51 protein-coding genes and 1 riboswitch (2 of these 52 cut by a window edge) are annotated in these 57,150 nt (G+C 69.5%); of the genes, 19 read left to right on the forward strand and 32 right to left on the reverse strand.

All coding sequences use genetic code 11. The annotated features are described in order from the left end of the window. Positions 1–1,362 carry the 3' portion of an NAD-dependent succinate-semialdehyde dehydrogenase gene (locus tag ACYVJS_RS02235; protein ID WP_460737363.1) on the forward strand. 111 nt of this gene lie to the left of the window's left edge, so 1,362 of the gene's 1,473 nt are visible here — the last part of the coding sequence; its start codon lies off the left edge, out of view; the stop codon is at positions 1,360–1,362. Between the two features lie 34 nt (positions 1,363–1,396). Here the strand turns inward: ACYVJS_RS02235 and ACYVJS_RS02240 are convergent, their stop codons facing one another. The 3 genes from ACYVJS_RS02240 to ACYVJS_RS02250 are packed head-to-tail and all read right to left on the reverse strand — an operon-like array spanning position 1,397 to position 4,455. Then, the gene (locus ACYVJS_RS02240) at positions 1,397–2,239 is read right to left on the reverse strand and encodes a carbohydrate ABC transporter permease (RefSeq protein WP_460737365.1); all 843 of its coding nucleotides are present in this window, start codon (positions 2,237–2,239) and stop codon (positions 1,397–1,399) included. Next, complete coding sequence (locus ACYVJS_RS02245; protein ID WP_460737367.1) at positions 2,232–3,149, reverse strand: carbohydrate ABC transporter permease; 918 nt, start codon at positions 3,147–3,149, stop codon at positions 2,232–2,234. Before ACYVJS_RS02245 ends, ACYVJS_RS02240 begins: the two co-directional genes overlap by 8 nt. Further along, positions 3,142–4,455 (reverse strand): ABC transporter substrate-binding protein, encoded by a 1,314-nt coding sequence (locus ACYVJS_RS02250; RefSeq protein ID WP_460737369.1) that lies wholly within the window; start codon positions 4,453–4,455, stop codon positions 3,142–3,144. Before ACYVJS_RS02250 ends, ACYVJS_RS02245 begins: the two co-directional genes overlap by 8 nt. A 208-nt stretch (positions 4,456–4,663) precedes the next feature. Here ACYVJS_RS02250 and ACYVJS_RS02255 point away from each other — a divergent pair, with 208 nt between their 5' ends. The 3 genes from ACYVJS_RS02255 to ACYVJS_RS02265 are packed head-to-tail and all read left to right on the forward strand — an operon-like array spanning position 4,664 to position 8,603. Next, on the forward strand, positions 4,664–6,082 hold the full coding sequence (locus ACYVJS_RS02255; RefSeq protein ID WP_460737371.1) for an LLM class flavin-dependent oxidoreductase: 1,419 nt from the start codon (positions 4,664–4,666) through the stop codon (positions 6,080–6,082). 11 nt (positions 6,083–6,093) lie between these two features. Continuing rightward, complete coding sequence (locus ACYVJS_RS02260) at positions 6,094–7,320, forward strand: acyl-CoA dehydrogenase family protein (protein ID WP_460737373.1); 1,227 nt, start codon at positions 6,094–6,096, stop codon at positions 7,318–7,320. Then, complete coding sequence (locus tag ACYVJS_RS02265; RefSeq protein WP_460737375.1) at positions 7,317–8,603, forward strand: acyl-CoA dehydrogenase family protein; 1,287 nt, start codon at positions 7,317–7,319, stop codon at positions 8,601–8,603. Before ACYVJS_RS02260 ends, ACYVJS_RS02265 begins: the two co-directional genes overlap by 4 nt. A gap of 69 nt (positions 8,604–8,672) precedes the next feature. Here ACYVJS_RS02265 and ACYVJS_RS02270 read toward each other — a convergent pair whose 3' ends face one another. Further along, positions 8,673–10,109 (reverse strand): helix-turn-helix domain-containing protein, encoded by a 1,437-nt coding sequence (locus ACYVJS_RS02270; RefSeq protein ID WP_460737377.1) that lies wholly within the window; start codon positions 10,107–10,109, stop codon positions 8,673–8,675. A gap of 124 nt (positions 10,110–10,233) precedes the next feature. Between ACYVJS_RS02270 and ACYVJS_RS02275 the strand changes: the two genes are divergently transcribed. Further along, on the forward strand, positions 10,234–12,114 hold the full coding sequence (locus ACYVJS_RS02275) for a phosphoenolpyruvate carboxykinase (GTP) (RefSeq protein WP_460737379.1): 1,881 nt from the start codon (positions 10,234–10,236) through the stop codon (positions 12,112–12,114). Between the two features lie 57 nt (positions 12,115–12,171). On the opposite strand, the gene ACYVJS_RS02280 is transcribed toward ACYVJS_RS02275, so the two are convergent. The 10 genes from ACYVJS_RS02280 to ACYVJS_RS02325 form a co-directional block, all read right to left on the reverse strand. Further along, positions 12,172–14,067, reverse strand: coding sequence for an ABC transporter ATP-binding protein (locus ACYVJS_RS02280; protein ID WP_460737381.1), 1,896 nt, complete (start codon positions 14,065–14,067; stop codon positions 12,172–12,174). A gap of 183 nt (positions 14,068–14,250) precedes the next feature. Next, positions 14,251–15,690, reverse strand: coding sequence for an MFS transporter (locus ACYVJS_RS02285; RefSeq protein WP_460737383.1), 1,440 nt, complete (start codon positions 15,688–15,690; stop codon positions 14,251–14,253). Positions 15,691–15,886: 196 nt separating this feature from the next. Next, positions 15,887–16,240, reverse strand: coding sequence for a Fe-S protein (locus tag ACYVJS_RS02290; protein ID WP_460737385.1), 354 nt, complete (start codon positions 16,238–16,240; stop codon positions 15,887–15,889). Positions 16,241–16,290: 50 nt separating this feature from the next. Then, a complete protein-coding gene (gene ribH, locus ACYVJS_RS02295; protein ID WP_460737387.1) occupies positions 16,291–16,764 on the reverse strand; it encodes a 6,7-dimethyl-8-ribityllumazine synthase in 474 nt (157 codons plus the stop codon). Beyond that, positions 16,761–18,032 (reverse strand): GTP cyclohydrolase II, encoded by a 1,272-nt coding sequence (gene ribA, locus ACYVJS_RS02300; RefSeq protein WP_460737389.1) that lies wholly within the window; start codon positions 18,030–18,032, stop codon positions 16,761–16,763. The genes ribH and ribA overlap by 4 nt, the downstream gene beginning before the upstream one ends. Further along, complete coding sequence (locus ACYVJS_RS02305; RefSeq protein WP_460737391.1) at positions 18,029–18,658, reverse strand: riboflavin synthase; 630 nt, start codon at positions 18,656–18,658, stop codon at positions 18,029–18,031. The genes ribA and ACYVJS_RS02305 overlap by 4 nt, the downstream gene beginning before the upstream one ends. Continuing rightward, positions 18,658–19,713 (reverse strand): bifunctional diaminohydroxyphosphoribosylaminopyrimidine deaminase/5-amino-6-(5-phosphoribosylamino)uracil reductase RibD, encoded by a 1,056-nt coding sequence (ribD, locus tag ACYVJS_RS02310; protein WP_460737392.1) that lies wholly within the window; start codon positions 19,711–19,713, stop codon positions 18,658–18,660. Before ribD ends, ACYVJS_RS02305 begins: the two co-directional genes overlap by 1 nt. 67 nt (positions 19,714–19,780) lie before the next feature. Further along, positions 19,781–19,928: riboswitch (FMN riboswitch) on the reverse strand. Positions 19,929–19,992: 64 nt separating this feature from the next. After that, positions 19,993–20,856, reverse strand: a complete 864-nt coding sequence (locus tag ACYVJS_RS02315; RefSeq protein WP_460737394.1) for an Fpg/Nei family DNA glycosylase — start codon at positions 20,854–20,856, stop codon at positions 19,993–19,995. Positions 20,857–20,887: 31 nt separating this feature from the next. Beyond that, positions 20,888–21,454, reverse strand: coding sequence for a GNAT family N-acetyltransferase (locus ACYVJS_RS02320; RefSeq protein WP_460737396.1), 567 nt, complete (start codon positions 21,452–21,454; stop codon positions 20,888–20,890). A 21-nt stretch (positions 21,455–21,475) separates the two neighbouring features. Beyond that, complete coding sequence (locus ACYVJS_RS02325; protein ID WP_460737398.1) at positions 21,476–22,732, reverse strand: alpha-hydroxy acid oxidase; 1,257 nt, start codon at positions 22,730–22,732, stop codon at positions 21,476–21,478. A gap of 134 nt (positions 22,733–22,866) precedes the next feature. On the opposite strand from ACYVJS_RS02325, the gene ACYVJS_RS02330 reads away from it, so the two are divergent. Beyond that, positions 22,867–23,598, forward strand: coding sequence for a FadR/GntR family transcriptional regulator (locus ACYVJS_RS02330; protein ID WP_460737400.1), 732 nt, complete (start codon positions 22,867–22,869; stop codon positions 23,596–23,598). Positions 23,599–23,953: 355 nt separating this feature from the next. After that, the gene (locus tag ACYVJS_RS02335) at positions 23,954–24,784 is read left to right on the forward strand and encodes a DUF559 domain-containing protein (RefSeq protein WP_460737402.1); all 831 of its coding nucleotides are present in this window, start codon (positions 23,954–23,956) and stop codon (positions 24,782–24,784) included. 254 nt (positions 24,785–25,038) lie between these two features. On the opposite strand, the gene trpS is transcribed toward ACYVJS_RS02335, so the two are convergent. From trpS to sdhC, 7 genes are read right to left on the reverse strand one after another with little or no spacing between them, the layout of a single operon-like run. Beyond that, on the reverse strand, positions 25,039–26,043 hold the full coding sequence (gene trpS, locus ACYVJS_RS02340; RefSeq protein WP_308220868.1) for a tryptophan--tRNA ligase: 1,005 nt from the start codon (positions 26,041–26,043) through the stop codon (positions 25,039–25,041). A 41-nt stretch (positions 26,044–26,084) separates the two neighbouring features. Further along, positions 26,085–26,933 carry an exodeoxyribonuclease III gene (locus tag ACYVJS_RS02345; RefSeq protein WP_460737404.1) on the reverse strand — a complete coding sequence of 283 codons (849 nt, stop codon included), beginning with the start codon at positions 26,931–26,933 and terminating at the stop codon, positions 26,085–26,087. A 36-nt stretch (positions 26,934–26,969) separates the two neighbouring features. Then, positions 26,970–28,202, reverse strand: a complete 1,233-nt coding sequence (locus ACYVJS_RS02350) for a YihY/virulence factor BrkB family protein (RefSeq protein WP_460737406.1) — start codon at positions 28,200–28,202, stop codon at positions 26,970–26,972. A 43-nt stretch (positions 28,203–28,245) separates the two neighbouring features. Further along, complete coding sequence (locus ACYVJS_RS02355) at positions 28,246–29,025, reverse strand: succinate dehydrogenase iron-sulfur subunit (RefSeq protein ID WP_460737408.1); 780 nt, start codon at positions 29,023–29,025, stop codon at positions 28,246–28,248. Between the two features lie 2 nt (positions 29,026–29,027). Further along, positions 29,028–30,857: a succinate dehydrogenase flavoprotein subunit gene (gene sdhA, locus ACYVJS_RS02360; RefSeq protein WP_460737410.1), complete on the reverse strand. Its 1,830-nt coding sequence runs from the start codon at positions 30,855–30,857 to the stop codon at positions 29,028–29,030. Positions 30,858–30,903: 46 nt separating this feature from the next. Then, positions 30,904–31,347 carry a succinate dehydrogenase hydrophobic membrane anchor subunit gene (locus ACYVJS_RS02365; protein ID WP_307319665.1) on the reverse strand — a complete coding sequence of 148 codons (444 nt, stop codon included), beginning with the start codon at positions 31,345–31,347 and terminating at the stop codon, positions 30,904–30,906. Further along, positions 31,347–31,781: a succinate dehydrogenase, cytochrome b556 subunit gene (gene sdhC / locus ACYVJS_RS02370; RefSeq protein ID WP_243226944.1), complete on the reverse strand. Its 435-nt coding sequence runs from the start codon at positions 31,779–31,781 to the stop codon at positions 31,347–31,349. The genes ACYVJS_RS02365 and sdhC overlap by 1 nt, the downstream gene beginning before the upstream one ends. Before the next feature lie 229 nt (positions 31,782–32,010). On the opposite strand from sdhC, the gene ACYVJS_RS02375 reads away from it, so the two are divergent. The 9 genes from ACYVJS_RS02375 to ACYVJS_RS02415 all read left to right on the forward strand — a co-directional run bounded on the left by ACYVJS_RS02375 (position 32,011) and on the right by ACYVJS_RS02415 (position 42,893). Then, on the forward strand, positions 32,011–33,126 hold the full coding sequence (locus ACYVJS_RS02375) for a mannose-1-phosphate guanylyltransferase (RefSeq protein ID WP_460737413.1): 1,116 nt from the start codon (positions 32,011–32,013) through the stop codon (positions 33,124–33,126). 172 nt (positions 33,127–33,298) lie between these two features. Beyond that, positions 33,299–34,423: a BMP family lipoprotein gene (locus tag ACYVJS_RS02380; RefSeq protein ID WP_460737415.1), complete on the forward strand. Its 1,125-nt coding sequence runs from the start codon at positions 33,299–33,301 to the stop codon at positions 34,421–34,423. A 102-nt stretch (positions 34,424–34,525) separates the two neighbouring features. Next, entirely contained in the window at positions 34,526–36,040 is a 1,515-nt protein-coding gene (locus ACYVJS_RS02385) for an ABC transporter ATP-binding protein (RefSeq protein ID WP_460737417.1), read from the forward strand. After that, positions 36,037–37,350: an ABC transporter permease gene (locus tag ACYVJS_RS02390; RefSeq protein ID WP_460737419.1), complete on the forward strand. Its 1,314-nt coding sequence runs from the start codon at positions 36,037–36,039 to the stop codon at positions 37,348–37,350. Before ACYVJS_RS02385 ends, ACYVJS_RS02390 begins: the two co-directional genes overlap by 4 nt. After that, a complete protein-coding gene (locus ACYVJS_RS02395; RefSeq protein WP_460737421.1) occupies positions 37,347–38,651 on the forward strand; it encodes an ABC transporter permease in 1,305 nt (434 codons plus the stop codon). Before ACYVJS_RS02390 ends, ACYVJS_RS02395 begins: the two co-directional genes overlap by 4 nt. A 30-nt stretch (positions 38,652–38,681) precedes the next feature. Further along, positions 38,682–39,083 carry a cytidine deaminase gene (locus ACYVJS_RS02400; protein ID WP_460737423.1) on the forward strand — a complete coding sequence of 134 codons (402 nt, stop codon included), beginning with the start codon at positions 38,682–38,684 and terminating at the stop codon, positions 39,081–39,083. Next, entirely contained in the window at positions 39,080–40,372 is a 1,293-nt protein-coding gene (locus ACYVJS_RS02405) for a thymidine phosphorylase (RefSeq protein ID WP_460737425.1), read from the forward strand. Before ACYVJS_RS02400 ends, ACYVJS_RS02405 begins: the two co-directional genes overlap by 4 nt. Positions 40,373–40,403: 31 nt before the next feature. Beyond that, positions 40,404–41,519 carry an adenosine deaminase gene (locus ACYVJS_RS02410; protein ID WP_460737427.1) on the forward strand — a complete coding sequence of 372 codons (1,116 nt, stop codon included), beginning with the start codon at positions 40,404–40,406 and terminating at the stop codon, positions 41,517–41,519. Between the two features lie 459 nt (positions 41,520–41,978). Then, a complete protein-coding gene (locus ACYVJS_RS02415; protein ID WP_460737429.1) occupies positions 41,979–42,893 on the forward strand; it encodes a hypothetical protein in 915 nt (304 codons plus the stop codon). A gap of 266 nt (positions 42,894–43,159) precedes the next feature. Here the strand turns inward: ACYVJS_RS02415 and ACYVJS_RS02420 are convergent, their stop codons facing one another. The 7 genes from ACYVJS_RS02420 to ACYVJS_RS02450 form a co-directional block, all read right to left on the reverse strand. Then, positions 43,160–43,927, reverse strand: a complete 768-nt coding sequence (locus ACYVJS_RS02420; RefSeq protein ID WP_460737431.1) for an alpha/beta hydrolase — start codon at positions 43,925–43,927, stop codon at positions 43,160–43,162. Positions 43,928–44,013: 86 nt separating this feature from the next. Further along, the gene (locus tag ACYVJS_RS02425) at positions 44,014–45,159 is read right to left on the reverse strand and encodes a mannitol-1-phosphate 5-dehydrogenase (RefSeq protein WP_460737433.1); all 1,146 of its coding nucleotides are present in this window, start codon (positions 45,157–45,159) and stop codon (positions 44,014–44,016) included. Continuing rightward, positions 45,156–45,587 (reverse strand): PTS sugar transporter subunit IIA, encoded by a 432-nt coding sequence (locus ACYVJS_RS02430; protein WP_460737435.1) that lies wholly within the window; start codon positions 45,585–45,587, stop codon positions 45,156–45,158. The genes ACYVJS_RS02425 and ACYVJS_RS02430 overlap by 4 nt, the downstream gene beginning before the upstream one ends. A gap of 114 nt (positions 45,588–45,701) precedes the next feature. Next, positions 45,702–47,390 (reverse strand): PTS mannitol transporter subunit IICB, encoded by a 1,689-nt coding sequence (locus ACYVJS_RS02435; RefSeq protein ID WP_460737437.1) that lies wholly within the window; start codon positions 47,388–47,390, stop codon positions 45,702–45,704. A gap of 36 nt (positions 47,391–47,426) precedes the next feature. Continuing rightward, a complete protein-coding gene (ptsP, locus tag ACYVJS_RS02440; RefSeq protein WP_460737439.1) occupies positions 47,427–49,106 on the reverse strand; it encodes a phosphoenolpyruvate--protein phosphotransferase in 1,680 nt (559 codons plus the stop codon). A gap of 11 nt (positions 49,107–49,117) precedes the next feature. Beyond that, positions 49,118–49,393, reverse strand: coding sequence for an HPr family phosphocarrier protein (locus tag ACYVJS_RS02445; protein WP_460737441.1), 276 nt, complete (start codon positions 49,391–49,393; stop codon positions 49,118–49,120). Positions 49,394–49,410: 17 nt separating this feature from the next. Next, positions 49,411–49,734, reverse strand: coding sequence for a PTS sugar transporter (locus ACYVJS_RS02450; protein WP_460737443.1), 324 nt, complete (start codon positions 49,732–49,734; stop codon positions 49,411–49,413). Positions 49,735–49,893: 159 nt separating this feature from the next. Here ACYVJS_RS02450 and ACYVJS_RS02455 point away from each other — a divergent pair, with 159 nt between their 5' ends. Then, positions 49,894–51,804, forward strand: coding sequence for a BglG family transcription antiterminator (locus ACYVJS_RS02455; RefSeq protein WP_460737445.1), 1,911 nt, complete (start codon positions 49,894–49,896; stop codon positions 51,802–51,804). Positions 51,805–51,855: 51 nt separating this feature from the next. Further along, entirely contained in the window at positions 51,856–51,978 is a 123-nt protein-coding gene (locus ACYVJS_RS02460) for a hypothetical protein (protein WP_460737447.1), read from the forward strand. Between the two features lie 87 nt (positions 51,979–52,065). Here the strand turns inward: ACYVJS_RS02460 and ACYVJS_RS02465 are convergent, their stop codons facing one another. Genes ACYVJS_RS02465 through ACYVJS_RS02475 form a run of 3 tightly spaced genes read right to left on the reverse strand, consistent with a single transcriptional unit; the run spans position 52,066 to position 55,159 of the window. Then, positions 52,066–52,659 carry a GNAT family N-acetyltransferase gene (locus ACYVJS_RS02465; protein WP_460737449.1) on the reverse strand — a complete coding sequence of 198 codons (594 nt, stop codon included), beginning with the start codon at positions 52,657–52,659 and terminating at the stop codon, positions 52,066–52,068. Further along, entirely contained in the window at positions 52,656–54,329 is a 1,674-nt protein-coding gene (locus ACYVJS_RS02470) for a phospho-sugar mutase (protein WP_460737451.1), read from the reverse strand. Before ACYVJS_RS02470 ends, ACYVJS_RS02465 begins: the two co-directional genes overlap by 4 nt. After that, positions 54,326–55,159: a purine-nucleoside phosphorylase gene (locus ACYVJS_RS02475; RefSeq protein WP_460737453.1), complete on the reverse strand. Its 834-nt coding sequence runs from the start codon at positions 55,157–55,159 to the stop codon at positions 54,326–54,328. The genes ACYVJS_RS02470 and ACYVJS_RS02475 overlap by 4 nt, the downstream gene beginning before the upstream one ends. An 89-nt stretch (positions 55,160–55,248) precedes the next feature. On the opposite strand from ACYVJS_RS02475, the gene ACYVJS_RS02480 reads away from it, so the two are divergent. After that, positions 55,249–56,709 carry an NAD(P)H-quinone dehydrogenase gene (locus ACYVJS_RS02480; RefSeq protein ID WP_460737454.1) on the forward strand — a complete coding sequence of 487 codons (1,461 nt, stop codon included), beginning with the start codon at positions 55,249–55,251 and terminating at the stop codon, positions 56,707–56,709. Positions 56,710–56,830: 121 nt separating this feature from the next. Here ACYVJS_RS02480 and ACYVJS_RS02485 read toward each other — a convergent pair whose 3' ends face one another. Continuing rightward, positions 56,831–57,150, reverse strand: partial view of an acetyl/propionyl/methylcrotonyl-CoA carboxylase subunit alpha gene (locus ACYVJS_RS02485; RefSeq protein ID WP_460737456.1) — the end only. 1,447 nt of this gene lie beyond the right edge of the window; the window shows 320 of its 1,767 coding nt (coding positions 1,448–1,767); its start codon lies off the right edge, out of view; the stop codon is at positions 56,831–56,833.

A 57,150-nucleotide genomic window follows, 5' to 3' on the forward strand; every position in this document is an offset into this window, starting at 1 on the left:
GCCACCAACGCGGTCGTGAAGACGATCGCGAGCGCGTCGGTCGCAGACGGTGCCGCTGCATTGGATGCGGCCGTCGACGCGTTCGAGGCGTGGTCGCGGACCCCGGCGCGTGAGCGAGCGGAGCTGCTGCGCCGTGCGTTCGAGCTGCTGCAGGAGCGCAAGGAGGAGTTCGCGCTGCTCATGACGATCGAGATGGGCAAGCCGCTCGCGGAGGCTCGTGGCGAGGTCGTCTACGGAGGCGAGTTCCTGCGGTGGTTCAGCGAAGAGGCCGCCCACGTGCAGGGACGGTACGGCGCCAACCCCGAGGACACCGGGCGCATGATCGTCTCGCAGCATCCCGTCGGGCCGTGCTACCTCATCACCCCCTGGAACTTCCCGCTCGCGATGGCGACGCGCAAGATCGCCCCGGCGCTCGCCGCGGGGTGCACGGTGGTCATCAAGCCGGCGGAGCTCACACCTCTCACGACGCTGTACTTCGCGCAGCTGCTGCAGGATGCGGGGCTGCCGGACGGCGTGGTCAACGTCATCACCACGTCGCAGTCGGGCGCCGTGTCGGAGCCGATCATCCGCGACCCGCGCCTGCGCAAGCTGTCCTTCACGGGCTCCACCCCGGTCGGTGTGAAGCTGCTCGAGCAGGCGGCGGGCGGTGTGCTTCGGACCTCGATGGAGCTCGGCGGCAACGCGCCCTTCCTCGTCTTCGACGACGCCGACCTCGACAAGGCGGTGGAGGGGGCGATGCTGGCCAAGTTCCGCAACATCGGCCAGGCGTGCACCGCAGCCAACCGTTTCCTCGTGCACCGCAGCGTCGCGGAGGAGTTCACGCGTCGCGTGACCGAACGGGTGCAGGCGCTGCGGGTGGGACGCGGCACCGAGGACGGCGTGGCGATCGGCCCGCTCATCGACGACCGCGCGGTCGCGAAGGCCGAGGCACTCGTCTCGGATGCGGTGTCGCGCGGTGCGAGCGTACGCACGGGCGGCACCGCGATCGACGGCGAGGGGACGTTCTTCGAGCCGACGGTGGTCTCCGATGTCGCGGCGGGAAGCGACATCCTCCGCGAGGAGATCTTCGGGCCGGTGCTCGCGATCGTGCCGTTCGACAGCGAGGACGAGGCCGTCGCGCTCGCCAACGCGACCGAGTACGGCCTGGTGTCCTACGTGTTCACCGAGAACCTCGCGCGTGGACAGCGCATGATCGAGCGTCTCGAGACCGGCATGATGGGGCTCAACATGGGCGTCGTCTCGAATGCGGCAGGTCCGTTCGGCGGCTGGAAGTCCTCGGGTCTCGGGCGCGAAGGTGGCGCCGAGGGCATCCACGAGTACCTGCAGACCAAGTACACGCTGACGCCCAACCCGTTCGTCTGAGCGGCGGAGAGCGGCAGGAACGTCGAGGAACGCGTCAGCGCACCGCGCCGGATGTGAGGCCTCCCACCAGCCACCGCTGCAGGAAGACGGCCGCCGCGAACACGGGGATCACGCCGATGACGGATGCGGCCGCGATCTTGCCGACGTGAGGTGTGCGCTCGCCGTAGAAGAGCGAGAGCACCACCGGCAGGGTCTGCGCATCGGGGGACTGCGTGAGGAAGGTCGCGAGGAGGAACTCGTTGTAGTTGAGGACGCCGGCGATGATCCCGACGGCAACGAGCGCGGGCGCGACCAGCGGCGCCACGACCGACACCAGAACGCGGAAGGAGCCGGCGCCGTCGATCCTGGCTGCCTCCTCGATCTCGATCGGGAGTTTGCGCAGGAACCCCTCCAGCAGCCAGATGGCGACCGGCACGTTCACGAGCGCGTAGACCAGGGTCAGCCCCCACAGGGTGTTGTTCACGCCGAGCAGGCGCAGCAGCGTGAACAGCGGCACGACGGCGACGATCGGAGGCAGCAGCCACGGGCTCATGATGGTGCCTGCGAGCGTCGCGCCGCCGGTGCGGAATCGCACCATCGCCCACGCGCCCGGCAGTCCGATCAGCAGCGAAAGGACGGCGCCGCCGATCGCCGCGATCAGGGAGTTCGCGATGCCGTGCAGCAGGTCGGACTGGGTGAGCACCTCGGCCCAGTTCGAGAACTGCGGCACCGTCGGCACCAGCACGCCCTGACCCGTCTCGTTGCGGCCCATGAGCGATACCGACACCAGGTACAGCAGCGGCACCACGAAGAACACCACGAGCGCGGCCAGCACGACGGTGGCCAGGATGCTGCGCCGAGGCGCACGGGGACGCCGAGGTGCGAGGAGCTCACTCATGGTTGGCCTGCAATCTGCGCGCAGCCAGCGCGAACGGGAGCGTGACGACGGTGACGAGCACCGCCAGCAGCAGGGTGATGACGGCGGCCTTGCCGAGGTCGAACTCGCGCAGGGCCGCCTGATAGATCAGATAGGAGGTCGTGGTCGTCGCCTGCCCCGGACCTCCCGAGGTCATCATGAAGACGAGATCGAAGACCTTGAACGCCAGCACGAGGCGGATGAAGAAGGCCGCCGCGACCACGCCCGAGATCGCGGGAAGCGTGATGTGCCGGAAGAGGGCGAACCCGTGCGCGCCGTCCAGGCGCGCCGCCTCCAGCGTCTGCGCGTCCTGCGCGAGCAGCGCGGTGAACACGAGCAGGGCGACCAGCGGCGTCCACTCCCACACGTCCGCGAGCGCGATGCCGGGCAGCGCCCACGTGGTGGAGGAGAGCGGGGCGATCGCGTCGCGCGGTGCGCCGAAGAAGCCGAGGACGGTGGCGAGGAGCCCGCCGCCCGGGTTGTAGACGAGCTTCCACAGCGTGCCGACGATGACCGGCGGCGTGATGAGCGGGAGCAGGAGCAGCGTGCGCACGAACGAACCGCTGCGCACCGCGCCGTGCAGCGCGAGGGCGGCCGCGACGCCGAGCGCGAGGCTCGCCGCCGACACCCCGAGGGCGTAGACGAGGGTGCGACCGAGGGTGGCGACCGCATCCGCGTCCGCGAGCACCTTCTCGATCGTCTCGGTGCCGACCCATGCCTGGAAAGGCCTGCCGAGCGAGGACTCGGTGAATGCCGCGTCTACGATGAACAGCAGCGGGTAGACCCCCAGCACGATGAGCGCGAGCACGCTCGGCGCGACGAACAGGCGGTGCGCCCACGCCGGGCCCCGAGGGGCGCGGCGCGGGCGCACGGGTGCGAAGACGTCAGCCAAGGAGTTCTTCCCACTCCGCCTGCGTGGCGTCGAGGGCCTCCTTCGCGGTGACCTCGCCGGCGACGAGCTTCGCCAGCTCATCCGTGAGCACCTCGGCCGCCTGCGTCGCGTTCTTGCCGGTGGGCCAAGCGAGCGCTCCGTCGAGCGTCGCGCGGTTCACACGCTGCAGGTCGGGGTACGCGGTGCCGTAGGCCTCGCTCTCGAGCGAGGAGATCCGGTTGGGGTCGATTCCGGTCTGCGGGTCCGCGACGAGCAGTTGCTCGTTCACCTCGCTCGAGGACGCCCAGGCGATGAAGTCGCGCGCGAGGTCGGTCTTGGCGGTGTTGGCGGCGACGACCCAGGTGAAGCCCGCCACGAGGGAAGCCCGCGAGGTGGTGTTCTCGCCGCCGACTGGCAACAGCGTCACGCCCCATTCGTCCTTGACCGTGGAGTCGGGGTTCGTCTGCGAACCGACCCCGAGGTCGGTCCAGTTCTCGATGAAGGCCGCGTTGCCCGCGTACCAGGCCGAATTGCCCTCGCCGAAGGCGGTCTCCGCGGGCGTCGGGTACGCCGAGGCCAGGGAATCGGCGAGCGACTGCGCGGCCTCGATCGCCTCGGGCGAGTTGATGACGGGCTTCCCGTCGGCGTCGACGAACTCGCCGCCGAAGCCCGCGAGACGGTTCGCGAAGCTGGCTCCGAGGATGAGCGGCGACTTCTGACCGAAGATCACGTTGCCGTAGACGCCGTTCGCGCTCTCGTTCCGGGTGATCGTGCGGGACTGCTCGACGTACTCGTCCCAGGTCGCGGGCGGCTGGCTGAAGCCGTTCCGCGCCAGGATCTCCTTGTTGTAGAAGAGCACATGGGTATCGCCGTCGAACGGCAGCCCGTAGCGGCGCCCGTCGACGAGACTGTACGGGTCGTAGATCGAGGGGATGAAGTCGTCCGTCTTCAGGTCGGCGTCGCTGTCGATCCAGTCGGTGAGGTCCTGGATGGCCCCCGCATCGGCGAGATCGCCGATGGAGACGTACCAGGGGGCTGCGACGTCGATCGTGTTCGCGCCCGACTGCTGGTCGAGTGCGAGGGTGTTGCCGATCTCGTCGTAGGGCACGATGACCGGGTTGATCTTCACCCCGGTCTCGGCCTCATAGCGCTCGGCGAGCAGCTTCGACGCGCCCTCGTGCGACGAGATCAACAGGACGGTGAGCTCCTGATCGTCGCCGTCCGCGGAGGCGGGCCCGCCCGCGCAGGAGGCGAGGGCGAGGGCGGTGACCGCGAGCGTTGCGGCGACGGCGAGCCGGCGCAGGACGCGGCGGGAGGAAGCGGACATGGCGGGCCTCTCGGGTGGGGGAGAGTGCGGGCTGTGGACCGCACGGTCCGTCATCCTGCAGGGCCGGAGCGCCGGTGCGCACCGCGGATCGTAAGGAAACGTCATCCGCGTCGCCGCATGAACGCGTGTGTCAGACGGGCGCGAGCGGTTGCGACCCGCGCTGCTAGCTTTCCGGCCGTACGGCGCCCGCCGGCAGGAAGGACGGACGATGAGCAAGCCCCTCATCCTCAACGCGTTCGAGATGAGCTGCGTGACGCACCAGGCTCCGGGGCTCTGGCGCCACCCGGACAACCGCGCCGACGAGTACAACCGGCTGGAGTACTGGACCGAGCTCGCCCGGCTGCTGGAGCGGGGCGGGTTCGACGCGATCTTCCTCGCCGACGTGCTCGGCGTGTACGACGTGTACCGGGATTCGGCGGCTCCCGCGCTCCGCGACGCCGCCCAGATCCCGGTGGGGAACCCGCTGCTCCAGATCCCGGCGATGGCCGCGGTCACCGAGCGGCTGGGCTTCGGGGTGACGATCGCCTCGACGTACGAGCATCCCTACTCGCTGGCGCGCACGCTCACCACCCTCGATCACTTCACCGGCGGCCGCGTGGGGTGGAACGTCGTGACGTCGTATCTCGACAGCGCCGCGCGCAACCTGGGACTGGGCGACCAGATCGCCCACGACGACCGCTACGGCATCGCCGACGAGTTCCTCGATGTCGCCTACAAGCTCTGGGAGGGGTCGTGGGAGGACGGTGCCGCGGTCCGCGACCGCGCGGCGGGAGTCTTCACCGATCCCGAGAAGGTGCACCCGATCCGCCACCGCGGCGCCCACTTCGACGTTCCCGGCATCCACCTCGGCGAGCCCTCGCCTCAGCGGACGCCGGTCATCTTCCAGGCCGGCGCCTCGCCGCGCGGACAGGAGTTCGCCGCGCGACACGGCGAGGCCATCTTCATCAACGGCCTGACGCCCGAACTCACCCGACGCACGACGGACAGCATCCGCGAAAAGGCCGAGGCGATCGGACGCCCGCGCGACTCGGTCAAGATCCTCACTCTCGCGACCGTGATCGTCGCCGAGACCGACGACCTCGCGCAGCAGAAGTACGCCGACTACCGCTCCTACGTGTCGCTGGAAGGGGCGCTGGCCCTCTACGGCGGCTGGTCCGGCATCGACCTCTCGACTCTGGACCCCGACGAACCGCTCACCTACGTCGACACGGATGCGGCCCGCTCCGCACTGTCGATCTTCACGAAGGCGGATCCCGCCCGCGCCTGGACGCCTCGCGACATCGCCGAGTACGTCGGCATCGGCGGCATCGGCGCCGTGATCGTCGGAAGCCCCGCCACCGTCGCCGACGAACTGGAGCGGTGGATCGAGGTGGGCGGCGTCGACGGATTCAATCTCGCGTACGTCGTGACACCGGGCACGTTCGAGGACATCGTGGACCTCCTCGTGCCGGAGCTGCGCCGTCGCGGACGCCTCGACGACGCTCGGCCCGGCGCGACGCTCCGCGAGCGGCTCACCGGCGACCCCGTGGTCGCACCGTGGCACCCCGCCCACGCCTACCGCGGCGCCTACGTCGGCGCGCCGAGCGCCGCCGACAGCTCCGCTTCCCTCGTGTCCACCCCCGCCTGAACAGGAGCAGCATGACCACGCCGACCCTGACCCCCGCCCGTACCCACTTCCGCGGCGCCGCCGATGCCGCCGAGCTCGCGCACTGGGATGCGGTCGCCGCATCCGTGGGCGAGAGGCTCGCCGTCGACGCGCTCGCCCGCGATCGCGCGAATGCACAGCCCTTCGCCGAAGCGCGGCTGCTCAAAGAGGCCGGGCTCACGACACTGCTCGACCCCGCCGAGTACGGCGGCGGCGGGGCGCACTGGGAGAGCGCGCTGCGCGCCGTCCGCATCCTCGCGCGCGCCGACGCCTCCCTCGCGCAGGTGCTGGGCTACCACTACGTGAACGAGGCGAACATCGCTCTCGTCGCACCGCCCGCCGAGCGCGAGCGATGGTTCCGCGCCACGATCGCCGGCCGATGGATCTGGGGCGACTCGGTGAACCCCGTCGACCCGAATCTGTCGCTCACGGTGGACGGTGACGGCTACCGGCTCAACGGCTTCAAGCGGTACTCCACCGGCTCGGGCATCGGCGAGGCGCTGCTGATCAACGCGGTCGTCGAGGACGGCCCGGATGCGGGCGCCTTCGCCTTCGTCGTACTGCCGTACGGGCACCCGGGTGTCGAGCTCGTCGACGACTGGGACAATCTCGGCCAGCGTCTGTCGGCGAGCAACACCGTCACGTACCGCGATGTGCGGGTCGAGCCGGAGCACCTGCTCGGCTTCGGGACGGACGAGCCGATCCAGAGCTTCGTGACGCCCGCGATCCAGCTCGTGTTCGGGAATCTGTACCTCGGCATCGCGCAGGGGGCGCTCGCCCAGGCGCGGGAGCTCACCAACGCCCGGCCCAACTCGTGGTTCCTCTCGGGCGTGCCCACCTACAGCGACGACCCGTTCGTGCGGCGGCTGTACGGCGAGCTCGTGTCGCGCACCGCCGCGGTCGAAGCGCTCGCCGACCGCGTCAACCGCCGCTTCGACGAGGTCGTCGCCAAGGGTGCCCATGTCACGGCCGACGACCGCGCGGAGATCGCGATCGAGATCGCTCAGCTCAAGGTCGTCGCCAGCGACACCGCGACCGACGTCGCCCACCGCGTCTTCGAGGCCACCGGAACGAGTTCGACGGCGAATCGCGTCGGCCTCGACCTGCACTGGCGCAACATCCGCACCCACTCGCTCCACGACCCGGTCGACTACAAGAAGCTCGAGGTGGGGGCCCACTTCCTCACCGGCGCCGTGCAGCCGATCTCCCTGTACACATGAGCACGGCATCCGTGGCGGCCGGAGTCCGCACGCGCATCGACGACCAGCTCTGGGCTCGGTTGCCCGCAGACATCGAGACGCGGTTCCGCCCGATCGTGGACGCCGTGGCCGAGGGGGCGGGGGAGCGCGACCTCGCGCGCGAGCTTCCCCGCGACGCCGTCGCGGCCCTGCGCGAGGCGGGGCTCGGACGCGCCCGTCTGCCCAGCGCCGACGGCGGACTGGGACTGGACTGGCCCACCTTCACGCGGCTGCTCGTGGCGATCGCCGCGGCGGACGCCAACATCCCGCAGATCCTGCGCGGCCACATCGCGCTCGTCGAGCAGACCCTCACCACCGCGGATGCGGGTTTCGCCCGGCGCTGGATCGCCCGCATCGCTGCGGGGCAGATCAGCGGGAACTCCTGGAGCGAGGCGGCCGGCTCGACGACCTCTCGCGCGGGTGCGGAGCTCTCGGCGGATGCGGACGGCGTGCTGCGGCTCTCCGGGCGCAAGTTCTACACGACCGGCAGCATCTTCGCCGAGTGGACCGACACCGTCGCCCACCGGCTCCCGGACGGCGTGGACGTCGCCGCCCTCGTGCGTCTCGATCAACCGGGGGTCACGGTGATCGACGACTGGGACGGATTCGGCCAGCGCCTGACGGGAACCGGGACGATCGTGTTCGAGGACGCCGTCGTGGAACCCGTGGACGTCCTGCCGGTGGCCGACCGGTTCGCGTATCAGACGGGGCTCTACCAGCTCGTCCTGCTGGCGGTGCTCGCGGGCATCGCGCACGCGGCGGTCGCCGATGCGGCGACGGCCGTGCGCGCACGATCCCGCGTCTACAGCCACGGCACCGCGGCCCGTGCGCAGGACGACGCGCAGATCCAGGCCCTGCTGGGGGAGCTCGCCGCATCCGCCTTCGCCGTCGACGCGAGCGTCGCAGCCGTCGCGGAGGCGGTCGAGGACGCCTACGGGGCTGCGCTCGAGGCGCGCGATCGGCCCGACGACGAGGTGGCCGTCGACCGCGCGCGCAGGCTGGCGGGGCTCGCGGAGATCCGAGCCGCGCAGGCGCAGTCCTTCGCGACTGCCGCGGTGCAGCAGCTCACCTCTCGGCTGTTCGACACCCTCGGCGCCTCGGCGACGGCTCGCGGCGCGCACCTCGACCGGCACTGGCGGAACGCCCGCACCGTGTCCAGCCACAACCCGGTGCTGTACAAGAACCGCTGGGTGGGCGAGTGGGTGCTGCACGATCGGCTGCCCCAGGCGCTCTGGGCGGTCGGCACACCGTCGGCTGCCGAGTGAGACTCCGTTCGCCGAGCGAGCACCCATCGGATGCGCGCTCGGCGAACGGATACTCGCTCGCGCGGTGGGTCAGGCGTGCCGATCGAGGAAGTCGTACACGTCGTTATCGTCGACGCCGGGGAAGGCGCCGCGCGGCAGCGGCGTGAACATCTGCATGTGCACGCGGGCACTCGGCCACGCGCGCCCCTCCCATCGTTCGGCCGCCTCGCTCGACGGGCGGCGGCAGCACGCCTCGTCGGGGCACTGCGACGTCGCCCGCTTCGACGTCTCGCGGCCGCGGAACCACTTCGCATCGTCGAACGGCACGCCCACCGTGATCGAGAACTCCCCGTCATGGGTCGTGCCGGTCTGCGTCGAGCACCAGAACGTGCCCGACGGGGTGTCGGTGTACTGGTAGTGCTCCGTCGTGCGGTTCTGCTCAGCGAAGGCTGCGCGGGCGGCGAACTTGCGGCACACGATCTGCCCCTCCACCGCGCCGGTGACATCCATCGGCAGCGGCAGGTCGTCGTTCTCGTAGACGCGTGAGATCGCGCCGTCGCCGGCGACGCGCAGGAAGTGCAGACGGACGCCGATGTGCTCGGTCAGCAGGTTCGTCATCCGCATCCCGGCCGCCTCGTGCGTGACGCCGAACGCATCGCGGAAGTCCTCCACGGCGAGGTTGCGGTCCTTCTTCGCCTGCTGCAGGAACGCGACCGCCGGCGCCGGCGGCATGAGGCACGCCGCCGCGTAGTAGTTGATCTCCAGTCGCTGCTGCAGGAACTCGGCGTAGTCCCTGGGCGGCTGATGCCCGAGGAGCCGGTGCGCCATCGCCTGCAGCGCCATCGACCGCAGCCCGTGGCCGCCCGGGATGGAGGCCGGCGGCAGGTAGATCCGGCCGTTCTCGAGGTCGGTGATCGAGCGGGTGGATGCGGGCAGGTCGCCCGCGTAGATGAGCTCGAAGCCCAACTGCTCGGCCATGATGCTCACCGTGCGGTGCGTGAGGGCACCCGAGGTGTGTCCCGCCGACTTGAGCTGCTTCTCGGCGAGCTTCTCGATGTCGGGGAGGTAGTTGTTCATCTCCCGCATCCGCAACCGCATGTCCGTGTTGGCGCGACGTGCCTCTTCGGGCGTCGCGATCGCCTCGCGTTCGCGACGCTGCAACTCGCGGTGCAGCCCCAGCACGGTCTCGATCGTCTCGTCGCTCAGCGCCTTCGTGACCCGGATCGGCGGCAGTCCCAGCTGTCGGAAAGCGTGTGAGGTCTGCGCGCGCTCGAGCTCGATCTCCAATGCCGCGCGCCGGTTCGGGGGCTCGGTCGACAGCAGCTCGGCCAGCTGGGTGCCGGTGGCCGCCGCGATCTCCTGCAGCAGCGACAGCTTCGGCTCGCGCTTGCCGTTCTCGATGAGGCTCAGGTGGCTGCCGGCGACGCCGACGGCAGCGCCGAGCTCATCGAGTGTCAGCCCCGCCGCCGTGCGGAAGTGGCGGATGCGGTGACCGAGGGTGGCCAGTTCGATCGTGGTCGAGGGCATGTTTTGAGAATAGCGAAAGAACCGACACTCTTTCGACCGCTTCCTTCTGAAAAGGGGGATTTGGGAGCGCCATTCTTGCAGGGAACCCACGTTCTGAACGCCGCCGATGCCGACTGGAGTGATCATGGCCCTTGCTGAGAGTTACACCTCGAGCGCCCCCGCGCGCCCCACCGCCGCCCGCACGGCGACGACCTACGGTGCTCGTCCGGCCGCATCCGGACCCGGCATGGCCGCGCTGACCCGGTGGGTCGACGAGATCGCCGGCCTGACCCAGCCCGACCGCATCCACTGGGTCGACGGATCGCAGGCCGAGAACGACATGCTGCTGCGATCGATGGTGGACGCGGGCTCTCTCATCAAGCTCAACCCCGAGTGGCGTCCGGGGTCGTACCTCGCGCGTTCCCACCCGAGCGACGTCGCCCGCACCGAGGGCCGCACGTTCATCGCCTCCGAGAAGGAGGAGGATGCGGGTCCCACGAACAACTGGGCGGAGCCCGGTGCGATGCGCACCAAGCTCGACGCGCTGTTCGCGGGCTCCATGCGCGGCCGGACGATGTACGTCGTGCCGTTCTCGATGGGCACGGTCGGCGGTCCGCTCTCGCACATCGGCGTGCAGGTGACCGATTCGCCCTACGCCGTCGTGTCGATCAACATCATGACCCGGGTCGGTACGGCTGTGCTGCAGCAGATCGCGGACGGCGCCGACTGGGTGCGCACCGTGCATTCGGTGGGCGCTCCGCTGGCGCCCGGCGAGGCCGACGTCGCGTGGCCCTGCAACGACGACAAGTACATCGTCCACTTCCCGGACACGCTCGAGGTCTACTCGTACGGGTCGGGCTACGGCGGCAACGCGATCCTTGCGAAGAAGTGCTTCGCGCTGCGCATCGCATCAGTGATCGGACGCAACGAGGGCTGGCTCGCCGAGCACATGCTGCTCATCCGAGTCATCAGCCCCGAGGGCAAGCGCTACCACGTCGCCGCGGCGTTCCCGTCGGCGTGCGGCAAGACGAACCTCGCGATGCTGCGCCCCACCATCCCGGGATGGCGCGTCGAGACCCTCGGCGACGACATCGCGTGGCTGCGGCCGGGCGAAGACGGACGCCTGTGGGCGATCAACCCGGAGGCGGGCTTCTTCGGCGTCGCGCCGGGCACGGGCGAGTCGACCAACGCCACGGCGGTCGAGACGCTGTGGGGCAACACGATCTTCACGAACGTGGCGCTGCGCCCCGACGGCGACGTGTGGTGGGAGGGGCTCACCGATGAGGCCCCCGCCGAGCTCATCGACTGGGAGGGAAACCCCTGGACCCCCGCCTCGGGTCGACCCGCCGCGCATCCGAACTCGCGCTTCACCGTCGCTGCCGCACAGTGCCCGCAGGTCGCGGATGACTGGGAGACGCCGGAGGGTGTGCCGCTGGACGCCATCCTGTTCGGAGGCCGCCGCGCCACCAACGTGCCCCTCGTCGTCGAGGCCACGGACTGGACGCACGGGGTGTTCCTGGGAGCGACGATCTCGTCGGAGCGGACCGCCGCCGCCGAGGGGACGGTCGGGGAGCTGCGCCGCGATCCGTTCGCGATGCTGCCCTTCTGCGGCTACAACATGGCGGACTACTTCGCGCACTGGATCAAGGTGGGTAGCTCGCTGCGCTTCGACCGCGCACCGCGGGTGTTCCAGGTGAACTGGTTCCGCCGCGGTGCCGACGGCCGGTTCCTCTGGCCGGGCTTCGGCGACAACGTGCGTGTGCTGGAGTGGATCGTGCGCCGCCTGGAGTCCGAGGTGCCCGCCGAGCCCAGCCCGATCGGGCGCCTGCCCCGCCCCGAGGACCTCAACCTCGTGGGCACCGATGTCACGGACGCGGATCTGGCGGAGCTGTTCGCGATCGACCCGCAGTCGTGGCTCGCGGAGGCGGAGCTGACGGAGGAGTTCTTCGACACGTTCGGCGACCGCATCCCGTCGGTGCTGCGCGCCGAGCTCGACTCCCTGCGTTACCGCCTGACGCGCGCCTGACCACGCGCCCCGGGCGCGCTGGCCGGCCCGCGCCGGCCGGGGAGGGCGACGCTGGCGTCAGACGAGGAGCTGGTGCTTGGCGAGATCGCGGTAGAGGGGCACCTCGGCGACGAGCTCGGAATGCGTCCCCGCGCCGACGACCCGGCCGTGGTCCATCACGACGATGAGGTCGCTGTCGACGACGGTCGACAGCCGGTGGGCGATCACGATGAGGGTGCGTCCCTCGGCGACGGCGTCGATCGCCTCCCGCATCCGCTGCTCATTGAGTCCGTCCAGCGACGAGGTCGATTCGTCCAGGAGCAGGATGGGGGGAGCAGCCAGCAGCGCGCGGGCGATCGCCAAGCGCTGACGCTCACCGCCGGAGAGCATCACGCCGCCCTCGCCGACGGGTGCGGCGAGCCCCTCGGGGGAGCGGTCCAACACCTCGCCGAGGTTCACGGCACGCAGGACCGCCTCGCACGCCTCATCGCTCGCGTCGGGCGACGCCAGGCGCAGATTATCGCCGAGGGTGCCCGCGAGCGTCGGAGCGTCCTGCTCCACGTACCCCAGCTGAGAGCGCAGCTCCTCGCGATCGAGAGTGCGGATGTCGCGGCCGCCGAGCAGGATGGCGCCCGCCGTCGGGTCGTAGAAGCGCTCGATGAGGGCGAGGGTCGTGCTCTTTCCCGCGCCCGACGGCCCCACCAGGGCGACGCGGGAACCCCGCGGCACGCGCAGCGAGACACCGCGCAGCACGTCGCCCTCGTCGTCTGCGACGGCTTCGAGGGCCGACGTGTCCACGCGGGCCACCTCGAGGAGCGCGCGGGCCTCCGCCTCGGTCTTGGCGCGCGCGGCGGCGACCGCCGCCGGGTACCGGAAGTGCACGTCGCGGAACTCCACCGCGATGTCGGCGGCGTCCGCATCCGTCGCCGGGACGGCGTGGGCGGCGATCTCGGCGTCGTCCTGCGTCTCGGTCGGCAGGTCGAGGACCTCCTGGATGCGGCCGAGCGCGCCCAGCGCCTGGCTCACCGAGGTGATCGCACCGAAGAACGAGCCGAGCGGCTGCACGAGGAAGAAGAGGAACATCACGAAGGTGACGAGGCTGGCGATCGTGATCGCGCCCGAGGCGACGCGAAAGCCCCCTACGCCGAGGACGACGAGGAGCGAGAGCTGGAGCGCAACCCCGGCGACCGGCACCACGAGAGCGGAGGCCTTCGCGACACGCACGCCGCTGCCGTACGCGCGCTTCGCCACCCCTTCGAGGCTCGCCTGCTCGCGGTCGCCGGCGCCGGCGGCGCGCACGGTGCGGATCGATCCGACCGCCCGTTCCACGCCCGAGGCGAGCTCGCCGACCGTCTCCTGCTGCTCGCGGGTCGCGCGGCGGATGCGTCCGCTGAGAACGCCGACCACGGCGATCGAGGCGCCGATGACGATGAGGATCAGTAGCAGCAGCAGCGGATCGATCAGCAGCATCGCGATGACCGCGCCGACGAAGATCAGCACGTTGCCCACCGAATCGGCGAGTCCCTGCGTGAGCACCGCGTAGAGCAGCGTCGTATCGGTTCCGACCCGCGAGACGAGGTCGCCGGTGCGCCTCGCGTCGAACTCGCGGATCGGCAGGTGCAGGATGCGGGCGATCAGCCGGCGACGGCTCGAGAAGACGACCGCGGTGCCCGTGCGCTGCAGCAGGTAGTGCTGATAGCCGGAGACCAGCGACGAGCCGACGACCAGCGCGACCAGACCCCACACGAGCATTCCGAGGGCCTCGTTCGCCTGCACGCGGGCGATCAGCTCCCCCACCAGCAGCGGCTGCGCGAGCGTCGTGACCGCGGCAACGATACTGAGCACGGTGACCACCACGAGCACCCGCTTGTGCTCGAAGAGGAACGGCAGCAACTGGCGCAGGCTGGCGCGCGGTCCGTCATCCTTCTTCGGGCGCGCGAAGGGACTGCGGCGGGCGGGGGCGGGGCTGGACATGGGCGACCTCGATCGGCGGGTTGTGCTCCCTCGACCGTACCTCCGCTCGCACGCCGCGGTCGCCGCCCCGGCCCACGCACCGCGAGACTGCACTTTCGGCACGAGATCACGGTGTTTACCCGTGATCTCGTGCTCGAAATGCAGTCTCGCGGAAGAAGGGGAGTGGGAAGGGGATGCGGCGGGCTACAGCGACGCGGTCTCGCCGAGGCCGAGGTTCTCGTCGTAGTCGATGTCGCGGGTCTCCTTCGACAGGATCAGCGCGATGAGAGTCAGCACCGCCGACCCGGACAGGTACAGGCCCACGAGCCACGGCTGCCCGCCGGCCGCGGTCCACAGGCCGAGCGCGATCGAGGGGGCGACGGCCGCGCCGAGGATCGACGCCACGTTGTACGAGATCGCCGAGCCGGTGTACCGCACGTTCGTCGGGAACAGCTCCGGCAGCAGCGCTCCCATCGGTCCGAATGTGGCGCCCATGAGCATGAAGCCGAACACGAGGAAGGCCTGCGTGAGCGCGCCCGTGAACTTGGGGTCGGTCATCGGCAGCAGGAACAGGTTGAACGTGAGTCCGAACACGATGATCGCCGCGGTGATCCAGATGAGGAGCTTGCGGCGTCCGATGGCGTCGGCGACCGGTCCCGACAGCAGGGTGAAGACGCCGAAGAACACGACGCCGATGATCTGCATGATCACGAAGTCGATGTATCCGAAGCCCTGCCCTGCGACATAGACGCCGGCGTCGAAGGCCGTGCCGGATGCCTGCGCCGCCGCCTCCGCCCCCGCAAGGGTCGGTTTGGTGCCGTACGTGAGGGTGAAGTTCGTCATCAGGTAGAACAGCACGTAGGTCGCCAGCATGATGAACGTGCCGAGGATCAGTGGACGCCAGTGGCCCCGGATGACCTCGCCCAGCGGGAACTTGCGCAGCGCGCCCTTCTTCTCCGCCTTCTGGAACGTGTCGGACTCGACCAGGCGCAGACGCACCCAGAGACCGATGATCACCATGACGGCCGAGAACAGGAACGGCACACGCCACCCCCAGGCCAGGAACGCCTCCGAGCGCTGCGCGGTGCCGTCCGGATGCGGGAGGGCGAAGTTGATCGCGAGGAAGATCGTGTTCGCGATGATGAAGCCGATGGGCGCGCCCAGCTGCGGGAAGGTGCCGTACCAGGCCCGCTTGCCCTTCGGCGCGTTCTCGGTCGCGACCAACGCCGCCCCCGACCACTCCCCGCCGAGTGCGAATCCCTGAGCCAGGCGCAGCACGAGAAGCAGCAGCGCCGCCCACCACCCGACCACCTGGTAGGTGGGCAGGCATCCGATGAGGAAGGTCGCCACCCCCATGGTGAGGAGGGACGCGACCAGGGTCGCCTTGCGGCCGAAGCGGTCGCCGAAGTGCCCGAACACGAACGCCCCGATGGGGCGCGCGATCATCGCGGCGCCGAAGACGCCGAACGAGGCGAGCAGGGAGGTGGTGTCGTCTCCGGTCGGGAAGAAGAGGACCGGGAAGACGAGGACCGCGGCGGTCGCGTAGGCGTAGAAGTCGTAGAACTCGATGGTGGTTCCCACGAGGCTCGCGGTGATGACGCGGGCGCGGGAGTTCGCGGGAGCCGTTGCGGTGGCAGAAGACATGGGGGAGGACAGACCTGTCGGAAGAGCGAGAGGCGTCCTCGTGGGAACGCGCCGGCGGCGAGTGCTCGGGCGGGGGTGGTGCACCGGGCGTCACATCGCTGGGTCACCGGGGCGTCGGCGGTGTCGCCGGCGCACGAACACACAGTTTACGCCCAGGTTCGCGTCCCGGCGCCGAGGTGGCCGGGACGCGAACTCCTCAGCGCCAGATGACCGCGATGGCGGCGTTGGCGAGGGTGAGGATGCCGATCGGCCAGAAGATGGCCGCGGGCAGCGAGTCGGTGCGACGCTGGCGAGCCGCGCCGATGCCGAGAAGTGCGCCGATGATGAGCAGCACGACGATCTTGACGCCGATCTTGACGTAGTTCAGCTGGTAGTCGATGCCCCACGGGGCGGCAAGGGCCAGGCCGGCGACTGCGGCGATGGTCATGCCGAGGCTCATCAGGCGGGTGACGCGGATGCGGCGGCTGGCGGCTTCCACGACCCATGCTCCGAAGAGGATGGCGAAGCCGACGAGGTGCACGAGGACGACGATGTGACGCAGGATCTCCATGCCCGCCACCATACCTTATGTATTACTGAAGGTTGGTCATTCTAAGCCGTTCAGGCGCGGAGCTCGCGAAGCGTGAGGGCGGTGCGCAGTGCCGCATCCGCCGCCTCCGCGCCCTTGTCCTCCTTCGAGCCGGCGAGCCCCGCGCGATCGAGCCCCTGCTTCTCGTCGTCGAGCGTCAGCACGCCGAAGCCGACCGGCTTGCCGGTGTCGAGGGCGACGCGGGTCAGGCCCTCGGTGGCGGCGGCGGAGACGAACTCGAAGTGGGGTGTGCCGCCCCGGATGATCACGCCGAGGGCGATGACCGCGTCGGCGCCGGACTCCAGCGCCGACTTGGCCACGACGGGGAGTTCGAAGGAGCCCGCGACGCGCACGATCGTGTAGTCGGCGCCGGATGCGGTGAGCACCCGCTCCGCACCGGCGATGAGGCCGTCGCTGATCGTCTCGTGCCAGGTTCCGGCGACGATGACGGCCCGAAGGCCGCGGGCGTCGATCTCGGTCTGCTGGGGGGCGCCGTGGCCGCTCATCGGTTCTCCTTCATCTGCGCGAGCGCTTCGGTGAGGTCCTCGTCCGCGATGATGTGTCCCATCCGGTCGCGCTTGGTGGCGAGGTACTGGTGGTTGTTGGGGCCGACGCCCACGAGCAGCGGGACCTGCTCGACCACGTCGAGGCCGAGGGCGCGCAGCTGCGTGACCTTGTCGGTGTTGTTGGTCAGCAGGCGCACCCGCTCGACGCCGAGGTCGGCGAGGATGCCGGCGGCGGCGGCGTAGTCGCGCGCGTCGGCGGGAAGACCCAGCGCCAGGTTCGCGTCGACCGTGTCCAGGCCCCGCTCCTGCAGGTTGTACGCGCGCAGCTTGTTGATGAGGCCGATGCCGCGACCCTCGTGGCCGCGCATGTAGACGACCACGCCGCCGTCCTTCTCGATGCGGTCGAGCGCCGCATCCAGCTGCGGCCCGCACTCGCACTTCAGCGAACCGAACGCCTCTCCTGTCAGGCATTCCGAATGCACGCGCACGAGCGGTGCATCCTCGAGCTCGCCCTTGACGACGGCCAGGTGGTCGGTGCCCGTCACGCGGTCCTTGTAGGCGAGGAAGCGGAACTCGCCGTGCGAGGTGGGAACCGTCGCCTCGGCGCGCAGGCTCACCCGTCGACGGTGCGAGGCAGCGGCCGACGGCTCCTCGCGCGGGTCCACCTCGTCCAGGTAGCCGACGAGCTGCTCGATCGTGATGACGGGGATGCCGTCGCGCTCGCCGAGGGCCATGAGACCGGGAAGGCGCATCATGCTGCCGTCCTCGTCGACGATCTCGGCGATCGCGCCGACCGGCTCGAGACCGGCGAGGCGCATGAGGTCGACAGCCGCCTCCGTGTGGCCGCCGCGCTCGCGCACGCCGCCGTCCACCGCGCGCAGCGGCAGGATGTGGCCCGGGCGGTTCACCGACGAGGGCGCGGATGCGGGATCCGCCAGCACGTTCAGGGTGTGCGCCCGGTCGGCGGCGCTGATACCGGTCGTCACCCCGGATGCGGCGTCGACGCTCACCGTGTACGCGGTGCCGCGCGCATCCTGGTTCACCTCGACCATGGGAGGAAGATCCAGGCGGTCCGCCCACTCCGCGGGCATGGGGGCGCAGATGAAACCGCTCGACCAGCGCACCGTCCACGCGATCCACTCGGGGGTCGCGAGCTGCGCCGAGAGGATCACATCGCCCTCGTTCTCACGGTTCTCGTCGTCGGCGACGATCACCGGTCGACCGGCGGCGAGGGCCTCGAGGGCCTCGGGAATGGAACTCAGACTCATCGCGAGCCACCTTCCGTTGCGGGGGTGAAGGCCAGCAGCCGCTGCACGTGACGCGCCAGGATGTCGGTCTCCAGATTGACGATGTCGCCAACGACGCGCTCGCCGAGTGTCGTGGCCGCGAGCGTCTCGGGAATGAGGGACACCTCGAACCAGGCCTCCTCGACCGACGGATCGCTCGCCGCGCTCACCGTCAGCGAGACGCCGTCGAGGGCGATCGAGCCCTTGTCGACAACGAGCGGAGCGAGCTCCGCCGGCAGCGAGATGCGGATGACGCGCCACTCGGTGCCGGGGCGCACCTCGAGCACGCGGCCCGTGCCGTCGACGTGGCCCTGCACGATGTGGCCGCCCAGGCGTCCGCCGGCGGCCGTCGCGCGCTCGATGTTGACGGACGTGCCCTCGGTGACACCACCGATCGCGGTGACATCCAGCGTCTGGCGCATCACATCGGCGGTGAACCAGTCCTCGCCCTGGTCGACCACGGTGAGGCACACGCCCGAGACCGAGATCGAGTCGCCGTGGGCCGCATCCGACACCGCGCGGGGCGCGTTCACCGTGAGGCGCACGCCGTCACCCGAGGCCTCCGTGCGGGTGACGGTGCCGATCTCTTCCACGATCCCGGTGAACATCAGTGGGCTCCTTCTCGATCGGAGGGGGATTCTTCGGCGGATGCGGCGGGCCGCGAGATGAGCAGCAGATCGTCGCCGAGTCGGCGGGTCTCGAGCAGCTGCAGGCGGCGCGCCTGGGAGATGTCGCCGACACCGAGGTCGTCGAGGGCGACGCGGTCGCCGCCGAGAAGCACAGGCGCGACGTAGGTCAGCAGCTCGTCCACGAGTCCCTCGCGCAGCAGAGCGCTCTGCAGGTGCGGGCCGCCCTCGACGAACACCCGCTGAACACCGCGCTCGTGCAGTGTCGCCAGCGCCTCGCGCAGATCGCGCGTTCGCAGGTGCCAGAGCGCCTTCGGATGGCGGTGCACGGCGGCGTCGGCGGGGAGGTCGCGTTCGCCGATCACGACGGGTCGCGGCTGCGTCGGCCGCAGCTCGCCGTCGGGCGTACGAGCGGTCAGAGCCGGATCGTCCGCGAGGACGGTGCCGGTGCCCGCCACGATCGCGTCGGCGCTCGCGCGACGGCGGTGCACATCCTCCCTGGCCTCCGAGCCGGTGATCCACTGGCTGGAGCCGTCGGCCGCCGCCGCGCGGCCGTCGAGGCTCTGCGCCCACTTCACGGTCACATGCGGGCGGCCCAGCCGCTGCGCCTCGGTCCACGAGGCGAGCAGTTCCTGCGCCTGGTCGGCACGTACGCCGGACTCGACCTCGACGCCTGCGGCGCGCAGCCGCTCGGCACCGCCGGATGCGGTGGGGGTGGGGTCGCCCATCGCGTAGACGACCCGGGCGACACCCGCCTCGATGAGCGCGAGAGCGCACGGACCGGTGCGGCCGGTGTGGTTGCACGGCTCGAGGGTGACCACGGCGGTCGCGCCGCGCACCGCATCCGGATCGGCCTGCGACAGCGCGTCGACTTCGGCGTGTGCCGTGCCAGCGCCGTGATGCCAGCCCTCGGCGATCACATCGCCGTCAGGGGAGAGGAGTACGGCGCCGACCTGCGGGTTCACGCCGACGGGGCCCCGCCGGGCAAGCTCCAGCGCTCGCGCCATCGCGCGTTCCTCGGTCTCGCTCACCGGCATCTCTCGGGCCTCCTGATCGGCGGGCTCCGGGTAGCCGTCGCGGCGCTCGCGGACACGCCGCTGAGCGCTCGTGCGCCTCCCATCCGGACTCGCGACCTGCGTCGCATCACCGTCGGTCCCGGAATTCCACCGGATCGGCGATCCCCTCCTCGCGAAGGATCACGCTCGCGGACTGTCACCGCCGGTTCGGATTCTCACCGACCCCGGAGCACGTTCTGCACTGAGTGTAGTCAACGCCGGAACGTCCGTTTCATTCCCGGACATGCACCGGCACGTCTCTCACTTCAGCAGGCGAGACAGGCGTCGGTCCGCCAGCACCTTGCCGCCGGTCTGGCACGTCGCGCAGTACTCCAGCGAGTTGTCGGCGAAGAAGACCGATCGCACGAGGTCGCCGCACACCGGGCACGCCTCGCCCTGCCGGCCGTGCACCCGCATCCCGCGCCGCTTGGCGTCTTTCAGCTCCGCAGGTGGTTTGCCGGATGCGGCCTCCACCGCGTCGCGCAGGGTGTCGATCGTCGCGGAGTACAGAGTGTCGATCTCTGCGTCGTCGAGCGTGGCTGCCAGCGCGTACGGCGAGAGCCGCGCGACGTGGAGGACTTCGTCGGAGTAGGCGTTGCCGATTCCGGCGATGACCGATTGATCCCGCAGAACGCCCTTGATCTGTGTACGGCGACCGGCGAGGAGCGCGGCCAGCGCGTCGCGCGTGAAGGCGGGGTCGAGCGGATCGGGGCCGAGCCGGGCGATACCGGGAACATCAGCGGCGCTGCGCACCACCGACACGGCGAGCGACTTCTTCGTGCCGGCCTCGGTCAGATCGAACCCCGAGCCGTCGGCGAAGCCCACCCGCAGCGCGATGGGGGAGCGGCCCGGTTTGATCACCGTCGTCGGCAGCGCGTCGTGCCAGCGCAGCCAGCCCGCCTTCGCGAGGTGGAAGACGAGGTGCACTCCCGCATCCGTGGCGATCTCGACGAACTTGCCGCGGCGGGCGACCGATTCGACGCGAGCACCCACGAGAACGTCGATCGGCGGGTCGTAGGTCTTCAGCGCAGAGATCGCGCTGACCCGTGCGCGGGTGATCTCCAGACCCGTCAGGCGCGCACCGAGGAAGTCGACGAGTCCCTGGACCTCCGGCATCTCGGGCATGGCGCCATCCTGCCACGCACCGCGGACGCCGTCAGAGGGCTATCGGCCACTCCTGCCGCGTGCGATCATCCGCCGCCAGCAGGCTTGCGATCCATCCGTCGCTGCGCTGGCCGTGGCCGTTGCGAAGCGCCTGGCGCAGAGTCCCTTCGAAACGGAACCCCAGCGCCTGCGCCGCCCGAGCGGACGCCGTGTTCCCCACGGCCGCGCGCCACTCCAGGCGCACGAGCTCGAGTGCGTCGGTCGAGAAACCCCAGTCGATGACCGCCTCCGCGGCCTCCTGCACGATGCCTTGCCCGCGTGCAGGGGCGGATACCCAGAAGCCGAGCTCCGCCGAGCCCGTGTCGTGCAGATCGTGCAGGCCGATCATGCCCGCGAGCGCGCCGTTGAGGCGGATCGCCCACGTCGCGTGCGAGAGCTCCTCCCAGCGCGTGAGGGCCTGCGTCACGAACTGATCGGCGTACTCACGCGGGTAGGGCGAGGGGACGGTTGTGAAGAACGGGATGGCCGGGTCCTGACAGGCCTCGTAGATGGCGTCGGCGTCGGATGCGGTCGGCGCCGACAGCTCGAGCCGCGCGGTGCGGAGGACGATGGGCAGCATCCCGTCACGCTACCGCGTGCGTCAGACCCGTACCTCGCCCGTGGACCGCGGTGCGAGGCGCTGCAGCTGGGTCACATGAGCCGGTGTCAGCTCGGCGAGCTCGCTCACCTGGAGCAGCTTCATCGTGCGCTCGACCTGCTCGGCCAGGATGGCGATCGCCCGGTCGACGCCTGCCCGCCCACCGGCCATCAGCCCGTAGAGGTAGGCGCGGCCGATGAGCGTGAACTTCGCGCCCATGGCGATCGACGCGACGATGTCGGCGCCATCCATGATGCCGGTGTCGATCGCGATCTCCGTGTCGCGTCCGACCTCGCGCACCACCTCCGGCAGCAGATGGAAGGGGATGGGTGCCCGGTCGAGCTGGCGGCCGCCGTGATTGGACAGGACCAGTCCATCGACGCCGAGATCGACGAGTTTGCGCGCATCCGGAACGTTCTGCACGCCCTTGATGACGATCTTGCCGGGCCACAGCGAGCGGATGATGTCGAGGTCCTCGAAGGAGATGGAGGGGTCCATCGCGTTGTTGAGCAGTTCGCCGACGGTGCCGCCGGTCGTGGTCAGCGACGCGAACTCGAGCTTCGGCGTGGTCAGGAAGTCGAACCACCACCAGGGGCGGGGGATCGCGTTGACGACCGTGCTGATGCTGAGCTGGGGTGGGATGGAGAATCCGTTGCGCTTGTCGCGCAGACGCGCGCCCGCAACGGGGGTGTCGACGGTGAAGAACAGAGTGTCGAAGCCTGCCTTCGCCGCCCGTTCGACGAGCCCGTAGGAGATGTCGCGATCGCGCATGACGTACAGCTGGAACCAGTTGCGACCGTGCGGATTGGTCGCCTTCACGTTCTCGATCGACGTCGTTCCGAGGGTCGAGAGGGTGAAGGGGATGCCGGCGGCCCCGGCGGCGGCGGCGCCCGCGTACTCGCCCTCCGTCTGCATCAGACGGGTGAATCCGGTCGGTGCGATGCCGAAGGGGAGGGCGGAAGGGCCGCCGAAGATCGTCGTGCCGGTGTCGACGTGCGAGACGTCGCGCAGGATCGAGGGGTGGAACTCGATGTCGCGGAACGCCTGGCGGGCTCGCTGCAGCGAGATCTCCCCATCCGCTGCGCCATCGGTGTAGTCGAAGGCGGCCTTCGGAGTACGGCGCTTCGCGATACGCCGGAGGTCGTCGATCGTGAGCGCTGCAGAGAGTCGGCGACGCTTCGCGTTCAGATCCGGGGTCTTGAACTGCATGAGTTCGAGCAGTTCGCGCGGTTGGGGGAGCTGTCGGCTGACGGGACTCATCATCGTCCTTCGAGGTGGGAGCACGCGGCGCAGAGGGCGTATCTATTGGTCTGACCTCTGCGGTACAGTAGACCCCGGCCTCGGCGACGTCAACCCGCCGGTTGCGTTCGGCTCGAAGGCGAGAGGATACCCCGGTGACAGATCAGCGCACCCCGGAATGGGCACCTGTGCAGCGCAGTCGCGCGCACGAACTCGTCATCCAGGCGATCGAGGACCAGATCATGGCGGGGTCGCTGCGGGTGGACGATCCGCTTCCCTCGGAGCGCGAGCTCGCCGCGCGCCTCGGCGTGAGCCGGGCGGGCGTCCGCGAGGCTGTGCGTGTTCTCGAGGGGCAGGGCGTGCTGCGCGCCCAGGTCGGAGCGGGCGCAGATGCGGGAACCTTCGTCGCCGCGCTGCCGGATGCGGCGCTCACCCGCTTCCTGCGGCTGCACGCGGCTCTCGCGAACTACCCCTACCCCGATGTCATCGAGGCGCGCATCGTGCTCGAACGCTCGAGCGCCGAACTCGCCGCGCGAAACGCCGATGCCGACGCCATCGCCGCGATCCGCGCCGTGCTGGAGGCCGGAGCGGTCGCAGGGCTTGGCCCCGCGGAGTACAACGACACCGACACGGCGTTCCACGTCGCGATCGCACAGGCCGGGGGCAATCGGCTGGTCGCATCGATGACGGTCGCGATCCGGGAGTCGCTGAGCAGCCGCATCCTCGAAGCCCTCCGCGACTATGCGGACTGGGAGCAGTTGGCTGCGGTGCTGCACACGCAGCACGTCGAGCTGCTCGACGCCATCGAACGACACGACGGTGCCGCCGCCGCCGACCTCGCAGAGCGCCACATCCGTTTCGCCGTCGACGCCCTCGCCGGCGGCTGACCCCCAGCCCTGGGACAGCGGCGGCACAACTCAGTCAGGACCTCGCCCGGAAGCGCGTCAATCGCGGCCGAGTCGTTTTCTGGCTGAGCCGTGTCTGACGACGAGCACGCCATACGCCGCGCCGCACGGGCTGGCGACTCCGTACCGTGCTCGCCGGACAGCTCCGTGACGGTGGGCCGACGCGCACATCTCAGCCCAAAAGGAGCGCGAGGAGCTGAGAGAGCGGACCAGGCGGGCTTCTGGCTGCGCTGTGACCCGTGAACAGCTCTCCTCAGTGGCCGGACCCGCCGCGTGTCGTCCGGAGGATGCCGCATCCCGCCGGCGTGGCAACGGGGTGCGTGCGCAGAATCACGGCGTGAATGCCTCGACCGACATCCTCGACTTCGCCGTTCTCGGCTATCGCGACCTACGGCGCGAAGGGCTGACGCGGGCTCAGATCAACGCGCAACTGGATGCCGGCACCCTGCTGCGCGTGCGTCGCGATCGCTACTTGGCGGGGCACGCCCCCGCCTCGCTGCACGAATCCGTTGGCTACGGGGGCCGCCTCGACTGCGTCAGTCTGCTCCGGGAACTCGGCGTGTTCGTGCTCTCCGGGGAACGCCTGCACGTGCAGGTCGAGCGCGGATCCGCCCGCCTGCCTCCGCGCCCACCGCGCGTCGCCGCGCACTGGCGGGTGAGCAACGCGACGCGGAGGCATCCCGCAGTGCCGGTTCTGGAGGCGCTGGCGCAAGCCGTCCGCTGCCAGGACCCGCGGGTCGCCGTGGCAACGCTGGACAGTGCGCTGCATCTCGGTTTCCTCCGACTCGACCAGCTGGACGAGCTGTTCGCGCGCCTACCGACGCGCTATCGAGCCCTGCGAGGACTTCTCGACCCGAGGTCGGAGTCCGGGCCGGAGTCTCTGCTGCGCCTGATCCTCCGGCAGCTCGGCTGCATGTTCGACATCCAGGTGCACGTGCGCGGTGTAGGGCGTGTCGACTTCCTCGCGAACGGCTGGCTGATCATCGAATGCGATAGTCGCGCATTCCACAGCGACTGGATGCAGCACCGCGAAGACCGCAGGAGAGACCGCGCGGCCGCTGAAGCAGGCTATGCGACATTGCGTGTCATGGCCGAGGAAATACTCTACCGACCGGAGGTCGTGATGGCCGCGGTCCGCGGAATCCTCGTTCCCAGACGGCGGCGGTGACGGGGCACAGAAACCTGCACAACTCAGCCATGGCGAGGGCTGCGCGGCGTCATCGCTGTCGTGAACCGGGATATGGCTGAGTTGTGCTCGGTGCCCCCGGGAGGCGGGGACGGCGGTGTCGTGCGCGCCGCGCACGACACCGCCGAACCGGCGGGTTCGAGGGCCGGAGGCGGGAAGCCGCGCCGATATGACTGAGTTGTGCGCGGGAGAGCGAATCGGGCCCGCGCACCACCGCAGCCGAGGCGCCTCCGGTGTCAGCTGCGGCGGAGGAGGCCGATGCGGTCGTAGACGTCGCCGAGAGTCTGCTCCGCGACGGCAGAGGCCTTCTGTGCGTTGACGGCCAGGGCACGGTCGAGTTCGGCGGGGTCGTCGAGCATGGCCAGGGCGCGCTCGCGCACCGGGCCGAACTCCGACACGACGACCTCGGCCAGCGCCTTTTTGAAGTCGCCGTAGCCGCGGCCCGCGAACTCGTCCTCGATGGCGGGGATCTGACGGCCCGTGAGAGCGGCGAAGATCACGAGCAGGTTCGACACGCCGGGCTTGGTCTCGCGGTCGTAGCGCACCACGCCCTCGGAGTCGGTCACCGCGCGCATGATCTTCTTCGCACTGACGGCCGGGTCGTCCAGCAGCCACAGCACTCCCGCGTCGGACTCCGCCGACTTTGACATCTTCGACGTCGGGTTCTGCAGGTCGTAGATGCGGGCCGTGTCCTGCTGGATGACGGGTGTCGGCACCGTGAAGGTCTTGCCGTAGCGTGCGTTGAAGCGCTCGGCCAGGTCGCGGGTCAGCTCGACGTGCTGCTTCTGGTCGTCGCCGACGGGCACCACGTTGGTCTGGTACAGCAGGATGTCGGCCGCCATGAGCACCGGGTAGGTGAACAGGCCCACGTTGGTCGCGTCGCTCCCGTACCGCTGCGACTTGTCCTTGAACTGCGTCATGCGGCCGGCCTCGCCGAAGCCCGTGATCGTCGACAGGACCCAGGCCAGCTCTGCGTGCGCGGGAACGTGTGACTGCACGTACAGCGCCGATTTCGAGGGCTCGATTCCGGCGGCGATGTACTGGGCGGCCGTGCGCCGGGTCTTCGCGCGGAGCTCGGCCGGATCGTTCGGCTGCGTGAGCGCGTGCAGGTCGACGACGGAGAAGAACGCGTCGTAGGACTCCTGCAGGTCGCGCCACTGCAGCAGAGCCCCGATGTAGTTGCCGATCTGGAGGGAGTCGGCCGAAGGCTGCATTCCGGAGTACAGGCGCGCTTTGCTCACCCGTCGATTCTACGGACCCGGATGCGGTGCGCCGTCGCCCCTCAGACGCCCAGTCGGTAGTCGGCCACGACGGGGGCGTGATCGCTCCACCGCTCGGCGTACGACGCGGCCCGCGCCACCCGATAGTCGGCCACACGCGTCGCGAGGGTGGGCGTGGCCATGTGGTAGTCGATGCGCCAGCCCGTGTCATTGTCGAAGGCCTGGCCGCGGTTGGACCACCACGTGTACGGACCGTCGATCTCACCCGCGAAGCGGCGCCCCACATCGACCCATCCGAGCCCGACGCCCTCGACGCCGTCGACGCCGGTCACCAGAGAGCCGGCATCGCCGAAGAAGCGGTCGAAGTACGAGCGCTCGCGGGGCAGGAACCCCGCCTTCTTCTGATTGCCGCGCCAGTTCTTGATGTCGAGCGGGCGGTGCCCGACGTTGAGGTCGCCGGTGACGAGCGCCAGTGCGTCGTTCTGAGCAAGCTCGACGAGGCGGACGCTCATCGCGTCGAGGAATCCGTACTTCGCGTCCTGCCGGGGAGTGCCGTCTTCGCCGGAGTGCACGTAGGCGCTGACCACGGTGAGCTGCTCGCCGTCGACCTCGACGTCGGCCTCGATCCACCGGCCGCGGGAGTCGACGCTCTCGTCGCCGAGCTCGATGCGTGATGCGGTGATCGGGATGCGGCTGGCCACCGCCACTCCGGAGCGACCCTTGGTGAGCGACTCGTCGTGCACGAGCTCCCACCCCGGCAGCGCGCTCTCCAGATGGGCGAGCTCGGCGCGCACCTCCTGCAGCGTCAGGATGTCGACTTCCGCGCTGTCGAGCCAGCCCGCCATGCCGTTTCTCACCGCGGCGCGGATTCCGTTGACATTGACAGAGGCGATGCGGAGGGTTCGGGACACGCCTTTCAGCGTATCCGGCGCCACCGACACGGACGCTCAGTCGAGGAAGTGCCGGAACGTGGGCCGAGTGGTCAACGCCGCGACGGCGGCGGCGGCCGCATCCCGTTCCTCGATCGCTCGCTCGACGCGCCGCCGGGCGGCGGGGCGCTGCCACCACGATGCACGGCGGGCGCGCTCGCGAGCCTCGCGCAGACGCACCTGGGCGGCGACCGATAGCGCGTGCGCCTCCAGCGCTTCCCGCTCGGCATCGCTCAGCTCGACGAGCGGCAGGTCGCGGTCCGATGTGGAGACCGCGATCCACGCCGCGGCCACGAGGATCACGATGCCCGTGATGCGGAACCACAGCAGGAATCCGATGAAGATGGCGAAGGTCGCGATGAGCGGGTTGCTCGGCGTGTAACGCAGCAGGAGACCGGCGCCCACCTGCAGCAGGGCGAGAGCAGCGCCCCCGAGGATCGACCCCGGCCAGATGCGCCGCCACCGCAGCGACGCGCCGGTGAGGAAACGGAAGAGCAGGGCGAGCGCGACGGCGTTGACGAGGAACGCGACCACCAGGCTGAGCGCGCGCGCGAGGATGCTCGACCACGTCGAGTCCGGCTGCCACTGCAGGATCCCGGCCAGCAGATCCAGTGCCCACGTGGTGATCTGCACGAGCATCCAGCCGGCGAGCAGCGCGATGCCGAACAGGGCGGCGGCCAGCAGGTCGCGCGCCTTGAGGATGATGTAGCTGCGGGAGTCGAAGGGGAGACCGAACGTGTCGCGCACCGCACGGCGGGTATAGGTGATGAAACCGATCGCCGTCCAGATGACGACCACGAGCGCGATCGCTCCGGTCACCGGCAGCAGACCGCCGCTGCTCTGCGAGGCGACGGCCTCGACCTGGCTCGGCTTGACCAGCCCGCTCTCGCTGATGAGGGCGGGGATGTAGCTGTTGACGATGTCGATCAGCTGGTGCACGGCCGCGTCGTCGCCGCCGAGCCAGATACCGACCGCGGCGGCCGCGAGGTAGATACCGGCGAAGATGGCGAACAGAGATTGGTAACTGACGCCCGCGGCCAGCAGGAAGCCGTTGTGCTGGAGGAAGTGCCGCCAGACCCGGATGGGGAACCAGGCGAGGGTGCGACGGGTGAGTTCCGTCGCCTTCTCGATCGGCTCATCGAGACGTTCGCGCAAGCTCGCCTGCGCCGAATCCCACCGCTCCCGCAAGGAGCTCTCGTCTTGGGGCAGCACGAATCGCACGTCGGCGTCGTTGTCCCGGGATCGCCTCACGCCCTCACCCTAGCGAGATCGGGCGGCGAGGCTCCGCATCCGGTCAGCCGCGCAGGACCGCCTGCTTGACCTCGGCGATCGCCTTGGTCACCTGGATGCCGCGCGGGCACGCCTCGGTGCAGTTGAAGGTCGTGCGGCAGCGCCACACGCCTTCCTTGTCGTTGAGGATGTCGAGGCGCACATCGCCGGCGTCGTCGCGCGAGTCGAAGATGAAACGGTGCGCGTTGACGATGGCGGCGGGGCCGAAGTACTGACCGTCGGTCCAGAACACGGGGCACGACGAGGTGCACGCGGCGCAGAGGATGCACTTCGTCGTGTCGTCGAAGCGCTCGCGGTCGACGATCGACTGCACCCGCTCCTTGCCCTTCTCTGGGGTGGAGTTCGCGATGAGGAACGGCTGCACCTCGCGGTAGGACGCGAAGAAGGGCTCCATGTCGACGATGAGGTCCTTCTCCAGCGGCAGACCCTTGATCGCCTCGACGTAGATCGGCTTCGAGATGTCGAGGTCCTTGATCAGCGTCTTGCAGGCGAGCCGGTTGCGACCGTTGATACGCATGGCGTCCGAGCCGCAGATGCCATGGGCGCACGATCGGCGGAAGGCGAGCGAACCGTCGACCTCCCACTTGATCTTGTGCAGCGCGTCGAGAACGCGGTCGGTGGAGTAGACCTCGACGTCGTAGTCGACCCAGCGCGGCTCCTCGTCCAGCTCCGGGTTGAACCGGCGCACGATGAAGGTGACCAGGAACGCCTGGATGCCGGAGTCGTTGGTCTCCTGCACCTCGGGGGCCTCGGTGGCGGTCTCGGCGATGGCGGTGGCGGCCATGCTTAGTACTTCCTCTCCAGCGGCGGGTAGCGCAGTTCCCCGGCCTCGTCCTTGGTGAAGACGACCGGCTTCCAATCGAGGCGGATGTGGTCCTCCGGGTGCGAGGAGTGCGCATCGCCCGACAGGTAGGACATCGTGTGCTTCATGTAGTTCTCGTCGTCGCGCGTCGGGTAGTCGTCGCGCATGTGGCCGCCGCGGCTCTCCCTGCGGTTGCGTGCGGCGACGGCGACGACCTCGGCGATGTCGAGGAGGAAGCCGAGCTCGACGGCCTCGAGCAGATCGGTGTTGTAGCGCTTGCCCTTGTCGTCGACGTGGATGTTCTTGTAGCGCTCACGCAGCTCGGCGATGACGAGCATGACCTCGCCCAAGGACTGGTCGGTGCGGAACACCTGGGCCTTGCGGTCCATCTCGTCCTGGAGCGTCTTGCGCAGCACCGCGATGCGCTCGGTGCCGGGGTTGTTGCGCAAGCCCTCGATCATCTCGCGCACGTCGCGGGCCGGGTCCTCGGGCAGCGGAACGAAGTCCGCGCCGCTCTGGACGTACTTCACCGCGTTGCGTCCGGCCCGCTTTCCGAACACGTTGATGTCGAGCAGGGAGTTGGTGCCGAGGCGGTTGGAGCCGTGCACCGAAACACACGCGCACTCGCCCGCGGCGTAGAGACCGGGAACGACGGTGTCGTTGTCGCTCAGGACTTCGGCCTCGATGTTGGTCGGGATGCCGCCCATGGCGTAGTGCGCCGTCGGCATCACCGGTACGGGCTCGACGACCGGGTCGACGCCGAGATAGGTACGGGCGAATTCGGTGATGTCGGGGAGCTTGGTCTCGAGCACCTCGGCACCCAGGTGCGTGCAGTCCAGGAGGACGTAGTCCTTGTGCGGTCCGGCGCCGCGACCCTCCTCGACCTCCTGAACCATGCAGCGGCTGACGATGTCGCGCGGCGCGAGGTCCTTGATGGTCGGCGCGTAGCGCTCCATGAAGCGCTCGCCCGAGGCGTTGCGCAGGATGGCGCCTTCGCCGCGCGCACCCTCGGTGAGGAGGATACCGAGGCCGGCAAGGCCGGTCGGGTGGAACTGGAAGAACTCCATGTCCTCCAACGGCAGCCCCTTGCGCCAGACGATGCCGACGCCGTCACCGGTGAGGGTGTGGGCGTTCGAGGTGGTCTTGAAGATCTTGCCGAAGCCGCCCGTAGCGAACACCACGGCCTTCGACTGGAAGACGTGCAGATCGCCGGTGGCCAGCTCGTACGCGACGACGCCGGCGACCTTCGTGGCGCCGCCGTCATCCACCGTGATCAGATCGAGCACGTAGAACTCGTTGAAGAAGTTGATGCCGAGTTTCACGCAGTTCTGGAACAGCGTCTGCAGGATCATGTGGCCGGTGCGGTCGGCCGCGTAGCAGGCGCGGCGCACCGGGCTCTTACCGTGGTCGGCGGTGTGGCCGCCGAAACGACGCTGGTCGATCTTGCCGTCGGGGGTGCGGTTGAACGGCAGACCCATGTTCTCGAGGTCGATGACCGCGTCGATGGCCTCCTTGGCGAGGATCTCCGCCGCATCCTGGTCGACGAGGTAGTCGCCGCCCTTGATCGTGTCGAAGGTGTGCCACTCCCAGGAGTCCTCTTCGACGTTGGCGAGGGCTGCGGCCATTCCGCCCTGCGCGGCACCCGTGTGCGAGCGGGTGGGGTAGAGCTTGGAGATGACGGCGGTCTTCGCGCCGGGCCCGGCCTCGATCGCCGCCCGCATCCCGGCGCCGCCGGCGCCGACGATCACGATGTCGAACTGGTGGTAGTAGACACCGTCCTTGACGACGGTGTCCGCGGTGGAGTGAGTGCTCACAGGTGGGATTCCTCTTGTCTGTTCTGATCCGTGGGACGCGGCGTGCCTACTGGCACACCTCCCACATCACGCTGTCGCTGGTCACGCCGAGGCAGGGGTCGAAGGTGAAGACGACGAGGGTGCCGAGCAGGATCAGGAACGCCGATACGATCCAGATCGCCCAGACGAGCACGCGCCGCGTGGTCGCGTGCGTGACGTAGTCGTTGACGATCGTGCGCATCCCGTTGCCGCCGTGGATGAGGGCGAGCCAGAGCATCGCGACATCCCACCACTGCCAGAACGGCGAGGAGAGCTTGCCGGCGACGAAAGCGAAGTCGATCTGGTGGATACCGTCGCCCGTCATGAGGTTGACGAAGAGGTGTCCGAAGATCAGCACCACGAGCACGAGGCCCGAGGCACGCATGTACACCCAGCCCCACTTCTCGAGGTTGGGGCCCCGGCGGCGCGGGGCGGAGAACGGGCTGCGGGGATCGGCGATCGTCGCGCTCATCAGTGACCGCCTCCCGTCGCGGCGAAGACGTTCATGAGGTGGCGGGGCGCGAAGCCGAGCATGGTGACGGCCCAGAGGCCCAGCACGATCCACCAGAGCTGACGCTGGTAGCGCGCGCCCTTCGACCAGAAGTCGACGACGATGATGCGCAGGCCGTTGTAGGCGTGGTACGCGATCGCCGCGACGAGCACGACCTCGCCGATACCCATCACGGGGTTCTTGTAGGTGCCGATGACCGCGTCGTACGCCTCGGGGGAGACGCGGATGAGGGCGGTGTCGAGCACGTGCACGAGCAGGAAGAAGAAGATCGACACACCCGTGATGCGGTGCAGCACCCACGACCACATGCCCTCGTTGCCGCGGTAGAGCGTTCCGCGCGGCGTCTTGGACGTCGTCTGAGCGAGCGATGGTGTGACGCGTGCCGGTGCAGCCACGGTCGTCCTCCCTGATCGAACACGGTGGGGCAGGCGTTGCCCTTCGGGGTTTTTGCTGGTCCCCTGCGTCACGCGGGCGCTGCCGACAGTGTATTCGCCGCAGCACGACGGCGCCCTTTAGGCGAACCTAACAATCTCGACGTCGAGATAAATCGGGGGATGGTGCTCGGGGGTCGAGCGTTCGGCCGCCGACATTCGCGCGACATATGCGGCGGATAGGGTGTCCGGTATGGGGAATGAGATCGAGGGTTTCTACGCCGTCATTCCGGCCGGCGGCATCGGCAGCAGGCTCTGGCCGCTCTCGCGGGCCGACGCGCCGAAGTTCTTGCACGACTTGACCGGCTCCGGACAGACGCTGCTGCGCGACACCTGGGACCGTCTGGAGCCGCTGGCCGGCCACGACCGGATCGCGGTCGTCACCGGGCGTGCGCACCGCGCTGCGGTCGAGGAGCAACTGCCCGGCATCCCCGACAAGAACGTGTTCCTGGAATCCGAGCCGCGCGATTCCACTGCGGCGATCGGCCTCGCCGCCGCCATCCTGGTGCGGCGCGAGCCGGACGTCGTGATCGGCTCGTTCGCCGCGGACCACGTGATCCAAGGCTCTCGGGTCTTCGACTTCGCCGTCCGTCAGGCGGTAGCGGTGGCTCGCGCCGGATACATCTGCACGATCGGCATCCAGCCCTCGGAGCCGTCCACCGGGTTCGGGTACATCAAGAAGGCCGACGAACTCATCATCGACGGCGCCCCGGAAGCGGCTCTCGTCGATCGCTTCGTCGAGAAGCCCGATCTCGCCACGGCGCGCGAGTACTTCACCGACCGCGCCTACTCCTGGAACGCCGGCATGTTCATCTCGCGCGCGGATGTGCTGCTGGCCGAGATCGAGGCGAACGAGCCCGAGCTGCACGCGGGTCTGGTCGAACTGGCGGACGCCTGGGACGACCGCGACCGCCGCGGTCCGGCCGTCGACCGCATCTGGCCCGCCCTGAAGAAGATCGCGATCGACTACACGGTCGCCGAGCCTGCGGCCGCCAAGGGCAAGCTCGCCGTCATCCCCGGCCACTTCGACTGGGACGATGTGGGCGACTTCGCGAGCCTCACCAAGCTCGTCTCGAACGGCCGGAAGAACGACCTCGCCGTGCTCGGCGAGCACGCGCGGATCCTCTCCGACGCCTCCAGTGGCATCGTGGTGACGCAGACGCAACGTGTGATCAGCCTCATCGGCGTGCAGGACATCGTCGTGGTCGACACCCCCGATGCCCTCCTGGTCACCACGACCGAGCACGCGCAGCGGGTCAAGCAGGTCGTCGACGCGCTGAAACTCAACGGCCGCGGCGACGTGCTCTGAGACCGGATGCGGCGCCGCGCCGCAGCCGGGCGAGACGCGCGTCACGGGCCGTTTGTAACCATTGCGTTGCGGCCTGCCGCTCGGCCCGTTGTGCGCGCGTCACATTAGGTAACGTTGCCGCATCCGTCCCCGGAACTGCCGGGGCATTCTTACGTCTCTTGATGGAGGACTCGTGAAGAAGACGACGACCAAGGCGCTGCTCGGCGGCCTGGCGATCGCGGCCACCGCGGTGCTGCTGGCCGGCTGTGGTTCCGCCCCCACGACCGAAACGACGAGCGGCTCCGCATCCGACGTCGTCGACGGCTTCAAGCCGTGCCTGGTCTCCGATGCGGGCGGCTGGGACGACAAGTCGTTCAACGAGTCCGCCAAGAACGGCATGGACAAGGCCGTCAAGGAACTCGGTGTCTCCGCGCTCGAGTTCGAGTCGACCAACGACAACGACTACGCGCCCAACATGCAGACGGCCATCTCCGAGGGCTGCACCCTGGTGATCGCGGTCGGCTTCAAGCTCGCCGCCGCGACCGTCGAGGCCGCCAACGCGAACCCGGACCTCGATTTCGCGATCATCGACGACTACGCCGACACCGACTTCGACGGCAAGACCGACGCGCCGAACATCAAGCCGCTCGTCTTCAACACCGCTGAGGCCGCCTACCTCGGTGGCTACGCGGCCGCTGCCTGGTCCGCTCAGTCGGGCGTGAACAAGGTCGGCACCTTCGGCGGCATGCAGATCCCCTCGGTGGCGGTCTTCATGGACGGCTACGAGCTGGGCGTCGAGAAGTACAACGAGGACAAGGGCGCGAACGTCCAGCTCTTCGGCTGGAACGTCGACACGCAGGAGGGGTCGTTCACCGGCGGCTTCGACGCCAACGACACCGCGAAGCAGACCGCTCAGGGTGTGCTCGACCAGGGCGTCGACGTGATCCTGCCCGTGGGCGGACCGATCTACAAGAGCGCCGCCGCGGCCATCGCCGACAGCGGCAAGAACACGCTCATGCTCGGTGTCGACAGTGACCTCGCCGTCGCTGACGACAGCGTCGCGGACGTCACGCTGGTCTCGATCATGAAGGCGATCGACGTCGCCGTCTACGACGCCACGATGGCGGCCTCCAAGGGAGACTTCGACCCGACCCCCTACGTCGGCACGCTGAAGAACGAGGGCGTCAAGCTCTCGAGCTTCCACGACTTCGAGTCGCAGCTGCCTGCGGGGCTGACCGACGAGCTGGCCAAGCTCCAGGAAGACATCATCGCCGGCACCATCACGGTGACGTCGAAGAACTCTCCCGCCGGTTCTTGATCTGAACCGCACCACCTCGGGGCGAGTGGCTATCCAGCCGCTCGCCCCGAGTCCCGTTCCGACGCCTTCGACAGGCAATTTCGACCCAGGTAGGGTGCATCTATGAAGCTCGAGCTCCGCGGGATCACCAAGAGATTCGGCAGCCTCGTCGCCAACGACCACATCGATCTGGTGGTCGAGCCCGGCGAGATCCACGCGCTGTTGGGCGAGAACGGTGCCGGTAAGTCCACGTTGATGAACGTGCTGTACGGCCTGTATCGCGCCGACGAGGGCGAGATCCTCCTGGACGACGTCGTCCAGAACTTCCGCGGCCCCGGCGATGCCATGGCCGCCGGCATCGGCATGGTGCATCAGCACTTCATGCTCATCCCCGTCTTCACCGTCGCCGAGAACGTGATGCTCGGACACGAGAGCACGAAAGCTCTCGGTCGCCTCGATCTCAACGCCGCCCGACGGCACGTGCGCGACGTAGCGCAGCGCTTCGGCTTCGAGATCGATCCGGACGCCCTCGTGGGCGACCTTCCCGTCGGCGTACAGCAGCGCGTCGAGATCATCAAGGCGCTCTCCCGCGACGCGAAGGTCCTCGTGTTCGACGAGCCCACTGCGGTGCTGACGCCGCAGGAGACCGACGAACTCATGGCGATCATGCGCCAGCTGCGCGACGAGGGCACCTCCATCGTCTTCATCACGCACAAGCTGCGTGAGGTCCGCGAGGTCGCGGACCGCATCACCGTCATCCGACTCGGCAAGGTCGTCGGCGAAGCGTCGCCGACCGCGACCAACACCGAGCTCGCCTCCCTCATGGTGGGGCGTGCTGTCGAGCTCACCGTCCAGAAGGAGCCGCCGACGCTCGGCGAGGGGGGCCTGAAGGTCAGCGGGCTGCGTGTTCTCACCTCCACCGGTGCGATCGTCGTCGACGGCGTCGACTTCGACGTGCGCCCCGGAGAGGTGCTCGCGGTCGCCGGGGTCCAGGGCAACGGCCAGACCGAACTCGTCGAAGCGATCGTCGGCCTCGCGGCGCGCGTCGAGGGCTCGATCAGCCTCGATGGCACCGAGCTGGTCGGCAAGAGCGTGCGAGCGATCCTCGACGAGGGTGTCGGGTTCGTTCCGGAGGACCGGAAGGAAGACGGCCTGGTCGGCGGTTTCTCGGTCGCCGAGAACCTCGTGCTCGATCGTTCGTCCGACCCCGCTTTCGCCCGCGGCGGCACGCTGCGCCGCCGCGCCCTGGATGCGTTCGCGCGCGACCGTATCCAGGAGTACGACATCCGCACCCGCGGCCCGGAGACTCCCGCGGGCACGTTGTCGGGTGGAAACCAGCAGAAGGTGGTCATCGCGCGCGAGATGAGCCGCGACCTGCGCCTGCTGGTCGTCGCTCAGCCCACCCGCGGCGTCGACGTCGGATCCATCGAGTTCATCCACAAGCGCATCATCGAGACGCGGGATGCCGGCATCCCGATCGTCGTGGTCTCGACCGAGCTGGATGAGGTCAGCGCCCTCGCCGACCGCATCGCCGTGATGTACCGCGGCACCGTCGTCGGCATCGTCCCCGGCGACACGTCCCGTGACACCCTCGGCCTCATGATGGCCGGCGCAACCGACCCGGAGGTGGCCGCATGAGCGGTTCGACGCCCACGAGCGACGGGAGCGCGCGCCCGAGCGATGGTGAGGCCGAGCTCCCGCGCGCGACCGGTCCGCTGACCGGCGAGGAGATCGCCCCCACGCGATCCGGCATCTTCCTGCGTGAGCTCATGCGCGGCAGCGCGGTGACGACGCTGCTCGCGATCGTGCTCGCCATGATCGTCGGCGGCGTCCTCATCGCCGTCACCAACGAGAATGTGCAGGCCGCATCCGGTTACTTCTTCGCGCGGCCGGGCGACACCTTCGTGGCCATCTGGCAGGCCGTCTACAACGGCTACGAGGCACTGTTCCGCGGAGCGATCTTCAACGCCCGAGGTGCGGACTTCGCGGCGCAGATCCGGCCGTTGACGAACGCGCTGGGCTTCGCGACGCCGCTCATCGCGGCGGGTCTCGGCGTGGCCCTCGCCTTCCGCGCGGGGCTCTTCAACATCGGCGCCCGCGGTCAGATGCTCATCGCGGCCATGTTCGCAGGACTGTTCGCCTTCAACCTCGATCTGCCCCTCTGGCTGCACCTGCCCATCACGCTCGTCGCGGGCATCGTCGGCGGGGCGCTGTGGGGCGGCCTGGTGGGTCTGCTGAAGGCCCGCACGGGTGCCCACGAGGTGATCCTCACGATCATGCTCAACTACGTGGCGTACTACCTGCTGCTCTGGATGCTGCGAACCCCCGGTCTGCTCCAGATGGAGGGGACCAACCAGCCCATCACGAAACCGACCCCCGAGTCGGCGCAGTTCCCCGACCTGCTGGGGCCGCAGTTCCCGCAGCTCAACTGGGGCTTCGTCGTGGTCATCGCGGCGACCGTCTTCGTGTGGTGGCTCATCGAGCGCTCCAGCCTCGGCCTGCGTCTGCGGGCAGTGGGGGAGAACCCGCACGCCGCGCGTGCGGCGGGCATGAGCGTCGATCGCCTCTACATCTACGCGATGCTCTTCGCGGGCGGTCTCGCCGGTCTCGCGGCGATGAACCAGATCCAGGGAACCGTGACGACCGGATTCGGCGCCACGATCGACGCCGGCATCGGCTTCGACGCCATCACGGTCGCCCTGCTCGGGCGCAGCCGCGCCTGGGGCACGTTCGCCGCGGGAATCCTGTTCGGCGCGCTGAAGGCCGGATCCTTCTCGATGCAGGCCCAGGGCATCCCGGTGGACATCGTTCTCGTCGTGCAGTCGCTCATCGTGCTCTTCATCGCCGCGCCGCCGCTGCTGCGCGCGGTGTTCTTCCTGCCCAAATCCGATGCCGAGAAGGCCGCCAAGGCGCGAGCCAAGGCCGCGAAGAAGGCGGTGGCCGCGTGAGCGCTCCGATCTCTGAAAACGCCACGGCGCAGCTCGAACAGAGCGACGGCACGATCCACCTCGCCGTCGTCAAGCAGCGTCATTTCAAGGGCCCCATCGTGCTGGCCGCGGTCGTCGCCCTGCTGGCGGCGCTGTTCGGCCTCTCTCCGCGCGACGGCACGTCTTCGTTCCGCCTCGGCGACCCGTCGCAGGCGCTGGCCTTGGCGGATGTGGGCGTGCCCACGGCCGTCACATCGTGGCTGGTATGGGCGGTTCTGCTGGTTCTGACGCTCGTCGCCTTCTGGCTCGCGTGGTCGTACCGTCGCCAGCCTCTCTGGCTGACCATCGCGTTCAGCATCCTCGGCGTCTTCGCGTTCCTCGTGTGGGCCGGTGCCGACGGGCTCGTCCCGGTTCCGAGCCTGCTCTTCGGCGCCGTGTCGCTGTCGGTTCCGCTCGTGTTCGGCGCCCTCGGCGGCGTGATCGGAGAGCGAGTCGGTGTCGTCAACGTCGCCATCGAGGGACAGCTGCTGCTCGGGGCGTTCTCCGCGGCGCTGCTGTCCAGCATCACCGGCAACCCCTTCATCGGGCTCATCGGCGCCATGATCGGCGGCGTTCTCGTGTCGTTCGTGCTCGCCGCGTTCGCGATCAAGTACCTCGTCGACCAGGTCATCGTCGGTGTCGTGCTCAATGTTCTGGTCACTGGGCTGACGGGATTCCTGTACGGGGCCCTGCTGGCACCGAACGAGGACCAGCTGAACCGCCCCGAGCGCTTCACTCGGCTGCAGATCCCCGGTCTCAGCGAGATCCCCGTCATCGGGCCGGTGCTGTTCAACCAGACGTTCATCGTGTACTTGATGTTCATCACGGTCGCGCTCGTGGCCTGGGGGCTGTACCGCACTCGTTGGGGGCTCCGCCTGCGCGCCGTCGGCGAGCATCCGCAGGCCGCCGACACGGTGGGGATCAAGGTGAACGCCTCGCGGTTCTGGAACGTGTCGCTCGCCGGCGCGATCGCCGGCATCGGCGGGGCGTACTTCACGCTGGTGTCGGTGCCGCAGTTCGGCAAGGACATGACCGCCGGCCTCGGCTTCATCGCCCTCGCCGCGGTCATCTTCGGCCGTTGGGACCCGATCCGCGCGACGCTCGCGGCATTGCTGTTCGGGTTCGCCACGAACCTGCAGAACCTGCTGACGATCCTCAAGACGCCGATCCCCAGCGAATTCATGCTCATGCTGCCCTACGTCGTGACGATCCTGGCCGTGGCCGGCTTCGCCGGGCAGATCCGGGGCCCCGCCGCTGCGGGCAAGCCGTACATCAAGGGCTGAGGCCCGCATCCGCTTTCTCGAGAGGACACCGTGACCGACATCGACTGGGACGAGCTGCGCACCGCCGCCACCGAGGCCATGCAGCGCGCCTACGCGCCCTACTCCCGTTACAAGGTGGGCGCGGCCGCGCTCGTCACCGACGGGCGGATCGTCTCGGGCTGCAACGTCGAGAATGCCTCCTACGGCGTCGGACTGTGCGCGGAGTGCGGGCTCGTCTCGGATCTGAACATGACGGGGGGCGGCCAGCTCGTCGCGTTCGTGTGTGTGAACGGCGACGGCCAGACGATCATGCCCTGCGGTCGCTGTCGTCAGCTGCTGAACGAGTTCGCACTGCCGGGGATGCTGCTGGAGACGGTGTCGGGCATCCGCACGATCGATGAGGTCCTGCCCGACGCGTTCGGCCCCCGCGACCTCGAGGAGTATCGCCGATGAGCGCCGTCGAGCCCTTCGACGCCGTCGATGTGATCCGCGCCAAGCGCGACGGACGACCCGTCGACGAAGCAGCGCTCCGGTGGATGATCGACGCCTACACGCGGGAGTACGTGACGGACGCGCAGATGTCCGCCTTCGCGATGGCCGTGCTGTTGAACGGCATGAGCCGGGACGAGATCCGCGTGATGACCGACGCGATGATCGCCTCCGGTGAGCGGATGAGCTTCACGGCGCTGTCCAAGACCACGGTCGACAAGCACTCCACCGGCGGCGTGGGAGACAAGATCACCCTTCCACTGGCGCCGCTGGTGGCGGCATTCGGTGTCGCGGTGCCGCAGCTCTCGGGACGCGGCCTCGGGCACACGGGTGGCACGCTCGACAAGCTCGAGTCGATCCCGGGGTGGCGCGCCGCCCTGTCCAACGACGAGATGTTCGCGCAGCTGGACGACGTCGGCGCCGTGATCTGCGCCGCGGGCTCGGGGCTCGCACCCGCCGACAAGCGCCTGTACGCGCTGCGTGATGTCACGGGCACCGTCGAGGCCATCCCGCTGATCGCGTCGAGCATCATGTCGAAGAAGATCGCGGAGGGCACCGCATCCCTCGTCCTCGACGTGAAGTTCGGTTCGGGCGCCTTCATGCAGGACATCGACAGGGCTCGCGAGCTCGCGCGCACGATGGTCGCACTCGGCAACGACTCGGGCGTTGCGACGACGGCCCTGCTCACCGACATGAACAGCCCGCTGGGTCGGGCGATCGGCAACGCGAACGAGGTGCGCGAGTCGGTGGAGGTGCTCGCCGGCGGGGGCCCTGCCGACGTCGTCGAACTGACGGTCGCCCTCGCCCGCGAGATGCTGACGCTGGCCGGTCAGCCCGACGCGGACGTCGAGGCGGCGCTGAAGGACGGTCGGGCCATGGACGTCTGGCGTCGCATGATCATCGCGCAGGACGGCGACCCGGATGCCGCGTTGCCTGTCGCCCGCGAGACGCACACCGTGCTCGCCCCCCGTTCCGGCGTCGTCACTCGCCTGGAGGCGCTGCCGTTCGGCATCGCCGCCTGGCGGCTGGGCGCGGGACGCGCACGCCCGCAGGACGCCGTGGTGCACGCTGCCGGCATCGACCTGCACGCGCAGCTCGGTGAGCGCATCGAAGCGGGTCACCCGCTGTTCACCCTGTCGGCGGAGGATGCTGCACGTTTCCCGCGCGCTCTCGAGGCGCTCGAGGGAGCATGGGACATCGGCGATGCGGCACCGGCCGCATCCGCCCGCGTCGCAGAACGCATCACCGCCTGAGAATCACCGCCACCAGCGAGGAGCACCCCCCATGCCTATCGACCAGAACGGCGATGCCACCCTCGACGGAGTGTCGCTGCGGAGTCTGCCCAAGATCTCCCTGCACGACCACCTCGACGGCGCCGTGCGCCCCGACACCATCATCGAGCTGGCGGAGGCCGCGGGTGTGCCCGTGCCCGAGAGCGACGGCGACGACCTCGCCGACTGGTTCGCCGAGTCGAGCGACTCGGGATCGCTCGTGGAATACCTCAAGACGTTCGATCTGACGACATCGGTGATGCAGACGAGGGAGAACCTCACGCGGATCGCGCGTGAGTTCGTCGAGGACGCGGCCGCCGACGGCGTGATCTATGGCGAGGTGCGCTGGGCTCCCGAGCAGCACCTGTCGGGCGGCCTGTCGCTCGAAGAGGTCGTCGAGGCCGTGCAGGAGGGGATCGAAGAGGGTGAGGATGCGGCCGCGGACGCGGGAAGCGACATCCGCATCGGTCAGCTCATCACCGCGATGCGCCACACCGACCGTTCGCTGGAGATCGCCAAGCTCGCCGTCGCCTTCCGTGACCGCGGCGCCGTCGGGTTCGACATCGCCGGGCCGGAGGACGGGTTCCTGCCGTCGCGCCACCGCGAGGCCTTCGACTACCTCGCCTCCCAGTTCTTCCCCGTCACGGTTCACGCCGGCGAGGCTGCCGGATTGGACTCGATCCGCTCGGCGCTCCTGGACGGACGCGCCCTGCGTCTGGGGCACGGTGTGCGCATCGCCCAGGACCTCGAGGTCGTCTCGCGCGAGGGGGACGTCGTCGAGGTCGTTTTCGGAGACCTGGCGCGCTGGGTGCGCGACCGGGAGATCCCGCTCGAGCTCTCGCCGAGCTCCAACCTGCAGACCGGTGCGATCGCGGCCTGGGGCGAGGAGATGGCGGACCATCCGTTCGACCTGCTCTACCAGCTCGGCTTCGCCGTCACGGTGAACGTCGACAACCGCACGCAGAGCCGCACCTCGCTCACCCGCGAGCTGGCGCTGCTGGTGGAGGCGTTCGACTACGGTCTGGACGACCTCGAGACCTTCCAGATCAACGCCGCCGCGGGCGTGTTCCTCCCGGTCGAGGAGCGCGAGGAGTTGATCGACCTCATCAGCGACGGCTTCGATCGCTGAGCCTCGATGCGGCGGATGCCGCCCCGGCGGCATTGGGTTCGGCGCTCTTCCACCCCGTGTCTCAATCGTTCACCGTCGCTAGGCGTCGGGCGTGAACCGGTGAGACACGGAGGCGGCTGCTTGGTGGCTCCGACTCTCCGTGTCCCACTTGTTCACGTTTTTGGTGTGCGTGGGGTGCAGGAGTGAGACACGGATGCGGGTACCTGTCGGCGCTCTCGCTCCGTGTCTCGATTGTCCACGGTTTCGGGTCGTTGAGCGTGAACCAGTGAGACGCGAGTGCGGGTGCCTCGGGTGCTTGGCTCACTGATTTACTTTCAGCGCCTCTCGAGCGTGAACGACTGAGACCCGTGTGTGGCCGTCGGCAAGACGGGCCCTCCCCAAGTGTGTGAGTTCGGCGGGTCGCCGACGATGCGCGCGAGCGGGGGGAGACGCGGTGCGTTGCCGTGATGGGATCTGCGGATGACCGACGCGGCGTTCCCGACCTCCGCCTTCTCCTATAGATCCGCGCGGGAGGCCGGAATCGGACGCGGGGTTCTCCAAGGGAGCCGGTTCATCGCACCGTTCCATGGCGTGCGTGCGGAGCGGCCGGAGCCGCATCCGAAGATCGACGAGCTCATCCGGCTGTGCCATTGGTATCTGCCCCGTCTGCGGGAGGGGCAATTCTTCAGCCACGCCACGGCACTCGCCCTCTACGGCGCCACGGTTCCGGCGCCGGATGCGCGGGCGGTGCACGTCTCGGTGCACCGGCCCGCCTCCCCGCCGCGGACCCGCGGTGTGAACGGCCACCGTCTGCAGCAGCGGGACCCCGGCATCCGCCTGCTCGGTCGGCTTCCTGTTGAAGCTCCCGAGAGAGCCTGGGTGCAGGCATCCCGAACCTGGATGACGGATGACCTCGTCGTCGCCGCCGATCACCTCGTGCGTCGCGACCGTCCCGTCACCACCATCCGGGCGCTGACGACCGAGGCACTGCGGATGCGCGGCGACGTCCTCGGCGAGCCGCTGTCACTCATCCGGGAGGGGTCGGAGTCTGGGCGGGAGACGCTGTTGCGTCTGGTGCTGGTGCGCGCGGGACTACCCGAACCTGAGCTCAACCTGCCGCTTCGGGACGCACAGGGACGCACCATCGCGCGTCTGGATGAGTCGTTTCCTGCATACCGTGTGGCCGTGGAGTACGACGGGCGTCAACACGCGTTCAGCGTCACGCAGTTCCGCCGCGACGCGGATCGCTGGGACGCGATTCGGGATGCGGGATGGCACCTCGTCCGCATCCTGGATCACCACCTCTCACCCGACCCGGGAATCGCGGTCGCCAAGGTACGTGCAGCGCTCATCGCACGGGGCTGGACGGACCGGGGGTCGCGGTCCGCGCTCTGACCTCGGCGCGCTCGGTGCGTGTCTCAAATGTTCACGCACTTGGAGCCTGCGGCGTGAAGGAGTGAGACGCGCTGGGGCTCGGCTGAGCTGCGTGTCTCGACCGTGCACGGTCTTTATGTGTGCCAGGTGAATTGGTGAGGCACGGACGCGACAGGGTGCGCTGCGCGTCTCAGGCGTGCACGCACTTGTGGCCCGGGACGTGAAGGAATGAGACACGGGATGCTGGATGCCGCGCCCGACGGGGCGCTGCCGCCGGGGGCACGGGGTCAGCGAGGCAGCGACGCGGCGAAGTCGGTGACGAGCTCCGTCACCCGCCGGGTCATCTCAGCCTCGCCGATCGTGGGCGTGCCGTCGCCTGCCTGCGGGCCGTAGGCGCCGAAGGATGCGTGCGACGCGCCGTCGATCTCGACGAACTGGGCGTCGGCCGGAAGAAGATGCGCGGCATCCCGGATCTTCGCCGGGGTCGACAGTCCGTCCTCGCTGCCGCCGATGCTGAGCACGGGGAGCTCCGTCGCCGACACGTCGTTCGCGCAGTAGGAGGCGAAGAGCACGAGTGCGTCCGCATCCGTTGCCAGCTGGCAGGCACGCACGCCGCCGAGCGAGTGGCCGCCCACCATCCACGTGTCGACGCCGGGCGCGAGGGAGGTGAACGCGTCGAGCGGTCGCGGATCGAGGAACGCGAGGTTGTACCAGGGGCGTGTGATCACGACCGTGATGCCGTCGTCCACGAGACCTGAGAGCGTGGCTGCATACGCGATCGGCTCGACTTTGGCGCCCGGGATGAACACGAGCCCCACCTCGGATGAGCCGGATGCGGGGGAGAGGACGATCGCACCGGCCTGTTCGTCGAGGGTGATCGCCGTGTCGGCGCGAACCGCGTCGAGAGGCCCGGGCTCGGCAGCCATGACGCCCACCTGTCCCCAGATGAGCACGCCCAGAACGCCGGCTACCACGAGTGCGCCCAGGCCGCCGAACGACCATGCCAGAGCCCGTCGGATGCGGCGGCGAGGACGAGAAGGCGAGGGATCGGGCACCGGTCCAGGCTAGAGGCAGCTGGCCGTGAGAATGCGGCGATCCCCGCACCCGTCGGCGGACGGGTGCGGGGATCGTAAGCGGATGCTCAGACCGCCTGGTGTGCTGCGACGACGTCGCGCACGGCGGCGAACAGCGGATGCTGTGCCTCGAGCCCTGTGACCTCGGTCGTGAACGCGGCGGCGCTCTTCGTGCCCAGCAGACGCTGCAGCTCGACGGCCTCCGGATCTTCGGGGGAAGAGAAGGAGAGCGCGGCACCCATGGTCGCAACGAGAGCCTCGGTGGACAGCCCGCGCTCCGCCGCCTCCGCGGCGGGGCCGACGAAGCGCTCGTGGCGCGAGAGCTTGCGCAACGGCTGACGGCCCACGCGCCACACCGTGTCGGGCAGGGCCGGGTTACGGAAGCGGGACAGGATCGTCTCCCGGTAGCGGGCGAGCTCGTCGGGCGCGAACTCATGCTTTGCGATGAGCACGGCGGACGTCTCGGCGAGCGTCGCGGAGACGGCCGCGGCGATCTCGGCGGAGGCGAGCGCATCCGAGATCCGCTCGATGCCCGCGCGCGCGCCGTAGTAAGCGGTCGCGGCGTGGCCCGTGTTCACCGTGAAGAGCTTGCGCTCGATGTACGGCGCCAGGTCGTCCACGAAATGCGCGCCCGGGATGCGGGGCAGCTCGCCCTGGAAAGGCGCCTGCTCGATCGCCCATTCGTAGAAGGGCTCGACGACCACGTCGACACCGGCATCCGCCGGCTGGCCCGGCACGATGCGGTCGACCGCGGTGTTCGCGAACACGGCACGCGCGGACAGTGCCGACCAGTCATCGCCTGCCTGCTCCTCGATGTGCGCGCGCAGCTGGTCGGTGGCGCCGATCGCGTTCTCGCAGGCCATCACCTGCAGCGGTGCGAGGGTCTCGTCGCGCTGGGCGAGTCCGGCGCGGATCAGAGGAGCCACGAACTTCAGGATCGTGGGGCCTACCGCGGTCGTGACGACGTCTGCCGACGCGATCTCGTCGACGACGGCCTGCGGGTCTTCCGCGCTGTTGAGCGCCCGGAAGCCGGTGACCACGACATCCGTGCCTCCGTCGCCGACCTCGTGAACCGTGTAGCTGTCGACGGCGTTGATCGCATCGACGAGCCCGGCCGACACGTCGGAGAACACAACCTCGTAACCGCCCTCGTGCAGGAGCAGACCGACGAAGCCGCGGCCGATGTTGCCGGCGCCGAAGTGGACGGCCTTCATGCGTTCACCGACGCGAGCAACTCGTAGAGCTCCTCGGGCGTCGAGGCGGCCTTGAGACGCGCGACGTCGTCCTCGTCGGAGAAGAGCAGCGCGATCTGCGACAGGATGTCGAGGTGCTCGTCGCCCTTGCCGGCGATGCCGATTACGAACGACACGGGGTTGCCGTCCCAGTCGATGCCGCCGTCGTAGCGGACGACGGACAGACCGGAGGCGAGGATCTCGTCCTTGGTCTCGTTGGTGCCGTGCGGGATCGCGAGCTCGTTGCCCATGTAGGTCGAGACGGCCTGCTCGCGCTGCTGCATGGCGTCGAAGTACCTGCCCGTGACCGCCCCCGCGGACTCGAGGATGTCGGCCGCTTCGCGCATCGCCTCATCGCGGCTCGCGCCGCCCGAGTGGATGCGCACCTGTCCGATACCGAGAACTGCCATGATTCTTCCTTTCCCGTTCCTGCCGCGCGCTGCCTGCTCACGGCACCGCGGGCATCTCGTGCCCGCGGGACGCGGATGCGGGTCGCACGAGGTGTGCGACCCGCATCCTGTGGGTCAGCCCTGCTGACCATCCTTCTGCTGATCGACCACCAGGTCCACGACCTCTTCGTACTTCGGAGAGTTCATGAAGTTGTCGACCGAGACGTGCACAGCTCCCGGCGTCTGCTTGCGCGCGCGGTCGGTGAGCTGGTTCTGCGTGATGACCAAGTCCTCGCTGCCGTCGAGGTTCGCGATCGCCTTGTTGGTGACCGTGACGCCTTCGACGCCCGCCTTCTTGATCTTGTTGCGCAGCACGCTCGCGCCCATCGCGGAGGAGCCCATGCCGGCGTCGCACGCGAAGACGATGTTGGTGACCTTCGTCGTCGTGAGCAGGCCGCCGTCGGCCAGGCCGCCGGTCTCCACCTCGGTCTCGAGCTTGTCGAGCACCTCGTTGGCCTCGCGTGCGGCGACCGCATCCGAGGAGTTCGAGGCGCGCAGGGCGTCCATGGCGGCGGACGACTTGCCCTTGTTCGCCTCGGTCTGAGCGATCGCCGCGCCGAACGTGTCCGCCTCGGCCGCGAGGTCGCGCTTACGCGAGGCCCGCAGGATGATCGCCGTCAGGATGAAGGTGACCGCCGCGGCGATGAGCACGGAGAGGAACACGATCAGCAGGTTGCCGACGCCCGGGCCGATGGCCGCAGCTCCCACGGCGATGATGCTGCCGGGGGCCGCGGGGAAGGCGAGACCGCCGCCGAGCACCATGTTGGTGGTCACGCCGGCCGCGCCACCCGCGATGAGCGCGAGGATGGTGATCGGCTTGCTCAGCGCGTACGGGAAGTAGATCTCGTGGATGCCGCCGAAGAACTGGATGATCGCCGCGCCCGGAGCCGAGGCCTTGGCCATGCCGACGCCGAAGAACGAGAACGCGAGCAGGAGTCCGATGCCGGGGCCGGGGTTGGCCTCGATGAGGAACAGGATGCTCTTGCCGACCTCGTCCGCCTGCTGGATGCCCAGCGGAGTGAACACGCCGTGGTTGATGGCGTTGTTGAGGAACAGCACCTTGGCCGGCTCGACGATGATCGACACGAGCGGCAGCAGGTTCAGCGAGACCAGCCAGTTCACCGCGCTGCCGAGGCCCTCGCTGATGGCCAGGAAGACCGGACCGAACGCGAAGAAGCCGATGATCGCGAGGATCATGCCGAGGATACCGGCGGAGAAGTTGTTGACCAGCATCTCGAAGCCGGGCTTGATCTTGCCGTCCCACAGCTTGTCCATCTGCTTGGTGATCCAGGCCGCGATCGGGCCCATGATCATCGCGCCGAGGAACATCGGGATGTTGGTGCCGAGGATGACACCCATGGTGGCGATGGTGGCCACCACGCCGCCGCGCTCGCCGTAGACCATGCGGCCCGCGGTGTTCGCGATCAGCAGCGGGAGCAGGTACGTGACCATGGCCCCCACGAGGCCCGCGTAGGCCTGGAAGGTGCCGCCGTCGCCCTGGGCGAGCGCGGTCATCGCGCCGTTCCACCCGATGACGGCCGAGTCGCCGCCACCGCCGATGATCTCGGAGACGGGGTACCAGTGCCAGCCGAAGGGGCTGTCCACGCCGAAGAACCCGGCGGGGATGAAGAGCATCGTGATGAAGCCCCAGGCGATGAAGGCCGCGATGTTGGGCATGATCATGCCGGAGAGGAACGTGCCGAATCGCTGGACTGCGACCCGGGCTCCTCCCGGCTGCTTGACGGGAGCTGACGTCGTCGTCATGAGACTGTCTCTTTCTACTCTTTGCGTGAAGGGGTGTTACAGGGTGGGCGTTGCGGCCGCACGAGCGGCGTCGCGTGCGGACGCGGCGTCATCGGCGGACAGGGCGGCCTCGGCGATGCGGCGGGCATCCTCGAGGGTGTACTTCAGGAGGGTGGCGCGCACGTCCGCCAGGGCGGTCGGGGCCATCGAAAGGCTCGTCGCGCCCAGGCCGACCAGGACGACGGCCAGCAGCGGGTCGGCTGCCGCCTCGCCGCAGATGCCGACCGGCTTGCCGAGTTCCTTTCCGGCGCGACCGGTGATCCCGATGAGCCCCAGAACAGCGGGGTGCCACGGGTCCTGGAAACCGGCGACAGAGCCCAGCAGACGGTCGGCGGCCAGCGTGTACTGGGTCAGGTCGTTCGTCCCGATGGACGCGAAGTCGGCGTGCTTGAGCACGCGGTCGGCGAGCAGAGCGGACGAGGGGACCTCGACCATGACGCCGGCCGTCTTGATGCCGAACTCGCGAGCGAGTTCCACGAAATAGGTCGTCTCCTCGACGGTGGCGACCATCGGTGCCATGACCCAGAGGTCAGCGGGTTCACCGGATGCGGCGACGGCCGCATCCGCTTCGCTGAGGGCTGTGAGCTGCTCGCGCAGGATGTCCTCGTTCGCGCGGAGGGCGCGCAGTCCCCGGAGCCCGAGCGCGGGGTTCTCCTCGTGTGCATCGTTGAGGAAGGCGAGCGGCTTGTCGGCGCCCGCGTCCAGGGCGCGGACGACGACCTTCTTGCCGCGGAATGCGGAGAGCAGGCGCGTGTACGACTCGCGCTGCTGGGCGACCGTGGGCGCGTTGGCGGAGCTGAGGAACAGGAACTCGGTCCGGAACAGGCCTACGCCCTCGGCACCCAGTGCGACGGCCTCGGCGGCTCCCTCGGGATTTCCGAGGTTGGCCAGAAGCGGCACCGCGGTGCCGTCGGCGAGAGCGCCCGCGGTGATCGGGGCGGATGCGGCCGAGGCGCGCGCGTCGGCGCGGTTCTGCGCGCGACGCAGTTCATCTTCGGTCGGGTCGGTGGTGACCACGCCTGCGGCTGCGTCCACGATGACGACCTGGTCGTCGATGAGGTCTGCGGCGCCGGCGGCGCCCACGATGGCGACGATGCCCTTCTCTCGGGCCAGGATCGCGGTGTGCGAGGTGGGGCCGCCCTCGCTCGTGACGAGCGCGAGCACCTGGTCGAGATCCAGCAGCGCGGTGTCGGCGGGAGCGAGGTCGGTCGCCACCAGAACGTAGGGGTGCCCCGGCTCAGGGAGGCCGGGTGCCGCGACGCCTTGCAGGCGGGCGATCACGCGCTGGGCGACGTCGTCGAGGTCCGCGGCGCGCTCGCCGAGGTAGCCGCCGACGGCGACGAGGGTGTCGCGGAAGCTCGCGAAGGCGTCGTACACGGCGCGCTCGGCCGTGGCGCCCGCGGCGAGACGTGTGTCGACCTCGGATTCCAGTGCCGGATCCTCGGCCATCATCGCCTGGGCCTCGAGGACGTCCTGCGCGGCACCGCCGGCGGTGGCGCCGCGCTGCTCCAGCTCACGGGCGACCGCCGCGACGGCTTCTCTCACGCGCGCCGTCTCAGCCGCGACATCGAGCGTCGACGGCTCATCGGCGGGCGCGGGAAGGGGCGCTGCCATGCGGGCGACGGGTCCCTGCGCGACGCCGAGTCCGATACCGACTCCGGGAATGGTGGTGCTCATGGTGTCTCTCCTCAGGCGGCGTCGTGGTCGGTGGTCAGCAGGTCTGCGAGGCGGTCGAGGATCGCCTCGGCATCTCCGCCTTCCACGGTCAGGGTCACGTAGTCGCCGTAATCCAGACCGAGCGAGATGACTCCGAGGATGCTGGCGGCGTTCGTCGCCGCCCCCGAGTCCTTCGCGATCGTCACCGGGACGCCCGCATCCTTGGCCGCCTGAGCGAAGAGCTTCGCGGGGCGGGCGTGCAGGCCGTGCGACGAGCCGATGCGCACGGTTCGGGTTGCGAGGGACATGTGGGTGCCTTTCCTTCTCAGGCCGTGGGGCCGGACAGCGACGCTGCCTGGTTCGTGATCAGGTCGAGCGTTCGCCGACCGTCTCGGTCCGTGAAGATGTCCTCGGGCAGGACGATCACGGAAACTCCGTGGCGCTCCGCATCCTCTCGGATGCTGTCCGCCACCTGGGTCAGGTGCGGTCCGATCAGTACAAGCTCCGCCTCGCCGATCCGCGCCGTCAACGCGACGTGCGGTACCGCCTCGGCTTGGAGATCGAGCCCGGCGGACACCGCCGCTCGCTGCAGCCGCTGTGCCACGAATGTGCTCGACGCACCAGCGCCGCACACCACCAGGATCCTCATCGACCCGCCTCCTTCCTCTCCATCCTGTGAACCTCCCGAGAGCGCGGCAACCAGAGGTTCTTCCGCCCCGAGCGGAAATCGCCGCGGCAGGGCGGACCCGTCCTGTCGCCCACGTGATGGAATGGAGTGCCGGTGCCAGCCGGGATCTCGGAGGGTGACGTGACGCGAGCGCGACAGGACAGGGTGCTGGGCATCCTGGTCCGCGAGCGCGATTGGATCACCGCCGGCACCCTGGCCGACCTGCTCGGGGTGACGCCGCGCAGCATCCGCAGCTACGTCACCGCGTTGAACGCGCGTGCCGCCGGTGCCGTCGAATCGGGTCCGCTGGGCTATCGCGCCGGCGCCGAGGCGGCCGTCACGCTGCGCGATCACCCGACGGATGCGGGAACCCCGCGCGACCGGCTCCACACGATCGTGCGGGCGCTGCTCGCCGGCGATGAGGGCATCGACGTCTTCGAGACGGCCGACCGGCTCTTCGTCAGCCCCGCCACGCTCGAGTCCGATCTCGCCCGGGTGCGAGGGCTCTTGGGAGGCACGGAGCTGGTGCTGGAGCGCTCCGCCTCCCGTGCACGGCTCGTCGGCTCCGAAGCCGCACAGCGCCGGCTCCTCAGCCGTCTCGTGCACGACGAGATGGACGAGGGTGCCTTCGACCTCTCGGCGCTGCGGCGCACGCTGGGTGAGGAGTCCGTCGCGCCGCGCGCATTCGGCCAGTTCAAGGCGGAGCTCGTGGCTCGGTTGAGCGAGCTGGGCTACTACGTGAACGAGTTCGGCATCGCCGATGTGCTGATGCACATCGCGATCTCGGCCGATCGGGTCTCGCTCGGCCGCGCGCTGGACGAGGCGGCGACCACGCCGACCGATGCGCAGGCGGCGATCGCCCGGGTCATCGACGAGCTCGCCCAGGAGCATCTGGGTGTGCGCCTGGGTACGGGAGACACGATCCACCTCGCGACGATCGTGCTGACGCGCATCGTCGCCCCCGGTGCGGCCGATTCGGCGCGGACGCCGCTGGACGCCGAGGTGGAGCAGGTGGTGAGCGAGGTGGTGGCCGAGGCCGCATCCGAGTTCCTCGTCGACATCCTCGCGCCCGAGTTCGTGCAGCGTCTGAGCCTGCACGTGCAGAATCTGCGTCTTCGCGCCCGGGAGAACGCGTGGTCGCGAAACCCCCTGACCCGCTCGCTGAAGTCGACGTATCCGATGATCTTCGACGTCGCCGTCTACATCGCGAGCAGGCTGCAGGAGCGGCTCGACATCCCGCTGCTGGACGACGAGATCGCCTACATCGCGATGCACGTCGGCGGGCAGCTCGAGCGCAGCCGTCGCTCCGACAATTTGTTGACCGCGACCATCGTGTGTCCGGGCTACTACGAGCTCCACGAGCTGCTGCGCTCGAGCGTGGACCGTTCGCTCGGCCAGGCCATCGAGGTCGTCGACGTCGAGACGCGGGTCGACCCCGACTGGGCAGCGATCGACACCGATCTCGTGCTGACGACGATCGATGCGCCCGTGTCGGGGGAGCGCTTCGTGCGGATCCAGCCGTTCCTGACCCCCAGCGACATCGAGCGCGTCCAGGCCGTCGCCGGCCGCATCCGCCGTGGACGCCGCCTCGCGCGGCTGCGCGCCGAGCTCGAGCGCTACTTCGACGCGGCGTCGTTCGTGCGCGGTCTCGACGCGTCGCACGGCGAGGAGGGTGTCATCCGCCAGCTCGGCGGAATGCTGGTCGAGCGCGGCATCATCGATGCGGACTACGTCGAGCGGGCCATCGAACGCGAGCACTTGTCATCGACGGCGTTCACCGATGCCCTCGCGGTGCCGCATGCGATCGGGATGACCGCGGTGCGCACGGCCATCGCGATCGGGATCGCCGACCCGCCGATGCCGTGGGGGGATTCCCGGGTGCAGGTCGTCGCGCTCGCGGCGTTCTCCGAGACCGATCGCGAAGCCTTCCAGACCGTGTTCGAGCAGTTCGTCGAGGTGTTCAGCGAGCGCGATTCCGTGCAGCGCATTGTGCGCCGCGGCACCGACTTCTCCGCCTTCCTCGACGAGCTCGTCGCCGTCATCGACGGCTGACTCCGGCTCCGCGGCGGGCGAGGATCCGCGGGCGCTCGCCGCCCTCGAATCGTGCGTGTCTCCGTCGTGCACGTTCCGGAGCGTCGTGGCGTGAACGTCCGAGACACGGGCGGCGTGGGGTCGGTGCGTGTCTCACTCGTGCAGGGTTCGGACGCGATCCGCGTGAACGATTGAGACACGGAGATGCCGCGCCCGGAGAGATGCCGCGCCCGGAGGGATGCCGCGGCCGGACGGATGCGGCGCGTGAGCGGATGCGGGGCGTCAGCGCTGGCGGAGGCGGGCGGTCAGCGCGGCGCGGACCGTCGGCCACTCGCCGTCGATGATCGAGAAGACGACGGTGTCGCGGATCGTGCCGTCGGCCCACACCGTGTGGTTGCGCAGCACGCCGTCCTGCTTGGCACCGAGCCGGGCGATCGCCGCGCGGGACTGATGGTTGTGCCAATGGGTGCGGAACTCGACCGCGCCGCATCCGAGCACGTCGAAGGCGCGCTCCAGCAACAGGAGCTTCGCGGCCGGGTTGATGCCGACGCCCTGGGCGGGGCGCCCGATCCACGTCGAGCCGATCTCGAGCCGACGATTGGCCTCGTCGAGGTTGAGGTAGGTCGTCATGCCCACGGCGCGGCCGTCTCGCACGTCGACGATCGCCCACGGGGCGACCAGGCCCGCGCGCTGCCGTTCAAGACGGCTCTCGATCTCGTCCCGCATGCCGTCGGGCGAAGGGATGCGGGTGTACCAGGTGCGCCAGAGGTCGTCGACCGCGACGACCGCCGCGAGGTCGTCGGCGTGCTGGGGCCCCAGCTGCTCGAGACGCACGTGAGCGTTCTCGAGCAGCGGGGCGTCGGACCAGTCGCTCACGAACGGGCGTCCAGCAGCGCCCGCACCCCGTCGCCCAGAGCGGCGATGCGCTCGGCCGCATCCGTCGCCGAATCCCCGCGGACGTCGAGGTAGGCCTTCAGCTTGGGCTCCGTGCCCGAGGGGCGCACGATGACGCGCGAGCCGCCTTTCAGCGTGTAACGAAGCACGTCGCTCGCCGGGAGCGTCTCGGAACCCTCGCTGAGATCCTCGACCGCCTTGACCTTCACCTCGCCGATGCGCGCCGGGGGATCCGCCCGCAGGCTCGACATGATCGTGCCGATGATGGACAGATCCTGCACCCGCACTGAGATCTGGTCGCTCGCGAAGAACCCGAACGTCCGGTCGAACTCATCGAGCAGGTCCTGCAGCGTCCTGCCGCCAGCGCGGGCCTCGCTCGCGAGCTCGAGCGCCGCCACGGCGGCCGAGATGCCATCCTTGTCTCGCACGGTCTCGGGGTTCACGAGGTATCCGAGTGCCTCCTCGAAACCGAAGATCAGGCCGGGTGCGCGCGAGATCCACTTGAACCCGGTGAGGGTCGCGGTAAAGCCCAGGCCGTAGTGCTCGGCGACGGTCTGCAAGCCGGGGGAGGACACGAGCGAGCACGCGAGCGTCCCGGATGCGCCGGCCTGCGCCGCCTTGCGCGCCGCGCGCCAGCCGAGCAGCAGTCCGATCTGGTTGCCCGTCAGGCGGCGCCAGCCCCCTTCCGCATCCGCGTCGGGCACGGCCACCGCCAGGCGGTCCGCGTCGGGGTCATTGGCGATGATGAGCTCGGCATCCGCCTCCCGCGCCGTCTCGAAGGCGAGATCCATCGCGCCGGGCTCTTCCGGGTTCGGGAAGGCGACGGTCGGGAAGCGCCCGTCGGGCTCGGCCTGTGCGGCCACCTGAACGGGTTCGGGGTATCCGGCCGCGGCGACGATGCGGCTCAGGGTCTCGCCGCCCACGCCGTGCATCGCGGTGTAGACCCAGCGCAACCCTTCGGCGCCCGCGGGCGCGGGCCCGACGGCGGCCGTGGCGGAGACGTACGCCTCGACGACCTCCTCGGATGCGGTGAGGTATCCCAGCGAGCGGGGGATCTCGCTCGCGGAGACCTCCGTCGCGATGCGAGAGATCTGCGCCGCGATCTCGCCGTCGGCCGGTGGCACGATCTGAGACCCGTCGTCCGCTCCGCCGAGGTACACCTTGTAGCCGTTGTCGTTCGGCGGGTTGTGGCTCGCGGTGACCATGACGCCCGCGTCCGCATGCAGATGCCGGACGGCGAAGGCGAGGACCGGGGTGGGCAGGAGCCTCGGCAGCAGCACGGCGTCCAGTCCCGCCCCCGCGAAGATCTCCGCGGAGTCGCGCGCGAAGACGTCCGAGTTGCGGCGTCCGTCGTAGCCAACCACGACGCGGGGCGTGTGACCTTCGGCCGCGTTGGCCGCCAGGTAGGCGGCGAGCCCTGCGGCCGCCTGCGCGACGAGGACCCGGTTCATGCGGTTGCTGCCCGCACCGAGCTCGCCGCGGAGCCCGGCGGTTCCGAAGGCGAGGCGTGCGCCGAAACGGTCCTGCAGTTCGCCGAGAGCGGACGCGCCGCCCGCATCCGCGGCGTTGAGGAGGTCGGTGAGCTCTTCGCGTGTCTGAGGATCGGGGTCCTGCGCGAGCCACGCGCGGGCGGCCTCGAGGACCTCGCTCACAGCTGGCCGATCACGCGGGCGAGGAGGTCGGAGATGACCGGCTCCGCCTCACGGCCGGCCTCGATGACCTCGGCGTGGCTGAGCGGGGTGGGGGAGATGCCGGCGGCGAGGTTGGTGATGAGCGAGAAGCCCAGCACCTCCATCCCTGCCTGACGGGCGGCGATCGCCTCGAGAGCGGTCGACATGCCGACGATGTGGCCGCCGATGATCTTGGCCATCTGCACTTCGGCCGGCGTCTCGTACTGCGGTCCGCGGAACTGGCAGTAGACGCCCTCATCCAGGCTCGGGTCTACGGTGCGCGCGAGATCGCGCAGGCGCGAGGAGTAGAGGTCGGTGAGGTCGATGAAGGTCGCGCCCTCGAGCGGCGAGTCCGCGGTGAGGTTGATGTGGTCGCTGATCAGCACGGGCGTCCCGGGCTTCCAGTGCTCCTTGATTCCGCCGGCGCCGTTAGTGAGCACCATGGTGCGGGCGCCGGTCGCGGCCGCCGTGCGCACGCTGTGCACGACGCGGCGGGTGCCGTGGCCTTCGTAGTAGTGCGTGCGTGCGCCGATGACCAGCACATGCTTGCCCGAGGGCGTGCGGACGCTCCGGAGCGTCCCGACGTGGCCCTCCAGCGCCGGCTTGCTGAAGCCCGTGACCTCCGGTGCATCGATCGTCGCGACGGTCTCACCGATGAGCTCCGCGGCCTTGCCCCAGCCGCTGCCGAGCGTGAGGGCGATGTCGTGCTGGGCGACGCCGGTGAGACGCGCGATGTCGTCGGCGGCGCGGCGCGCGATCTCGAACGGATCGGCTGCCGGGTCGTCGAGCGGGTTGAGGGGGGTGGTTGCCATGACCCCACCTTATGAACCCGAGGCCCCGCGGGCCACATCGACGCTCGCCGCATCCGCCGATTCGTCGGCGCGCACTGTCGCGGGAGAGAATGAGCACCATGTCTGCGAGCTTCGAGAGCGCCCAGCGCGTCGCGATCATCGGTGGTGGCCCGGGCGGCTACGAAGCAGCGCTGGCGGCGGCCCAGCTGGGAGCGGAGGTGACGCTCGTGGAACGCGCCGGCGTGGGCGGCTCGGCGGTCATCACGGACGTCGTTCCCTCGAAATCCCTCATCGCGACGGCGGATGCGGCCGTCGCCATCGCCGGGGCGAGCGATCTGGGCGTACAGCTGTTCGCGAAGGACGGCACCGGCAAGCCCCTGCAGCCGCAGGTGGCGATCAACCTCGCCGCCGTGAACAAGCGGCTGCTCTCACTCGCCCGTCAGCAGTCCGACGACATGCGCGCCTCGCTGGTGTCCGCCGGCGTCCGCATCATCTCGGGCCACGGCCGCCTCGACGGCCCCGGCGCCGTGGTCGCCTCCACCGGCCCAGGCGGCACGGACTTCGACCGGGTGGAGGCCGACACGCTCGTCGTCTCGGTCGGCGCCTCCCCGCGTCAGCTCGCCACCGCGAAGCCCGACGGCGAACGCATCCTCACGTGGACCCAGCTCTACGACATGAAGACCATTCCCGAGCACCTGATCGTCGTGGGCTCGGGCGTGACGGGTGCGGAGTTCGCCTCCGCCTACATGAACCTCGGCGCCAAGGTGACACTGGTCTCCAGTCGTGACCAGGTTCTTCCCGGTGAGGATGCGGACGCGGCGGCCGTGCTCGAGAAGGTGTTCGCGCGCGGCGGCATGACGCTGCTGGCCAAGGCGCGTGCCGAGCGTGCCGAGAACACCGGTGACGGCGTCCGTGTGACCCTCGCCGACGGCCGCACGATCGAGGGCAGCCACTGTCTCATGGCCGTGGGATCCATCCCGAACACGACGGGCATCGGCCTCGAGGAGGCCGGTGTCGAGACGACGGAGTCCGGCCACATCCGGGTCAACCGCGTCGCGCGCACCTCGGTGCCCAACATCTACGCGGCGGGGGACTGCACGACCTTCGTTCCGCTCGCCTCCGTCGCCGCGATGCAGGGGCGCACGGGGATCTTCCACGCCCTCGGCGACGTCGTCATCCCGCTCGAGCAGCGACGCATCGCCGCCAACATCTTCACCGCGCCGGAGATCGCGACGGTCGGCTGGCAGGAGAAGGACATCCGCGACGGTGCCATCAACGGCGTCGTGTGCAAGATGCCGCTCGCGGCCAACCCGCGGGCCAAGATGATGGGCATCAAGGACGGCTTCGTCAAGATCATCGCGCGCGAGGGGAGCGGAACGGTCATCGGCGGCACGATCGTCGGCCCGCGCGCATCCGATCTCATCTATCCGATCGCCATCGCCGTGGAGCGCCGTCTGACCGTCGACCAGGTGTCGCGGGTGTTCACGGTGTACCCGTCGCTGTCGGGATCCGTGACCGACGCGATGCGCGCCATGCACGTGATCGAGCCGGCCACCGAAGACGAGGACTGATCCGGATGCGGCCCCGTGCCGCATCCGCCGACGTCACCGCGCCGCGCTCTTGCGTCGTTGCCGCCACACTTCTGCGCACATGCGACGCAACTCGGGCACCCGGGCGGGTGGCCCGGGCGGGTCAATTGATGGTCAGGAGTTGGTGCCCCGCGGAGACCGTGGTGCCGGCGGCGGCGTTGATCGCGCCGACCACGCCGTCCTTGTGGGCCTGGATGGGCTGTTCCATCTTCATCGCCTCGAGGACGACGACGAGGTCGCCCTTGACGACCTGCTGACCCTCAGAGACCGCGATCTTGACGATCGTCGCCTGCATCGGCGCCTTCACGGCATCGCCCGAAGCGCCCGCGTTGGCGGTGGTCTGGTGCGAGCGACGTGACGGCGGCACCGCGGCGGGGCGACCGGTCTGCGCAGGTGCTGCGGCGATCCGGTCGGGCAGGCTCA

It is taken from the genome of Microbacterium neimengense, assembly GCF_054782995.1.

What these genes read in the sequence shown, in the direction of transcription:
- ACYVJS_RS02240 (WP_460737365.1), bottom strand. Translation starts at nt 2,239, where the DNA reads ATGAGTGAGCTCCTCGCACCTCGGCGTCCCCGTGCGCCTCGGCGCAGC.
- ACYVJS_RS02250 (WP_460737369.1), bottom strand. Translation starts at nt 4,455, where the DNA reads ATGTCCGCTTCCTCCCGCCGCGTCCTGCGCCGGCTCGCCGTCGCCGCA.
- ACYVJS_RS02255 (WP_460737371.1), top strand. Translation starts at nt 4,664, where the DNA reads ATGAGCAAGCCCCTCATCCTCAACGCGTTCGAGATGAGCTGCGTGACG.
- ACYVJS_RS02260 (WP_460737373.1), top strand. Translation starts at nt 6,094, where the DNA reads ATGACCACGCCGACCCTGACCCCCGCCCGTACCCACTTCCGCGGCGCC.
- ACYVJS_RS02265 (WP_460737375.1), top strand. Translation starts at nt 7,317, where the DNA reads ATGAGCACGGCATCCGTGGCGGCCGGAGTCCGCACGCGCATCGACGAC.
- ACYVJS_RS02270 (WP_460737377.1), bottom strand. Translation starts at nt 10,109, where the DNA reads ATGCCCTCGACCACGATCGAACTGGCCACCCTCGGTCACCGCATCCGC.
- ACYVJS_RS02275 (WP_460737379.1), top strand. Translation starts at nt 10,234, where the DNA reads ATGGCCCTTGCTGAGAGTTACACCTCGAGCGCCCCCGCGCGCCCCACC.
- ACYVJS_RS02280 (WP_460737381.1), bottom strand. Translation starts at nt 14,067, where the DNA reads ATGTCCAGCCCCGCCCCCGCCCGCCGCAGTCCCTTCGCGCGCCCGAAG.
- ACYVJS_RS02285 (WP_460737383.1), bottom strand. Translation starts at nt 15,690, where the DNA reads ATGTCTTCTGCCACCGCAACGGCTCCCGCGAACTCCCGCGCCCGCGTC.
- ACYVJS_RS02290 (WP_460737385.1), bottom strand. Translation starts at nt 16,240, where the DNA reads ATGGAGATCCTGCGTCACATCGTCGTCCTCGTGCACCTCGTCGGCTTC.
- ribH (WP_460737387.1), bottom strand. Translation starts at nt 16,764, where the DNA reads ATGAGCGGCCACGGCGCCCCCCAGCAGACCGAGATCGACGCCCGCGGC.
- ribA (WP_460737389.1), bottom strand. Translation starts at nt 18,032, where the DNA reads ATGAGTCTGAGTTCCATTCCCGAGGCCCTCGAGGCCCTCGCCGCCGGT.
- ACYVJS_RS02305 (WP_460737391.1), bottom strand. Translation starts at nt 18,658, where the DNA reads ATGTTCACCGGGATCGTGGAAGAGATCGGCACCGTCACCCGCACGGAG.
- ribD (WP_460737392.1), bottom strand. Translation starts at nt 19,713, where the DNA reads ATGCCGGTGAGCGAGACCGAGGAACGCGCGATGGCGCGAGCGCTGGAG.
- ACYVJS_RS02315 (WP_460737394.1), bottom strand. Translation starts at nt 20,856, where the DNA reads ATGCCCGAGATGCCGGAGGTCCAGGGACTCGTCGACTTCCTCGGTGCG.
- ACYVJS_RS02320 (WP_460737396.1), bottom strand. Translation starts at nt 21,454, where the DNA reads ATGCTGCCCATCGTCCTCCGCACCGCGCGGCTCGAGCTGTCGGCGCCG.
- ACYVJS_RS02325 (WP_460737398.1), bottom strand. Translation starts at nt 22,732, where the DNA reads ATGAGTCCCGTCAGCCGACAGCTCCCCCAACCGCGCGAACTGCTCGAA.
- ACYVJS_RS02355 (WP_460737408.1), bottom strand. Translation starts at nt 29,025, where the DNA reads ATGGCCGCCACCGCCATCGCCGAGACCGCCACCGAGGCCCCCGAGGTG.
- ACYVJS_RS02365 (WP_307319665.1), bottom strand. Translation starts at nt 31,347, where the DNA reads ATGAGCGCGACGATCGCCGATCCCCGCAGCCCGTTCTCCGCCCCGCGC.
- ACYVJS_RS02375 (WP_460737413.1), top strand. Translation starts at nt 32,011, where the DNA reads ATGGGGAATGAGATCGAGGGTTTCTACGCCGTCATTCCGGCCGGCGGC.
- ACYVJS_RS02385 (WP_460737417.1), top strand. Translation starts at nt 34,526, where the DNA reads ATGAAGCTCGAGCTCCGCGGGATCACCAAGAGATTCGGCAGCCTCGTC.
- ACYVJS_RS02390 (WP_460737419.1), top strand. Translation starts at nt 36,037, where the DNA reads ATGAGCGGTTCGACGCCCACGAGCGACGGGAGCGCGCGCCCGAGCGAT.
- ACYVJS_RS02405 (WP_460737425.1), top strand. Translation starts at nt 39,080, where the DNA reads ATGAGCGCCGTCGAGCCCTTCGACGCCGTCGATGTGATCCGCGCCAAG.
- ACYVJS_RS02410 (WP_460737427.1), top strand. Translation starts at nt 40,404, where the DNA reads ATGCCTATCGACCAGAACGGCGATGCCACCCTCGACGGAGTGTCGCTG.
- ACYVJS_RS02415 (WP_460737429.1), top strand. Translation starts at nt 41,979, where the DNA reads ATGACCGACGCGGCGTTCCCGACCTCCGCCTTCTCCTATAGATCCGCG.
- ACYVJS_RS02425 (WP_460737433.1), bottom strand. Translation starts at nt 45,159, where the DNA reads ATGAAGGCCGTCCACTTCGGCGCCGGCAACATCGGCCGCGGCTTCGTC.
- ACYVJS_RS02430 (WP_460737435.1), bottom strand. Translation starts at nt 45,587, where the DNA reads ATGGCAGTTCTCGGTATCGGACAGGTGCGCATCCACTCGGGCGGCGCG.
- ACYVJS_RS02435 (WP_460737437.1), bottom strand. Translation starts at nt 47,390, where the DNA reads ATGACGACGACGTCAGCTCCCGTCAAGCAGCCGGGAGGAGCCCGGGTC.
- ptsP (WP_460737439.1), bottom strand. Translation starts at nt 49,106, where the DNA reads ATGAGCACCACCATTCCCGGAGTCGGTATCGGACTCGGCGTCGCGCAG.
- ACYVJS_RS02445 (WP_460737441.1), bottom strand. Translation starts at nt 49,393, where the DNA reads ATGTCCCTCGCAACCCGAACCGTGCGCATCGGCTCGTCGCACGGCCTG.
- ACYVJS_RS02450 (WP_460737443.1), bottom strand. Translation starts at nt 49,734, where the DNA reads ATGAGGATCCTGGTGGTGTGCGGCGCTGGTGCGTCGAGCACATTCGTG.
- ACYVJS_RS02475 (WP_460737453.1), bottom strand. Translation starts at nt 55,159, where the DNA reads ATGGCAACCACCCCCCTCAACCCGCTCGACGACCCGGCAGCCGATCCG.
- ACYVJS_RS02480 (WP_460737454.1), top strand. Translation starts at nt 55,249, where the DNA reads ATGAGCACCATGTCTGCGAGCTTCGAGAGCGCCCAGCGCGTCGCGATC.